This window comes from Curtobacterium luteum, assembly GCF_001475545.1.
GTDB lineage: Bacteria > Actinomycetota > Actinomycetes > Actinomycetales > Microbacteriaceae > Curtobacterium > Curtobacterium luteum_A.
The window spans coordinates 1-57671 of the sequence record NZ_LDQC01000039.1 but is presented as its reverse complement, the minus strand read 5'-3'; the positions used below and the strand labels follow the sequence as shown (position 1 = coordinate 57671).

Sequence of the window (57671 nt, the reverse complement as noted above, 5' to 3'; positions counted from 1 at the left end):
GCCGCGTAGCCCGGTCGAGGACGCGGCGAGCGGGTCCTCCGCCAGCAGCACGAGATCGGCGACGTCCCCGACGCCGAGGCCCACGCGACCGCCCTCGGTCGACCCGCGCCACGCGGTCACCGCCGCGAGTCGTTCGGCCGGATGCCAGGGCTCGCGGCCGTCGCGGTCCCGGCCCACCGCGGCGGCCATCGACACCCACGGATCGAGCGGCGCCACGGGTGCGTCGGACCCGAGCAGGAGGGTGGCACCGGAGCGGTCGAGCGACGCGAACGCGAACGCCCGGTCGGTGACGCCCGCCCAGTACCGGTCCGCGATGTCCCGGTCGTCCATGGCGTGCTCGGGCTGCACGGACGCCGCCACCCCGAGCCGAGCGAACCGCTCGACATCGTCCGGCCCGAGGAGCTGCGCGTGCTCGATCGTGCCGCGGGCACCCACGGCCTCGAACACGTCGAGCGCGAGGGTGTTCGCCCGGTCGCCGATCGCGTGCACCGCGGGCACCAGCCCGGCGTCGACAGCGCGGCGGACCATCGCGACGAGGTCCTCGAAGGCGTACGCGAGCACGCCCGACCCGTCCGCCATCGCCGCCGTCCGGGTCCCGAGCGACCCGTCGGTGATGACCTTGAACGGGCCCATCCGGACGAGTCCTCGGGTGCCCTCGACGACGTCGCCGGTCCGCAGCCCCCGCGCGATCGCTGCTTCGAGCTCGACCGGGTACACGCCCGAGTCGACGCGCAGGCCGTCGGTGCCGGCCCGCACGCGCCGCGTCCACCGGTCGATCCCGAACACCATCTCGAGGTCGCGCACGCGCGTCACGCCGCGGGCCGCGGCCGCCTCGACGGCGTCCGCGACGTAGCCGTCGAGCACGTCGTCCTGCACACGCGACAACGCGCCGGTCACGTCGAACGCGTCCTGCTCGCGCATGACGCCGTCCTCACCCGCTGCGAGCGGCCGGCCGACGAGCGCGGCGAAGTGCGTGAGGGCGAGGGCGTTGCACCAGACGGCGTGCAGGTCCGCGGCGATGACGACGACCGGGAGGCCCGGTGCTGCCTGGTCGAGCAGCGCACGTCGTGCGGGGCGTGGCCACATCCCGTCGCGGTACCCGTGCCCGACGAGCACACTGTCGGCCACGCCGGTCCGGGCCGCGTCCGCCAGGAGGGCCGCGGTCGCCTCGGCGGAGTCGCAGCCCGAGACGTCGATCCGTCGACGGACGAGCGCCCACTGGTCGAAGTGCACGTGGTGGTCGACGAGGCCGGGGCCGAGCCACGCTCCGGCGGCCTCGACCAGCTGGGTGTCGGGGCGGGACGCGTCGAGCGTGCCGGCCGGCGCGATCGCGGCGATCCGCCCGTCGACGAGCCGCACGTCGGCAGGGGCGCCGGACGTCCCCACGCGCCGGACGGTCCGGAGCAGGACCTCGCTCATCCCCACCGTCACGGCCGGTCCGCCGCTGGCGCGTCGGCCCGGGACCGGCGGCGTGGGCCCCGCGCCTCCCGGTCGTCCGCTCGGACAGCGTGCGCCCTGGCCATCTCGTCGGCGAGCGCCGGTGACGCGTAGGGGCCGTCGCCGCGGAGGCCCGCGACGATCCGCTCGACGACCTCGGGTGCCTTGTTCTGCGACAACTTCGCGCGGGCGTCGAACCGGGTGACCCGGATGCGGATGCCCACGGTGCCCTTCGCCATCCCGCGGGCGGTCTGCTCGTCGACCTCGAGGGACACCGGCTCCGGCATCACCCGCTCGAAGTGGTCGACGAGTTCGCCGAGGACGCGGAAGTTCTCCTCGTCGGACAGGATCTCCGGCGTGCCCCAGCAGTGTGCGGTGACGTGGTTCCACGTGGGGACGAACTGCTCGGGCGGGTACCAGGCGGGGGAGACGTAGCCGTGCGGCCCCTGGAACACGACGAGGACTTCGTGCTGCCCGAGCTCGTGCGCGACCTCGTCGGGGCGGCCGACATGGGAGACGAGGACGATCTCGTCGGTGTCGGTGTCGGTGTCGGTGTCGGTGTCGGTGTCGGTGTCGGCGCTCGCCGTCGTGTCGAGCAGTACCGGGTAGTGCGAGGCGACGAGCCCGGCGGCCGTGTGCGACACGATCGTCGCCCACGGGTTCGCGGCGATCAACCGTCGGACCTCGGCGACGTCCGTCATCAGGAAGTGGGGTGTGTGCCGCATGGGTCGAGCGTGGCACATGCCAGGGTGGAGCACATGACGAACCGCGCCGCGTACGAGACCGTCCTGCCGTACATCCGCGAGTGGGTGTCGTACAAGGTGTGGCAACTCCGGGTGCCCGGCGTGCAGGTCGCGATCGGGTTCCGCGGCGAGGAACTGTTCTCGGAGGCGTGGGGCTGGGCGGACGTCGAGGCCCGTCGACCGCTGACCACGACGAGCATCTTCCGGATCGCGTCGCACTCGAAGACGTTCACCGCCACCGCACTCCTGCAGCTCGCCGAGCGCGGGGGGATCCGGCTCGACGACCCGGTCGGGCAGTACGTCCCCGCGCTGGTGGAGGGCGGATCGCCGATCGCCGACGCGACGATCCGGGAGCTCATGGAGATGGGTGCCGGCGTCATCCGGGACGGGCACGACGGCGACCACTGGTCGCAGCTCCGCCCGTTCCCGGACGAGGACGAGCTGCTCGCCCTGGTGCTCGACCGCGGGCAGAAGTCGCCGGCTGGGTCGTCGTTCGGCTACTCGAACCTCGGCTACGCGCTGCTCGGGCTCGTCGTCCAGGCAGCGAGCGGGCAGTCGTACGGCGAGTTCGTCCGGAGCTCGATCATCGAGCCGCTCGGGTTGACCGGCACCGGACCGGACTGGGACCCGACCCGCGCCGACGAGTTCGTCGTCGGCTACTCGGGCCTGCACGACAGCCGCAGCCGACACCGCCTCGCGCACGTCGACACCCGGGCGATGGCAGCTGCGACGGGGTTCCACGGCACCGCGTCCGATCTCGTCCGGTACTTCTCCGCGCACGTCCTCGGCCAGGGGGACCTGCTCACGGACCACTCCAAGCGCCTCGCCCAGCGCGTGGCGTGGAGCCCGACCGACACCGAGGGCACCCGGGGGTACGGTGCCGGCTTCATCACCGACGTCCAGGGTGGTCGGGCCGTCCGCGGGCACTCGGGTGGGTTCCCCGGACACATCACGCAATCGTGGTTCGACCCGGAGTCCGGGCTCGTCGTCTCGGTCCTCACGAGCGCCGCGGCCGGCCCGGCGACCCTCATCGCGAACGCGGTGATCGCCCTGCTCGACGCGGCGGCGGACGCCTCGGCACCGGGGACGCCCATCCCGAGGGGCGTCGACCCGCAGCCGTACACCGGTCGGTTCGCGAACCCGTGGGGCATCACGGACATCGCCCGGGTCGGGGAGCGTCTGCTCGCGATCGACCCGACGGCGCCCGCACCGCTCGAGGGCGTCACCCGACTCGAAGTCGTCGATGCCGACACCCTGCGGATGACGGCCGGTCCGCGTTTCGGCTCGATCGACGAGGACGTGACCTACGACCGAGCGCCCGACGGCTCCGTCCGCTCGATCCGGGGCGGCGGCGGCATGACCGAGTCGGCGTGGTCGCTCCCCGAGGAGTCCCCGGAGACCGCCGCTGCCCTCGCCTAGGGGCGTGGCGCTCGGGCGAGCTCGCGCGAGCGACCGGCGGGGCAGCGGTCAGCGGACCTCGGCGGCCGACCAGAGTGCACGGGCGCCGTCCCGTACCGGACGCAGCAGTGGCGGCAGGAAGAGCACCGCCGCGGCCGCGTACGCGACGGCCTGCACGACACCGGGTGCCAGCACGATGAGGTTCAGCGCCGCCTGCGACACCGCTGCGAGCGGAGCGAACCAGCTCAGCGCGAAGTGCGACAGGACCAGGAGCCCCCCGCCGATCGCGACGACCCAACCGAGGACCCGTCGGAAGCCCGACGAACCGCGGACCACCTGGACGCCGAACGCCAGCAGCAGCACGATCGCGATGAGCGCCGCGAACGACCCGACGGTCCCGGGCACCGGCCACGACAGGGCGTACAGGAGCGTGGCGAGCGCGAAGGTCACCGTCGCCCGAGCACGGGTCCGCCAGGCCGCCACGAGGACCACCACGGCACCGAGGGCTCCGAGGACCGAGCCGGCGACGAGCCAGGTCTGCGGGACGAAGACGATCGTCGCCTCCAGCGCACCCCGGACCGCCGGAGCGAGGGCCGCGACCACGGCAGCGAGTGCGATCCAGCGTTCCCCCGTGCTCCTGTGCATGACCGCAGCGTACGCCCGGGCGGGGGATAACCCCACCCCGACTCCGGGAGACGGCAGGATGGGACGATGACGGCCTCGACGCGAGGCTTGGTGTCATGACCGACACCGCCCGCCTCGACCAGGCCGAGACCGTCCCGCTCGACGACTCGCTGCCGACAGGAGCCACACGACCCATGCCCGAGCAGCCGACCCCGCCACCCGGCTGGCAGGGCACTCCGCCGCCGTCCCAGCAGCCGCCCGTGACCGGTGGTCCGGGAGCGGGGAGCGCAGGCATCGGGGGCACCGGCTCCGGGATGACCGCCGGCGCCTTCTACCGCGAGGCCTGGCGTCGCCTACCGCGCGACTTCGGCTACATGGCCCTCACCGCGGTGCTGCTCTGCACGCTGTACGCGGCGTTCCCCGCGGCGGTGTTCGGCGGCGGCTTCCGAGACCTCTTCAACCCGTTCGTCCTGCTCATGTTCTTCGTCGCGCTGTTCATCGCGCGGTGGCTCGGGCAGTTCGAGAAGCTCCGGATCGGCTGGGCGGACCGGCGTCCCATCCGCCCGGTCGACTGGACGCCCCGCTGGCAGCAGAACTGGTGGACCCGCACCGGCTCCGCGGTCGCCAACCCGCACTACTGGCTGTACCTGCTGCACGCGGCCGTCGTGTACCCGATCGCCGCGCTCGTCACCGTTGGCGTCGGTGCTCTCCTCATCGCGGGCTTCACCTGGCCGATCGTCGTCGCCGGTGTGGCTGTCCTGGGCCGCGTCTCCAACGGGTACGACTTGGGCTTCGGCTTCGGTGGTGGTTCGGTCGTCACGCTCGGGTTCCTCGGCCTGCTCTCCATGGCTGCCTCGGTCGCGCTGTTCCCGCTGTGGTCGCGTGGCTCCGTGCTCGCGCACTGGTGGATCGACTCCGGTCTCCTCGGCGGATTCCGTGCCGAGGTCCTCGAGCGACGCGTCGCGGGGCTCCAGGCGTCGCGTGCCGGCGCCGTGACCGCCGAGGGGCAGGCACTCCGCCAGATCGAGCGCGACCTCCACGACGGCCCGCAGCAGCGCCTCGTCCGGCTCCGGATGGACCTCTCCGCCGCCGAGCGCGCGATCGACAAGGACCCCGCGAAGGCCCGACAGCTCATCGGCGAGGCCTCCACGCACGCGCAGGACGCCCTCGACGAGCTGCGTGCCCTGTCCCGAGGGTTCGCGCCACCGATCCTCCTCGACCGCGGGCTCGTCGCCGCCCTCGAGGCCCTCGTCGCCCGGACGCCGATCCCCGTCGCGCTCGAGGTCCGCCTGCCCGACGGGCTCGAGCTCGCGACCGAGATCCAGCGCAACGTGTACTTCACCGTGAGCGAGCTGCTCACGAACACGACGAAGCACGCCGGAGCCTCCACGGCCGCGGTGTACCTCGGTCTCGTGGTCGACGCGTCCGGGGTCTGGTACCTCACGGTCAGCGTCACCGACGACGGCCGCGGCGGTGCCCGTCCGGCGGAGGGCCACGGCATCGAGGGGCTGATGGGCCGGATGCGCGCCCTCGACGGCGAGCTCACCGTGTCCAGCCCGGAGGGCGGTCCGACCGAGGCGACCGCCCGCATCCCGCTCGGTGCGCTGAACGGGGTGCCGGTCCAGCACCGGTAGGTCGGTAGGATCGTCGGCATGAGCGACGGCCCGGGTGCAGCACGCATCCGGGCCGTCGTCGTCGACGACGCCGTGCTCCTCCGCGAGGGCCTGGCCCGCGTGCTCGACGAGGCCGGCATCGACGTCGTCGGACAGCACGCCGACGCGCAGTCCTTCCTCGCGACCCTGCCGCACGACGCCCCCGACGTGGTGGTGATGGACGTCCGGATGCCGCCGACGTACACGGACGAGGGGGTCCGGGCAGCGGTCGAGACCCGACGGGTGAGCCCGCGCACCGGTGTCCTCCTGCTGTCCCAGTACGTCGAAGCCACCTACGCCGAGGACGTCCTCGCCGCGGGTGCGACCGGGATCGGCTACCTCCTCAAGGACCGGGTGACCCGGCTCGAGGAGATCGACGACGCGGTCCGACGCATCGCGGCGGGCGGGACCGTCCTCGATCCAGAGGTCGTGACGCAGCTCATGGGTCGACGTCGTGACCCGCTCGCAGCGCTCACCCCGCGGGAACGGGACGTGCTCGGGCTCATGGCCGAGGGCCGAACGAACGCCGCCATCGCCCGCGCGCTCGTCATCGGCACCGGCGCCGTCGAGAAGCACGTGTCGAGCATCTTCGGCAAGCTCGCCCTCGAGGACACGGGGGAGGACCACCGCCGTGTCCTCGCCGTGCTCGCCTACCTCGGCTGAGCGCGACCTCCGTGACGCGCGTCCCCGCCCCGCTCCTCGCCCTCGCGGCGATCGTCTCGGTCCAGCTCGGGGCGGCGATCGCGAAGACCCGCTTCGACGAGGTCGGATCGGTCGGAGCCGCCACCCTCCGGCTGGTGATCGGTGCCGTCGTCCTCGCGCTCGTCGTGCGACCCCGGGTGCGCCACTGGACACGGGCGCAGTGGACCGGAGCAGTGGCGCTCGGCGTGGCGCTCGGCGGGATGAACGTGTTCATCTACATCGCCTTCGCGAGCATCCCGATCGGGGTCGCCGTCACGATCGAGTTCCTCGGGCCGCTCACCCTCTCGCTCGTGCACACCCGACGCTGGCGGGACGCACTCTGGGCGGCGCTGGCGCTCGTCGGGGTCGTGCTGCTCGGTGTCGGGCCGTCCGCCGTGACATCGGTGTCCGGCATCGTGTTCGCGGTCCTCGCGGCGGGCTGCTGGGCGGGCTACATCGTGATGAACCGGCACGTCGGACAGGCGATCCCGGGCGTCGACGGTCTCGCGGTGTCGATGCTCGTCGCGATGCTCGTCGCGCTGCCCTTCGGTGTGCGGGAGGCCGTGCGCGGAGTTTCGGCGGATCCGTCGCTGTTGCTCGTGTTCGGCGCCGTTGCGGTGCTGTCGAGCGTGCTGCCCTACGCCCTCGAGATGCTCGCGCTCCGGCGGATGCCGACGAGGGTGTTCGGGGTGTTGCAGAGCACCGGCCCGGCGATCGCGGCCCTGGCCGGTCTGGTCGTCCTCGCCGAGGGGCTGTCGGCACAGGAGGTCGCGGCGCTCGCGTGCGTGACCGCCGCGAGCGTGGGCGTCACGCTCTCCGCGCGCCGCAGGCGCGCGTGACGGTGCAGGACACAGCCGGACACCGTGACGGTGCAGGACACAGCCGGACACGGGGCCCGGACTCGGACCGGAGGCCCACACCACGTTCCGCACGGACGGAACGCGAGCGGGGCCTCCAGTTCGGACACGACCCGTCTACTCGTCGCGGAGGAAGTCCGCGTACGTGGGCTCGGACGACTCACCCGACAGCAGCGACGGGTCGTTGACCCGCCGTTCGACGTACGCCGAGATGACCTCGGGCGGGGTGAGCACGTGCGCGACCCAGGACGGCACCTCACTCTTCTTCATGGTGCCTCCTTCCAGTACGTTGTTCGCATGATCGAAAGTCTCGATCATCGAGTTACTTGCAGTACCGGTGTGGCGTAAACGATCCTCGGGATGTCCGCACATGTCAATGCAGTGCGTTGTGCGGACTCCGGTAGGCGTCATCGTGGGTCTCGGACGGTTCCCGTGGACTCGCGCACGCTGAGCGTCAGGGCCGGTCCCGGCAGGGACGGCAGGGGTTCCGGAGCGTCGATCTGGGCCCGGAGCAACGTGGCGGCTCGCTGCCCGAGCTCGACCGTGTCGCGGGTGAGCGAGGTGATCGCCGGGCGGACGAGCCGGACCATCGCGGAGTCGTCGAACGACACGATCGACACGTCGCCAGGGACTCGGACGCCCATCTCGCTCGCCACCCCGAGCCCGGCGACGGCGAGGACGTCGTTGTCGTAGACGATCGCGGTCGGGCGCTCCCGGCGGGACAGGAGCTCCCGGGTGGCCCGGGCGCCGGCCTCGGCGGAGTAGTCGGTCGGCACGGACACCGCGTCGTCGAGGTCTCCCGCCGCCGCGAAGGACCGGACCCGTTCGATGCGCATCGCTGTGTGCTCGTACTCCGGACGTCCGGCGACGTGGGCGATCCGTCGGTGACCGAGCGCGAGCAGGTACCGCAGGACGGTGTCGGTCGCGTCCGAGTCGTCGATCCAGACGGTGGGTGCGGTCCCGGCCGGCGAGGGATGCGAACCGACGACCACGGTGGGCATGCCGAGCTCGGTCAGGAGCGCCAGACGGGGGTCGTCGCGGCGCGGGTCGATGAGGATCACCCCGTCCACCCGGTGTCCGCGCCACCAGTCCCGGTAGGTCGCGAGTTCCTCGTCCGCGTCACGGGCGACGAGGAGGTTCATGCCGACGTGGCTGCCCGCGAGTCCGAGCTGGATGCCGGAGATGAGGTCGCCGAAGAACGACTCGGTGCCGAGGGTGCGAGCGGGACGGTTCAGCACGAAGCCGATCGACCCCGCCCTCGCGCCCCCGAGCGCCCGCGCCGCCGTGTGCGGCTGCCAGTCGAGTTCGCGGGCGATCTCCTGCACCCGGAGCCGGGTCTCGGGGGAGACGCCCGGCCGGTCGTTGAGCGCGAAGGAGACCGCGCTGATGGAGACGCCGGCGCGCGCTGCGATGTCGGCGATCGTCGTCCGGCGTTTCGAGGCCACGGCTTGACTATAGCGTTTTAGTCGTGCATCGTCGCTGCCACGCGCTGGTTCAGCGACAGGAACTGAACCGTTTGAGCAGCACGACGCCAGCACGATGACGAAGGAGTCACATCCCATGAGGACCACGACACGGAAGCGGGGCGGCGCCGTCGCCCTGCTCGCCACGGCTGCAGCGGCAGCACTCGCCCTGACCGGCTGCTCGAGCGGCGGCGGCGCGGCCACCGGCAGCAGCGGGAAGATCGACGGCACCATCACGCTCCAGACCTGGGCGCTGACGCCGACCTACACGGACTACCTGGACGGGGTCATCAAGGGGTTCGAGCAGGAGCACCCGGACGCGAAGGTCAAGCTGCAGGACCAGCCCGGCGACGGCTACGCGGACAAGGTGCTCAGCCAGGCGTCCTCGAACACGCTGCCGGACGTCATCAACCTGCCGCCGGACATCGCCCTGCCCCTCGCCAAGCGCGGGTTCCTGCAGGACGTGTCGAAGGACGACAGCAAGCTCGCGAGCACCTACGTCGCCGGCGCGCTCGATTCGTACAAGTACAAGGGGATGGACGGCACGTACGGATACCCCTGGTACCTCAACACCGACGTCGACTACTGGAACACGTCGATGTTCGACAAGTGCGGACTCGACGCGGACAACCCGCCGAAGACCACCGACGACCTCTTCACGCAGGCGAAGACGATGCACGAGAAGTGCCCCGACGACTACCTGATGAGCCGCAAGCCCGGCCTCGGCGACTTCACGCTCGCCGGCGTCAAGGTCCTCAACAGCGACGGCACGAAGTTCACCTTCGCCGACTCGTCGAAGGCCGCCGACCTCATCGACCGCTACAAGACGGCGTACCAGGACGGCTACATGCCCTCGAACGTGCTGAACAGCGACTACCTCGGCAACTCGACGCTGTTCACGCAGCAGAAGGTCGCCTGGACCACCGGCGGCGCCACGGCCCTGTCCGACATGATCAAGAACAACCCGTCGCTCAAGGGCAACGTCACGGTCAGCCCGGCGCTCGACACCCCGCCGCTGTACGTGCAGGGCCTGTCGGTGTCGAGCAAGTCGAAGCACCTCGCCACCGCCGAGGCGTTCGCGCAGTACATGACGAACGCGAAGAACCAGGAGGCCTTCGCCCACCTGGTGAACATCTTCCCGTCGACCACGTCGTCGCAGTCCGACCCGTACTTCTCGAAGGACGACGGGACCGTGAACGGCAAGGCCCGCGTGCTCGCGAACGAAGCCCTCAAGGAGGCCAAGGTGCTCAACCCGGTCCAGGCGAACTCCGCGATGACCGACTTCCTCGACCAGCAGATCGCCCTCGCCATGAAGGGCCAGGTCTCGCCGGAGAAGGCACTCCAGACGGCGCAGACCAAGATGAACACCCTGCTGGCGAACAGCTGATGCGCGCCAACCGCTGGTTCACGCCCTGGCTGCTCGTCCTGCCGGCACTCGTCTGGCTGCTCGCCTTCAGCCTCTGGCCGTCGATCAACACCGTCCGGCTGTCGTTCACGAACGCCAGTCCGCTCGGGGGCGTGAGCCAGTGGGTCGGTCTCGCGAACTTCAGGACCCTGCTCGCCGATCCGCAGGTGTGGGAGGCGCTCCTCAACAGCGTCATCTACATGGCGGTCTGCCTGCCGCTGCTCACCGTGCTGCCGCTCCTCATCGCGGTGCTCGTGCAACAGAAGCTCCCCGGCATCGCGTTCTTCCGCACGGCGTACTACACGCCCGTGATCGCCTCCGCGGTCGTCGTCGGCCTCATCTGGACGTGGATCCTCGACGACCGCGGGGTCATCAACGAGATCGTCAAGGCGCTCGGGGGCGCGGGCATCCCGTTCCTCACTGACCGGTGGCTGCTGCTGATCAGCGCGATCAGCCTGACGGTCTGGAAGGGCCTCGGCTACTACATGATCATCTTCCTCGCGGCCCTCGGGAACGTCGGCAAGGACCTCCACGAGGCAGCGGCGCTCGACGGCGCCGGTGCCGTGCGGCGGTTCTGGTCGGTCACGATGCCCGGCGTCCGCGGGACGATGACCCTCGTCGGCATCCTCGTGTGCGTCTCGGCGCTCCGGGTGTTCAGCGAGCTGTACATCCTCACCAACGGCACGGGTGGCCCCGGCGGGCAGGACAACTCGCTCGTCATGCTCATCCAGCAGTACGCCCGCGGCTTCACCGGCAACCTCGGCTACGCGTCCGCCCTGAGCCTCCTGCTCTTCGTCGTGACGCTCATCCCGATGCTCGCCCTCGCCCGCATGAACAGCAAGGCCGACAAGTGACGAACACGACGAACACGACCGAGCCGGTCATCGGGGGCGCCGCCGGCGCGGCGGCCCCCGCACCGGACGTGACCGGCGCGACGGACGCGCACCGCGCCTCCAGGCCGAACGGACGAGACGGACGAAGCGGGCGCGACGGGCGCGACGGTGACGGACGCAAGCGGCGTCGCGTCGTCTGGGGCGTCATGTCCACCCGCGAGAAGGTCGTCCGCTACGTCCTGCTGGTCGTGGTGCTCTTCATCACGATCGGCCCGTTCCTCTGGCAGCTCTCGACCTCGCTCAAGGGCGCCGGCGAGGACATCTACACGGCGAACCCGTCGTTCATCCCGACCGAGCCGACGATCGAGAACTACCTCAAGGTGGCGGCCGCGATCCCGGTCTGGAAGTACATCGGCAACTCGCTGCTCGTCGCCGCGATCGACGTGTTCGGCAACATCGTCTTCGCGACGCTCGCCGGGTTCGCCCTCGCCCGCCTGCAGTGGCGCTTCCGGAAGGCCGTGCTCGGGCTCTTCCTCGCCACCCTCGTGCTGCCCGGCGAGGCGACGATCATCAGCCAGTTCGTCACCGTGAAGGACCTCGGCCTCGCCGACAACCTCGTCGGTGTCGCCCTGCCCGGCATGATCGCCGCACTCAACGTCCTGCTCATGTTCAACGCGTTCCGGCAGATCCCCGAGGAGATCGACCAGGCCGCGGTGATGGACGGCGCGAACGCGATGCAGCGCCTCCGGTACATCTCGTTGCCGGCCGTGCAGGGCACCATCGCCGTGATCGCGATCTTCTCGTTCATCGGCGCGTGGGACGACTTCCTCTGGCCGCTCATCGTGCTCCAGTCGCCGCAGAACCTCACGCTCACGGTCGGTCTGCAGTACCTCCAGGGCACGTTCGCCACCGACCAGCGCATGATCGCCGCCGGCACGATGATCGCGTTCATCCCGATCGCGGTGATCTTCGCGGTGCTCCAGCGCTTCTTCTTCAAGGGCGTCGAAGAGGGCGGGGTGAAGGGCTGATGCGCTTCGGCGTCAACTACACCCCGGCCGTGGGGTGGTTCCACTCCTGGCTCGACTTCTCGGCGTCGGACACGGCGCGCGACCTCGAGGCGATCGCATCCCTCGGCGCGGACCACGTGCGGATCTTCCCGATCTGGCCCGTCGTGCAGCCGAACCGCACGCTCATCCGGGCGTCGGCGCTGCGCGACGTGGCGACCGTCGTGGACATCGCGGGGTCGTTCGGCCTCGACGTCAACGTCGACGCGTTGCAGGGGCACCTGTCGAGCTTCGACTTCGTGCCGTCCTGGCTCGACAGCTGGCACCGCCGGAACATGTTCACCGACCCGGACGTCGTCGCGTCGACCGCCGCCTACGTCGAGGCGCTCGCCGGTGCCGTCGCGGACAAGCCGAACCTGCTCGGCATCTCGATCGGCAACGAGGTCAACCAGTTCGCACACGCGCCGCACCCGGCCCCCCACGACACCACGGCGGAGCAGGGGCACGCGTGGGCGGGGGCGATGGTCGCGGCCGCCAGGCGGGGACTGGGATCCCGCGCCGTCGGCCTGGAGGCGCGGCACGGGTCCGCCGACTCGGTCCCGTCCGCCGCCGGGTCGCGCCGTCCCGCCGCCGGGTCGCGCTCGGGGCCGCTGGTCACCGTCGCCCAGTACGACGCGGCCTGGTACGACGACGCGCAGCCCTTCGGGCCGGAGCACGCCGCGGACCACGGTGACGCCACCGTCACGCACTCGTGGGTGTTCAACGGCACGGCGGCGCTGCACGGGCCGCTCGGCGCCGGCTCGGTCCGGCACGGGGAGTACCTGCTCCAGCTCGCGGCGGCCTGGAACCGGGAACCCGGACGCCCGAACTGGCTCCAGGAGGTCGGGGCCCCGACGAACGTCGTCCCGCCGTCGGACGCGGCGGCGTTCACCGAACAGACCGTGCGGCACGTCGCGGGCGCGCAGGACGTCCTCGGCGTCACGTGGTGGTGCTCGCACGACGTCTCCCGGTCCCTCGCCGACTTCCCCGAGCTCGAGTACGACCTCGGCCTGTTCACCAACGACGGCGCGCTGAAGCCGGCGGGGGAGGCGTTCGCCGCCCTCGCCCGCAGCGGGATCACCTCGGCGGTGGAGCCACCGTCGACCGCGCTCGTCCTCGACGACGTGCTGGGCGACGGGTCGCCCCGGTACGGCACCAGGGCCGACTGCGCGCCCGGTGGCCGGTTCGCCGCCGCGTGGCTCGCGCTCGCCGAGTCGTCGCACGACGGCCGCGGGCCGCAGGTGGTCCTGCGTTCCCGACTCGCCGACGAGGCGCTCCGCACCGCACGGGGGATCACGAGCATCGTGGAGGTACCGACGGACCTCGACGGCACCGCACTCTCGGTCGCGCACCCCGCGACCATGCCCTGAGCCGAGGGCCCCGGGCACTGACCACCAGCCGCTCTGCCCACCACCAGCTCCACACATCCGCCCTGCTGCCGGCAGCGACGCCGGCCCTCCCTCCCGGAAGGACCCCATGCACGACGACATCCCCCTCACCACCGGACGCGCCCGACGGGTCCTCGACGAGCGGATCCTGCCCGCGGTGCACGCCACGGCGACGCCGCTCGACACCGCCTGGCACGAACTCCCCGGTGAGCCGATCCCGCCGGCATCCGGGCTCACGCTCGACTTCGAGCCCTACGAAGTCGGCACGACGTGGGGCGCCGCGTGGGGCACGACGTGGTTCCGGCTGACCGGAACGGTGCCGGCGGACTGGGCGGGACGCCGCGTCGAGGCCGTGATCGACCTCGGGTTCGACAAGAACATGCCGGGCTTCCAGTGCGAAGGGCTCGTGTACCTCGCCGACGGCACGCCGGTGAAGTCGATCAACCCGCGGAACCAGTGGGTGCTCATCGCCGAGCGGGCCACGGGCGGCGAGAGCGTCGAGCTCTTCGTCGAGGCCGCGTCGAACCCCGTCCTGCTCGACTACCACCCCTTCCTCGTCACGCACGAGGGCGACATCGAGACCTCGTCCCCGAAGCGCCTCTACACCTCGCGCCGGATGGACCTCGCCGTGTTCGAGTCCGACGTGCACGAGCTCGCGCTCGACCTCGAGGTGCTCCTCGAACTCCAGGCGCAGCTGCCCGAGGGGCCCCGGCGGATGCGGATCCTGCAGGCCCTCGACGACGCGCTCGACCGGCTCGACCTGCAGCGCATCGCGGCGACCGCCGGGGATGCCCGGGCGGCGCTCGCCGACGTCCTCGCCGCTCCGGCCGACGCCTCGGCGCACACCATCTCGGCGATCGGGCACGCGCACATCGACTCCGCCTGGCTCTGGCCGGTCCGCGAGACGATCCGCAAGGTCGCCCGCACCACCTCCACGATGACCGAGCTCATCGACCAGACCGACGACTTCCTCTACGGCATGTCGAGCGCGCAGCAGTACGCCTGGATCAAGGAGCACCGACCCGAGGTCTACGCGCGCGTGCAGGCCGCGGTCGAGGCCGGGCGCTTCCTGCCCCTCGGCGGCATGTGGGTGGAGTCCGACACGGTGATGCCCACGGGTGAGAGCATCGTGCGGCAGTTCTCGCAGGGGCAGCGGTTCTTCGAGCGGGAGTTCGGCATCCGACCGAAGGGCGTCTGGCTGCCGGACAGCTTCGGGTACTCGCCGGCGCTGCCGCAGCTCATGCGTCGCGCGGGCTTCGAGTGGTTCTTCACGCAGAAGATCTCGTGGAACCAGGTCAACAAGTTCCCGCACCACACCTTCCTCTGGGAGGGCATCGACGGCTCGCGGGTGTTCTCGCACTTCCCGTCGATGGACACCTACAACTCCCGGCTCTCGGGCGAAGAGGTGGCGAAGGCCTCCCGGCAGTTCCGTGAGAACCGGCTGGCGACGGGATCGATCGCACCCGTCGGGTGGGGCGACGGCGGCGGTGGCACGACCCGTGAGATGACCGGCACGGCCGCCCGGCTCGCCGACCTCGAGGGCAGCGCGAAGGTCCGCTGGGAGCATCCCGACGCGTTCTTCGACCGGGCGAAGTCCGAGCTGCCGAACCCGCCGGTGTGGGTGGGGGAGCTCTACCTCGAGCTGCACCGGGCGACGCTCACGAGCCAGCACCAGACGAAGCAGGGCAACCGCCGGAGCGAGCAACTGCTGATCGAGGCGGAGCTGTGGGCGGCGACCGCGGCTGCCCGCACCGACTTCGCGTACCCGTACGACGAGCTCGACGCCCTCTGGCAGCAGGTCCTCCTGCAGCAGTTCCACGACATCCTGCCCGGCACCTCCATCGCGTGGGTGCACCGCGAAGCGGTGGCGAAGTACGCCGAGACGGCGGCACGCCTCGAAGCGGTCATCACCGCCGCTCTGTCGGCACTGACGGGCGTCGGCGACGAGACGATCGTCGTCAACCCGGCCCCGTTCCTCCAGGCCGGCGCACCCGCACAGGGCGCGCTCCCGGCGACCGGCGTGCCGGCGCCGACCCCGGTGTCGTTGACCGAGCAGGACGGCGGGTACGTGCTGACGAACGACCTCGTCCGCGTGGTCGTCGACGGCCGCGGGCTCGTGACGAGTGCCGTCGACCTGACGACCGGACGCGAGGCGATCGCACCGGGGCAGGCCGCGAACCTGCTGCAGCTGCACCAGGACTTCCCGAACATGTGGGATGCGTGGGACGTCGACCGGTACTACCGGAACCGGGTCGAGGACCTCGTAGCGGTCGACTCGATCGATGCTTCGACCGACGCCGACGGCACAGCGCGGGTCGTCGTGTCGCGGTCGTTCGGGGACTCCACCGTGACGCAGGAGATCACGCTCGCGCCCGGGTCCCGCACGCTCGAGTTCGCGCAGGTGACGGACTGGCACGAGACCGAGAAGTTCCTCAAGGTCGCGTTCCCGCTCGACGTCCGCGCCGAGCACACCGTCGCCGAGACGCAGTTCGGCGCGCAGAAGCGGGTGACGCACACGAACACCTCGTGGGAGGCCGCGAAGTTCGAGACCTCGATGCACCGCTACGTCCTCGTCGAGGAGCCGGGCTTCGGGGTGGCGCTCGTGAACGACTCGATCCACGGGTTCGACACCACGCGCGACGCGGTCGACGGGCACGTCACCACCACCGTGCGGCTCTCGCTGCTCCGGGCACCGCGGTTCCCCGACCCCGAGACCGACCAGGGCGAGCAGACGCACCGCTACGGCATCGTCATCGGCACCGACCAGCTCGGGGCGACGGAGGCCGGCGTCGTGATGAACGCCTCTGCGAGGGTGATCACGGGGGCACACGGGTTCGAGCCGCTCGTGCAGGTCTCCGGTGACGTCGTCCTGTCGAGCGTGAAGCTCGCCGACGACCGCTCGGGCGACCTGGTCGTGCGCGTGTACGAGCCGTCCGGGCGACGGGGGACCGGGGGCATCGCGGTCGGCGGCGCTGCCGGCGGGGTCGTCGGTGGGCCTTTCGACGGGGTCGTCTTCGGCGATCCGGTCGAGGTCACCCTGCTCGAGGAAGCCGACCCTGCTCTGCCGGGCGTGGCCGCCGTCACCGACGGCGTCGCGGCGTTCCCGGTCGACGCCTACGAGGTCCGGACGTTCCGCTTCGCACGCACGACCGCCTGAGACCCCGCCGCCGGGGCTTCGGGTGCCCCGGCGGCGGTCTCCGGTCGGCACCCGCCGACCGGTTCATCACTCGAAGAGGAGTGTCATGAAGAAGTCCACGAAGTTCGGGATCATCGCGGCGATCGCCGCGATGGTGGCGGCACCGCTCGTGCCGTCCGCGGCCTCGGCAGCGCCCTCACCCACCGGTCTGTCGCACGGCGTCGGCGCCCACCACGGCGTCGGGCACGGGGCACAGCCGCACGCCGCGCCCACGAAGAGCGGGCCGACGAGCATCGCCTACGTCGAGGTGAACAACGACCAGCTGGCGAACGTCGGCCGGTACACCCTGGCGAACGGCGCGAACGCGTTCGACGTGGCGATCATCTTCGCCGCGAACATCAACTGGGACGGGACGAAGGCCGTCCTGTACAACAACGAGAACGTCCAGCGCACGCTCGACGACGCCGCGACCCAGATCCGGCCGCTGCAGGCCAAGGGCATCAAGGTCTCGCTGTCGATCCTCGGCAACCACCAGGGCGCCGGCATCGCCAACTTCCCGACGCAGGCCGCTGCCTCGGACTTCGCCGCCCAGGTCTCGGCGACCGTGGCGAAGTACGGGCTCGACGGGGTGGACCTCGACGACGAGTACTCGGACTACGGGGCGAACGGCACCCCGCAGCCGAACCAGCAGTCGATCGGGTGGCTCATCAGTGCCCTCCGCGCCGACATGCCGGGCAAGCTCATCTCGTTCTACGACATCGGCCCGGCGTCCTCCGCGCTGGCGTCGTCGAGCTCGACGATCGGCTCCCAGCTCGACTACGCCTGGAACCCGTACTACGGCAGCTACTCGGCGCCGTCGATCCCGGGCCTCGGCAAGGACCGCCTGTCCGCGGCCGCGGTCGACATCCAGAACACGTCGCAGTCGACGGCCGTCTCGCTCGCGACGCGCACCAAGGCCGACGGGTACGGCGTCTTCATGACGTACAACCTGCCGGACGGTGACGTCTCGCCGTACGTGTCGTCGTTGACGCAGGTGCTCTACGGGCAGGCCGCGTCGTACCACTGACGCGCGCGTCGCTCCGGCGGCTCGCCTCGTGCGCCCCGCGGCTCCGGCACCGGCCTGGAGGCGCGGGGCGCGTCCGTCCCGTCCCTCGCGTCGGACGATGACTCCTGTTCCCGTCCGTGGACGATCGGGTCCACGATCCCCGGGATCCGCGCAGCGGAACGGCCGTCTCCGGATCCGGCGATCGGCTCGCCCGGCGTCGTACGATCGCCGCGTGGAGATCGAGTTCGACGGCGAGGTCATCGAGTGGCGCGGTCCTGCGCCGTTCTTCTACGCCGTCGTGCCGCCCGACGCCGCCGAGACGATCCACGAGCTCGCACCGATGCTGACCTACGGCTGGGGCGTCATCCCCGCCCAGGTGACGATCGGCAGGGTGTCCTGGACGACCTCCCTGTTCCCGAAGGACGGCGGCTACCTCGTGCCGCTCCGGGCCGTCGAACGACGTCGTGCGGGCGTCGAGCTCGGGGATGTCCCGCACGTCACGCTCACGCTCGGCGGAGGCTCCGCGTCCTGACCTCGGGCCGAACGGACGCCTCGGGCCTCGGCGGTCGCGCCTCTGCCTCGGAGGCGGGTCAGAACGGGACGCCGCAGGCGAGCACCACGTTGGCGTACGGTGTCGCCTCACCGGTGCGGACGAAGAGCCGCGCCCGGGCCGTCATGGCCTTGAGCTCGTCGTGCGGCACGGTGCGCACGTCCGGGAACCGCCCGTCGATCCAGTCACCGGCGCTCGACCCGTCACGCTCGGCAGCGGCGAACGCGTCCTGGAACACGACCTCGGCGAGCAGGGCGTCCACCACGTCCCGGAAGCTCGGCACCCCGTGGACGAGCGCGAGGTCGACGACCGGCACGCCACTCGGTGCGGGCAACCCGCAGTCGGCGACGACCACGAGGTCACCGTGTCCGAGACGGGAGATCGCTGCGTTGAGGTCCGCGTTGAGGATGCCCGACTTCTTCATGTGCGCTCCGTCGTTGGATCGTCCGTGTCGGCGCAGTCCGGGAAACGGCGCAGTGCCGGGAGAGAGGGGATGACGGGAATCGAACCCGCGTAGCCAGTTTGGAAGACTGGGGCTCTACCATTGAGCTACATCCCCGCGGCCGCGCACGAGTCGCAGCCCCATCATCGTAGCGGACGAACGGCGACCGACATGCCACCCCTCGTGACGCTCCCGCCGAGCGACCGTGACGCCCGTCGGATCCGGTGGTCACGGATCGTCTCCTACGTGCTCGTGGTGCTCGCCGCGGTCGTGTTCTCGCTCCGGCCGGCCCTGTTCGGCGATCCTCAGGAGCAGCCCGCGCACGCGCTCCTGCACGTCTGGCGCATCGTCCTCGGTGTCGCGCTGGTGCTCGCCGCGGCGGCGGTCCAGGTCGTCGTCGGACTCCGATGGCGGCGCGCGCTCCGGCGCCGTGCCGAGGACGGCTGATCCCTGCACAGGGACGCGCCGGGCACCACGGATCCACGACGCTCCACACCTCCCGGGAACCGCGCGCCCGCAGACCGCTACACTCATCGGGGTCGCATGCGCCCTTCCGGCGTGCGTGGCCACCCCTGGCCCAGTCAAACGGGGCGTAGCTCAGCTTGGTAGAGCGCCCGCTTTGGGAGCGGGAGGTCGCAGGTTCAAATCCTGTCGCCCCGACCAGGTCCACAAGAACGTCAACCAACAGGAGTACATCCCTTGGCCACCAGCACCGTCGACAAGCTGAGCGACACCCGCGTCAAGCTCACCGTGAACGTGACGCCGGAAGACCTCAAGCCGAGCATCGACCACGCGTACAAGCACATCGCCGAGCAGATCAACATCCCGGGCTTCCGCAAGGGCAAGGTCCCGCCGGCGATCGTCGACCAGCGTGTCGGCCGTGGCGAGGTCCTGAACCACGCCGTCGGCGACGCGATCGACAACTTCTACCGCCAGGCGGTGGAGGAGCAGGAGCTGCGCATCCTCGGCCGCGCCGAGGCCGACGTCGCCGAGCTCCCGAACGTGAAGGACTTCACGGGCGACCTCGTCCTCACGTTCGAGGTCGACGTCCGTCCGGAGTTCGACCTCCCGGACTACGCGAACTACGAGCTCACGGTCGACGCCGTGGACGTCACCGACGAGGAGATCGAGGAGGAGCTGCAGAACCTGCGCACCCGCTTCGGCACGCTCGTCACGGTCGACCGTCCGGCGACGAAGGGCGACTTCGCGCAGATCGACCTCACCGCCACGATCGGCGACGACGAGGTCGACTCGGCCACCGGCGTCTCCTACGAGCTCGGCTCGGGCGACCTGCTCGAGGGCATCGACGAGGCGCTCGAGTCCCTCACCGCCGGTGAGTCGACCACCTTCGAGTCGACGCTCGTCGGCGGCGACCGCGAGGGCGAGACCGCCCAGATCGCCGTGACCGTCACCGCGGTCAAGGAGCGCGAGCTCCCCGAGGCCGACGACGAGTTCGCCCAGATCGCGAGCCAGTTCGACACGATCGACGAGCTCAAGGCGGACCTCAAGGAGCAGATCGCGAAGTCGAAGACCTTCGGCCAGGGCGCCGCTGCCCGCGACAAGCTCGTCGAGAAGCTCATCGAGGACGTCAACATCCCGATCTCGGAGAAGCTCATCGAGGACGAGGTGCACCGTCACCTCGAGCAGGAGAACCGCCTCGAGGACGACGAGCACCGCAAGGAGGTCGCCGAGTCCAGCGAGAAGGCGTTCCGGTCGCAGATCCTCCTCGACGCGATCGCCGAGAAGGAAGAGATCCAGGTCTCGCAGGAGGAGCTCACGCAGTACCTCATCCAGGCCGCCGCACAGTACGGCATGGAGCCGGCCGAGTTCATCCGCGTCATCGACCAGAACGGGCAGATCCCGGGCATGGTCGGCGAGGTGGCCCGCTCGAAGGCCGTCGCGACCGTCCTCTCGAAGGTGACCGTCAAGGACTCCAACGGCGACGACGTCGACCTCTCCGCCTTCACCGCGGGTGTCGCGCAGACCCCGGCGGAGGACGCTGAGTAAGCGTCCCCACCCCATGGACGGGAGGCGCGGTGCCGGCTGGCACCGCGCCTCCCGTCCGTTTCCGGTGCGGTGGAACCGCCCAGAGCGAACAGACGCGAAGTGGTGCGTTGCACCCGATAAGTTCGACATCAAGCGACAACTGAACGGGAGCTTTTCCATGGCCGAAGCGACACTGAACCCCAGTGTTTTTGACCGCCTTCTGAGAGACCGGATCGTGTGGCTCGGCTCCGAGGTCCGCGACGACAACTCGAACGAGATCGCAGCGAAGCTGCTGATGCTCGCGGCCGAGGACCCTGAGAAGGACATCTACCTCTACATCAACTCGCCCGGTGGCTCGATCACCGCCGGCATGGCGATCTACGACACGATGCAGTTCGTGCCGAACGACATCGTCACGGTGGGCATCGGCCTCGCGGCCTCGATGGGGCAGTTCCTGCTCTCGTCGGGCACCCCGGGCAAGCGCTACATCACCCCGAACGCGCGCGTGCTGCTGCACCAGCCGTCGGGTGGCTTCGGCGGCACCGCTGCCGACATCCAGACGCAGGCGAAGGTCATCCTCGACATGAAGCAGCGGATGGCCGAGCTCACGGCGGAGCAGACCGGCAAGTCGATCGAGCAGATCCTCAAGGACAACGACCGCGACAACTGGTTCACGGCGCAGGAGGCCCTCGAGTACGGCTTCGTCGACCACCTCCGTGGTTCGGCGGCCGAGGTCGTCGGCGGCGGCGGCACGGTCGGCGACGGCGAGACCCCCACCGACGCGGCCGAGCCCGGCGCCCAGTCCTGACCCGACCCACCGAAGAAAAGGAAACGAGAATGCATCTCCCCATGCTCGGTGGCGCGCAGAACGTCCCGGCTCCGTCGAACCGTTACATCCTCCCGAGCTTCGAGGAGCGCACGGCCTACGGCTACAAGCGGCAGGACCCGTACGCGAAGCTCTTCGAGGACCGCATCGTGTTCCTCGGCGTCCAGGTCGACGACGCGTCGGCCGACGACATCATGGCGCAGCTGCTCGTGCTCGAGTCGATGGACCCGGACCGCGACATCGTCATGTACATCAACTCGCCCGGTGGCTCGTTCACCGCGATGACGGCGATCTACGACACGATGCAGTACATCCGTCCGCAGATCCAGACGGTCTGCCTCGGCCAGGCTGCCTCGGCCGCGTCGGTGCTCCTCGCTGCCGGCACCCCGGGCAAGCGTCTGGCGCTCCCGAACGCCCGCGTGCTCATCCACCAGCCGGCGACCCAGCAGGGTGGCGGGCAGGCGTCGGACATCGAGATCCAGGCGGCGGAGATCCTCCGCATGCGGACCTGGCTCGAGGAGACGCTGTCGAAGCACTCGAACCGCACGCCGGAGCAGGTCAACAACGACATCGAACGCGACAAGATCATGTCCGCGGAAGAGGCGCTGGAGTACGGCCTGATCGACCAGGTCCTCACCAGCCGCAAGAACGTGCCGGCGCTCGTCAAGTAGCGCTCACGACGAAGGGCGGCCGAAGTTCCAGAATTCTGGAACCTCGGCCGCCCTTCTCGTTGTTCGGTGGAACCTCGGCGGGATCAGGCGGCGTGTCGCCGTCTTCGGCGTGCGGCAACCGACCGGGAGGCACGGTGCGGGTCCGACAGGTCGGCGTCAGTCCTCGTCGGGCGACGGCGCTGCCGGGCGTCGACGGAGGAGCAGCAGCACCGCGACGACGGCGCCGACGAGGACGAGCCCGCCCGCGCCGATGAACAGCGCGTCGGTGGTCGCCGAGTCGCCTGAACGCGAGGCCGTGCCGTTCGTCGGGGCCTCGGTGGACCCGCTGGACGCCGTCGCACACGTGGGCGGCTCGGACGCGCCCGACGCGGGGGAGAACCCGGACGGTGCCTTCCACGTGAAGGTGTACTCGTCCGAGACCGTGTGCCCGTCGGCGGAGACGATCTGCCACTCGACGGTGTACTTCCCCGAGGCTCCGAGCGCGGCCTTCGTGGTCATCGAGGGGCCGTCGACCTTGAGGCAGCCGTCCTCGTAGTACTTCCCGTCCGGACCGACGATCCGGTACGCGAACCCCGCGTTCGACCCGCCGATGTCGAGGAGCTTGTCGTTCGTCGTGATCTCGAACGCCTCCGGCAGGGTCGTGAGCGTCCCGTCGACCTTCGGCGTCGAGGCGATCATGTAGTTGTGCGCACTGGCAGGCGCGGCGAGACCGAGGACGGCGCCGCCCGCGATCGTGAGGGCCGTGGCGGACGCGGCCACGAGCCTCCCGGCCGCACGGAACCGATCGCGCGGTGCACGCGCAGCCGGTCGCTGGAGGCGAGTCGTCACTTGCCGGTCCGTCGACGCGTCGAGGCGACGGCGACGACCAGGGCGGCCGCGCCGAGCACGAGCCCGCCGAGTCCGAGGAAGCGCCCGACGAGGTCCGGCCCGTTGCTCGTGGCCGAGCTCGACGCGTCGGAGGAGTCGCTCGTCTCGACCGGGTCGCCGTCGGCCTCGGTCGCGACGGCCTTCGTCAGCACGATCGAGGGGGCGGGGTGCTCCGGCTCGGCCTTGCCGTCCTGCTGGTGCTCGTCCCACGCGGTGGAGCCCTTCTCGCAGGTCTGCGTGACGGGGAGCTCGACGCGGTCCCCGGGCTTGCCGTCCGGCAGGGAGAACGACAGGGAGAACGTGTCGCGCTCGTCGGCGGGCAGCGGGGTCTTCGCGGTGTACGTGACGGCGGTCACGCGCTGCCCGGCGTCCTCGCTGGACTCGTCGTCCGCGGACGCCGAGGGGCTCGTGTACGGCTCGGTGGTCTTCGTGATGGTCCAGTTCGGGTTGACGGTCGGGGTCACCTCGATGATGCTCTCCGGCACGTGGAAGGTCAGCTTCGTGGTGGGGGAGCCGTCGCAGCCGTGCGGCACCGAGAACGTCGCGGTCGTGTACGAGTCCGCCGCGGTGGAGGTGGCGGTGGCCTCGACGTGGGCGCTGGCGGCCGCGGCGGTGCCGAGGACGATCGCGGCGGTGACGCCGAGGGTTGCTGCGCCGAGGACGGCGACGCGCTTGGGCATGGAGTGTGTTCCTTCCGCGACTTCTACAACTTGTAGAGAGGACTCGGACACGGTAGCAGGATCGAACGCCCTGGGCGAACGCGGAACGCGAAACCGGCCGGGCGTCGCCGTGGCTGTCGTCGGTTGCGGTTAGGCTCGGACGCAGCCGGTGGATCAGCACCGGGAGGATCGTCAGGCGTCGGTTCCGACGGAGTCGTCGCACGGCCGAGGGAGGGCACGCACATGGCACGCATCGGAGAGAGCGCTGACCTGCTCAAGTGCTCCTTCTGCGGCAAGAGCCAGAAGCAGGTCCAACAGCTCATCGCCGGCCCGGGCGTCTACATCTGCGACGAGTGCGTCGAGCTCTGCAACGAGATCATCGAGGAACGTCTGGCCGAGGCGGGCGAGGACACCGCGAGCGGCGACTTCGAGCTCCCGAAGCCCCGCGAGATCTTCGACTTCCTGCAGGAGTACGTCATCGGGCAGGACCCGGCGAAGCGTGCGCTGGCCGTCGCCGTCTACAACCACTACAAGCGCATCCGGGCGCAGGGGCAGATCACCGCCGCCGAGGACCGCGACGACATCGAGATCGCGAAGTCGAACATCCTGCTCATCGGTCCCACCGGCTGCGGCAAGACGTACCTCGCGCAGACCCTCGCGAAGCGCCTCAACGTGCCGTTCGCCGTCGCCGACGCCACGGCCCTGACCGAGGCCGGCTACGTCGGTGAGGACGTCGAGAACATCCTCCTCAAGCTCATCCAGGCCGCCGACTACGACGTCAAGCGCGCCGAGACCGGCATCATCTACATCGACGAGGTCGACAAGATCGCCCGCAAGGCCGAGAACCCGTCGATCACGCGCGACGTCTCGGGTGAGGGTGTGCAGCAGGCGCTGCTCAAGATCCTCGAGGGCACGACGGCCTCCGTCCCGCCGCAGGGCGGTCGGAAGCACCCGCACCAGGAGTTCATCCAGATCGACACGACGAACGTGCTGTTCATCGTGGCCGGGGCGTTCGCCGGGCTCGAGGACATCGTGTCCTCGCGCGTCGGCAAGCGCGGCATCGGGTTCGGAGCTCCGCTGCACAGCCCGCTCGACCAGCAGGACCTCTACGCGGACGTCCTGCCGGAGGACCTCCACAAGTTCGGCCTCATCCCGGAGTTCATCGGGCGTCTGCCCGTCGTGACCACCGTGTCGCAGCTCGACCAGGCCGCGCTCATGCAGATCCTCACCGAGCCGAAGAACGCGCTCGTGAAGCAGTACCAGCGGATGTTCGAGATCGACGGCGTCGAGCTGGAGTTCGAGCGGGGCGCACTCGAGGCCATCGCCGACCTCGCGGTGCTGCGGCAGACCGGTGCCCGTGGGCTCCGCGCGATCCTCGAAGAGGTCCTCGGCCCGGTCATGTTCGACGTCCCCTCGGACGACGACGTGGCACGCGTGGTGATCACCCGCGAGTCCGTGCTCGAGAACGCGGCGCCGACGATCGTGCCGCGGCCGCGCGCGAAGCGCATCGAGAAGTCCGCGTAGGGCGTTCGCGCGTGCGCGCGTGCGCGCGTGCGCGCGTGCGTTCGTGCGTTCGCGCGTTCGCGCGTTCGCTCGTTCGTGCAACCACAGTCAGCCCGAACCACGGGGATCCGCGGTTCGGGCTGACTTTGGTTGTGCGCTGGGGTCTCGCGCCGTGCGCGCCGCCCGTGCGTCGCCGGCGCGCGCCGCCCTACTCGAGCCCGCGGCGCCGGAGCAGCGGCCCCACCTCGGCGTCACGGCCGCGGAAGTCGCGGTACGCCTCGAGCGGGTCCTTCGACCCACCGACGCCGAGCAGCCGCGACGCGAACCGCGAACCGGCCGAGCGCGAGAGGCCGCCGTTGTCCCGGAACCACTCCACGGTGTCGGCGTCGAGCACCTCGGACCAGATGTACCCGTAGTAGCCCGCGTCGTACCCGCCCGAGAACGTGTGCGCGAAGTACGTCGACGAGTAGCGCGGCGGGACAGCCTCGACCGCGATGCCCGCGGACTCCAGCGCCGCCCGCTCGAACGCCTCGACGTCGGTGACCGCAGCGGCATCGGCAGCTGAGAGCCGGTGCCAGGCCTGGTCGAGGAGCGCGGCGGCGAGGTACTCCGTCGTGGAGAACCCCTCGTTGAACCCCTCGGACTCGCTGAGCCCCAGGACGAGCTCGGGCGGCAGCGGCTCCCCGGTCTCGTGGTGCTTCGCGTAGTTCGCGAGGACGGACGGCCACGACACCCACATCTCGTTCACCTGGGACGGGAACTCGACGAAGTCGCGCTCGACGTTCGTGCCGGAGAACCGCGGGTACGTCGTGCGCGCGATGAGGCCGTGCAGGGCGTGCCCGAACTCGTGGAAGAGCGTCTCGACCTCGTCCTGGATCAGGAGCGTGGGGGAGCCGGCTGCGGGCTTCGCGACGTTGAGGTTGTTCACCACGACGGGCAGCGTCCCGAGCAGGTGCGACTGCTCCACGACGGGGTTCATCCACGCGCCACCGCGCTTGCCGTCCCGGGTGTAGAGGTCGAGCAGGTAGAGCCCGACCTCGTCGCCGGCCTCGTCGCGGACCTCGAAGACACGGACCTCGTCGTTGTAGCCGTGCAGGTCCGGGCGCTCGGTGAACGTCAGGCCGTAGAGGGCGTTCGCGGCGTGGAAGACGCCGTCGTGCAGCACCCGGTCGGCCTCGAAGTACGGGCGGAGGGCCGAGCTGTCGGCGGCGAACTGTTGACCGCGGAGAAGCTCGGTCGCGTACGCCCAGTCCCACGACTCGACGTCGAACCCGACCACCTGCGACCGCACCGAACGCTCGTCGTCCGCGTTGGCGGCGGCGGCCCCCACGAGCGACGACAGCAGCCCGTCGACGGCCTCGGGCGTCCCGGCGGTCTCGTCGGCCGTGACGACCGCCGCGTGGTTCGGGAAGCCGAGCAGCTCGGCGCGCTCGGCACGGAGGCGCACGATGCGCAGCAGCACGTCGCGGTTGTCGTGCTCGTTGCCGCGGCGCCCTCGGGAGAGCGACGCTTCCATGATCCGCTGTCGCAGGCTCCGGTCCGTGAGCGAACCGAGCCACGGGTGCCCGGTGTAGAGCGGCAGCGTGATGAGCCAGCCGTCGAGGCCCCGGTCCGCTGCGGCTCCGGCGGCCGCGGACTTCGCGCCGTCGTCGAGCCCCGTCAGCTCCTCCTCGTCCGTGACGTGCACGGCGAGGTCGTTGGTGTCCTCGAGCAGGTTCCGCTCGAACGTGGTCGTGAGTGTCGAGAGCTCCTGGTTGATGGCGGTGAGGCGCTCCTTGCCGGCCTCGTCGAGCCCCGCGCCGGCGAGGGTCATCTCGGTGTGCGTCCGCTCCACGAGGCGACGGTCCTCGTCCGTGAGGTCGTCCCGCGTGTCGAGCCCGGCACGGACGGCATCGATGCGGGCGTACAGCCGGGCGTCGAGGGTGATCGCGTCGCGGTGGGCGGCGAGGAGCGGCGAGATCTCGGCTTCGAGGTCGTGCAGCTCGGGCGTCGAGTCCGCGGAGGACAGCGTGAAGAACACGTGGCTCACGCGGGCGAGTCGTTGTCCGGACCGTTCGAGGGCGACGAGGGTGTTCTCGAACGTCGGAGCGTCGGGGTTCGTGGCGATCGCCTCGACCTCGGCGCGCTGCTCTTCCGTGCCTGCGTCGAAGGCTGGACGGAAGTGCTCGAGCCGGACGTCGGTGAACGGCGGGAGGGAGTAGGGGAGGGTGCTCGGTTCGTCGAACGGGGTTGCCATGTCGCCACCCTACGGACTGGAGGCGCGGGACGGGCCCGACCCGCGCCTCCAGTCCGGTTCCGGGGCGCCGGTCACGCGCGCGTGGCGGCGCGCGCCTCCCGGCCGTCGACACGCGCGTTCTTTCCCATAGCGACTGCGATGGGTGGTGTGATCGGGCGTACCTGGTCGGAACGAACGACCCGGTACGCCCGGAAGCGCCTGGTACGCCCGGAAGCGCCTGGTACGCCCGGAAGCGCCTGGTACGCCCGGAAGGACCGGCAATGCGCGCCATGCCGGCTCCGCCTCCCGGCCGTCGACACGCGCGTTCTTTCCCATGACGACTGCGATGGGTGGTGTGATCGGGTGTACCTGGTCGGAACGAACGACCTGCCACGCCCGGAAGCGCCTGGTACGCCCGGAACGACCGGGTATGCGCGCCATGCCGGCTCCGCCGTTCGGTCGTCGACACGCGCGTTCTTTCGCATAGCGACTGCGATGGGTGGCGTGATCGGGCGTACCTGGTCGGAACGAACGACCTGGTACGCCCGGAAGCGCCGGGCACGCCCGGAACGACCTGGTGCGCCCGGAAGCGCCTGCCACGCCCGGAACGACCTGCCACGCCCCGAACGACCGGGTACGCGCGGCCCGGGCCAGGGCGCGCGTCCTACACCCGCGTGGCCGCGTCGACCAGGACGGCGGCGGCCCGGCGGGCGTGGCCTGCAGGCGACGCGTCGCCCGCGATCGCCGCGGTGGTCTGGGCGCCCTCGGCGAGCAGTGCGAGCTGCGCGGCGAGCTCCTCGGCCGCATGGGGGTCGGGCACGACGTCGGCTGCGAGTCGGGCGACGGAGCGTTGGAACGACTCCTTGTGCTCGCGGGCGATCCGCGCCACGGACGGTGACGTGGCACCGAGCTCACCGAAGGCGTTGATGAAGCCGCAGCCACGGAAGGTGTCGTCGCCGAACCACTCCTCGAGGAAGTCGTACATCGCGAGCAGCCGGTCGCGCGGGGTGTCCGCGGCTGCCACGGCCTGTGCGATGCCGCGCTCCCAGTACTCGTGGCGTCCGGCGAGCACCGCCGCGACGAGCTGGTCCTTGCCGGGGAAGGCGTTGTAGAGCTTCTTGAGCGAGACACCCGCTCCGGTACGGATCTCGTCCATGCCGACCGACTGGATGCCGCGCGCGTAGAAGAGCTCGTCGGCGACGTCGACGATGTGTGCCCTGGTGTCGGCCTCGACGGTGCTGATTGCCATGTCGTACCCCGTTCCCTGCGTGTTCACCGTTCCCGTGTTGCGCGGGGAACGATCGTTCTCTAGTGTAGACGACATCGCAGAGAACGACCGTTCTCCGCATCGTTCAGGGGAAAGGAACGACCATGGGCAGCATCACCGTCGGGACCGAGAACAGCGTCGACATCGCGCTCCACTACGAGGACAAGGGCACCGGGCAGCCGATCGTGCTGATCCACGGCTTCCCGCTCGACGGCAACTCGTGGGAAGGGCAGGTCCCGCCGCTCCTCGACGCCGGCTACCGTGTCGTGACCTACGACCGCCGCGGGTTCGGTCAGTCCTCGCAGCCGTCGACCGGGTACGACTACGACACCTTCGCCGACGACCTGCACGCGGTGCTCGAGACCCTCGACCTGCGCGACGTCATCCTCGTCGGCTTCTCGATGGGCACCGGTGAGATCGCCCGCTACATCGCCCGCCACGGTGAGGACCGGATCGCCAAGGTCGCCTTCCTCGCCTCGCTCGAGCCGTACCTCGCGGTCACCGATGACAACCCGGACGGCGCCGGCCCGATGTCGTTCTTCGAGGGCATCGCCGCGGACGTGAAGAAGGACCGCTACGCCTACTTCACGAACTTCTACCAGGACTTCTTCAACCTGTCGGAGAACCTCGGGTCGCGGATCTCGGAGGAGCAGGTGCGGAACGCCTGGAACGTCGCTGCCGGCTCTGGTTCGATCGCGTCGGCCGCCGCGCCGCTGACCTGGCCGACGGACTTCCGTGAGGACATCCCGAAGGTCACCGTCCCGGCGCTGATCGTGCACGGTACGTCGGACAACATCCTGCCGATCGACGCCACCGGCCGCCGCTTCACGAAGGCGCTGCCGCACGCCGAGTACGTCGAGATCGAGGGTGCCCCGCACGGCCTCCTCACGACGCACACCGCCGAGGTGAACGAGGTCCTGCTCGGCTGGCTCACGAAGTAGCCACCCGCGCCGATGGCCGGCGCACAGCCAAAGTCACCCCGAACCACGGTTTCCCGTGGTTCGGGGTGACTTTGGTTGTGCGGACGCGGATCACGCCACAAGCGCGGTGCTTGCAAGCGCGGTGCTCGACGCGCCGCTCAGTCCTCTTCCGGTGCGTCGTCCGGGTTCGTGACCTGCGCGTGCCCCGCGGGGTCGAGGTGGATCGAGGTGCCGTCGTCGAGCTCGACGATCGGCTTCCCCTCGAGGAACGTCAGGGTCCAGCCCCACGTCGCCGTGTCGACGGACTCGGCCGCGAGCTCGTCCTCGACACCGCGCACGGCGACGACCATCGTCTCGGGCAGTCGCGCAGGTGGCTGCCCACCCACGCTCCAGCGCGTGCCCAACTGCATCCGTGCCTCCCGTCCGGAGTGGAGCGGCCGGTTCGCGGACGCGACCCGGCCGACCCACACGACCCTACGCCGGCTGTTCCGCCAGCTCGATCTCGGTCACGGCCAGCTCGGACCCGTCCGTGAACGACAGGTCGGCGATGCGGCCGACGGCCGCGAGGTCGACCGCCGCGGACTCGAGGAGCGCCCGCGTCTCGGCCGGGGCCGCGACGACCGCGCGCGTCACCGGCGTCTTCTGGGACGCCTTCGCCGCCGTCTTCGCACCGCGGATGCCGATGAGCGCCTGCCCGACGGCCGCGAGCAAACCGGTCGGCTCGGCCTGCGTGGGCAGCTCGGCGTTGGTCGGCCAGGAGGAGCGGTGCACGCTCGTCTCGTGGGTCCAGGCCCACACTTCCTCGGTCGCGAACGGGAGGAACGGCGCCAGCAGACGGAGCAGCGCGTCGATCGCGGCGCGCAGCGCCAGGACCGCGCTCGCCTGGGTTTCGTGCGTCGCGTCCGCGGCGGTGCCGTAGGCGCGCTCCTTCACGAGCTCGAGGTAGTCGTCGCAGAACGTCCAGAAGAAGCGCTCCGTGACCTCGAGGGCGCGGGCGTGGTCGAAGGCGTCGAACGCGGTCGTCGCCTGTTCGATCACGGTGCCGAGTTCGGCCAGCACGTCGACGTCGAGCGGCTCGGTCACGGCGTGGGCGCCCTCGGGGAGTGGGAAGCCGTAGACGAACTTGGCCGCGTTGAGGACCTTGATCGCCAGACGACGACCGACCTTGATCTGCTTCGGGTTCTGCGGGTCGAACGCCGCATCGGTGCCGAGCTTCGACGAGGCCGCCCAGTACCGGACCGCGTCCGCACCGTGCTGCTCGAGGATCGACAGCGGCGTGACGACGTTGCCCTTCGACTTCGACATCTTCTTGCGGTCGGGGTCGACGATGAAGCCGGAGATGCTCGCGTGCTTCCACGGTGCGGCGTCCGCTTCGAGCTGGCTGCGGAGCACGGTCGTGAAGAGCCAGGTGCGGATGATGTCCTGTGCCTGCGGTCGGACGTCGTACGGGAAGACGAGGTCGTAGAGCTCCGGGTCGGACTCCCACTTGCCCGCGAGCTGCGGGGTGAGGGACGAGGTGGCCCAGGTGTCCATGACGTCGAGCTCGCCCTGGAAGCCACCGGCGACGCCGCGCTGGGACTCCTCGTAGCCGGGGGCCGGCTCGGACGCCGGGTCGACCGGGAGCTGGTCCTCGGTCGGGACGATCGGCTGGTCGTACACCGGGTTGCCGTCGGCGTCGAGCGGGTACCAGACCGGCAGCGGCACGCCGAAGAAGCGCTGGCGGGAGATGAGCCAGTCGCCGGAGAGGCCGCCGACCCAGTTGTCGTACCGGACGCGCATGAAGTCCGGGTGGAACGCGATCTCCTCGCCGCGCTTCCGGAGGACGTCCTTCAGCTGCTCGTCACGGGCGCCGTTGACGATGTACCACTGGCGGGTCGAGACGATCTCGAGCGGCTTGTCGCCCTTCTCGAAGAACTTCACCGGGTGGTTGATGGTCTTGACGTCGCCGACGAGCTCGCCGGACTCGGTGAGGGCGTCCACGACGACCTTCTTCGCCGAGAACACGGTCTTGCCGGCCATCTCGGCGTAGAGCTCCCTGCCGCGGGCGCTCTCGATCCACGTCGGTTCGTCCGAGCGGACGCGGCCGTCGAAGCCGATGATCGCGCGGTTGGGCAGCTGCAGCTCGCGCCACCAGACGACGTCCGTGGTGTCACCGAAGGTGCAGACCATCGCGATGCCCGCGCCCTTGTCCTGCTGCGCGAGGTGGTGCGCCAGCACCGGCACCTCGACGTCGAACAGGGGCGAGCGGACGGTGGTGCCGAAGAGGTCCTGGAAGCGCTCGTCGTCCGGGTGCGCGACGAGGGCGACGCACGCCGCGAGCAGTTCCGGGCGGGTGGTCTGGATGACGACGTCCTCGCCGCCGTCCGTGCGGTGGAACGCGATGCCGTGGTAGGCGCCCGGCATCTCCTTGTCCTCGAGCTCGGCCTGGGCCACGGCCGTGCGGAACGTGACGTCCCAGAGCGTCGGGGCGTCGGCCTGGTAGGCCTCGCCGCGCTCGAGGTTGCGGAGGAAGGCACGCTGGGCGCTCGCGCGGGAGGTGTCGTCGATCGTGCGGTACGACTGGGTCCAGTCGACCGACAGGCCGAGCGTGCGGAAGAGGTGCTCGAACTGCTGCTCGTCCTGCACGGTCAGGCGCTCGCACAGCTCGATGAAGTTGCGGCGGGAGATCGGCAGCTGGTCGGCCGCCTTGCTCGACTTGTTGTCGCCACCCTCGAACGGCGGGACGAACGCGGGGTCGTAGGGGAGCTGCGGGTCGCAGCGCACGCCGTAGTAGTTCTGGACGCGGCGCTCGGTCGGCAATCCGTTGTCGTCCCAGCCCATCGGGTAGAAGACGTGCTTGCCGCGCATCCGCTCGTACCGGGCCTTGAGGTCGGTGTGCGTGTACGAGAACACGTGGCCGATGTGCAGTGAGCCGGAGGCAGTCGGCGGCGGGGTGTCGATCGAGTAGACGGCGTCGCGGCCGCCGGCGGCGGAACGGTCGAAGCGGTAGGTGCCGTCCTGCTCCCAGACCGGGCCCCAGACGTCTTCGAGTCCGTCGACCGTGGGCTTCTCGGGCATGGGCTTCAGCATGGCGGGCCTTCCGTTCCGTGCGGCGCTGCGACCGCTCTGTGCGGCACCGAGTCCGTGGTGAGGTGCCTGAGTGTCCGCGCACGTGCGGCGCGGTACCCCGATGGTAGCGGTTCGCACCGTCACCGCCGACGGTCGCTACCACACCGACCTGACGGACACGCCGAGCATTTGGTAGTCTGTCGGAGTTTGTCCGGCGGACGCGGGGTTCGCGAGGACTGCAGTGACGCCGTCCGCCGGGCGCCCGAAGGCAAGACACAGCACTACCGGAGGAACGATTTGTCACCGAACGAAGCACACGCGAACGGCGATCGGCCGCTGCGCACGAAGGGCGCCGTGAAGCGCGCCCGCCGCAAGCTGACGAAGGACGACGTCACCGTCGTCGAGGAGTCGCTGCTCAAGCGCGCCGTCGCCGCCGCTGCCCTGGGCAACGCCATGGAGTGGTTCGACTTCGGCATCTTCGCGTACCTCACCGTGACGATCTCGCAGGTCTTCCTGCCGAAGGGTGACCCGGCCGCGAACATCGTCGCGACGTTCGGCTTCTTCGCCGCCGCGTTCATCGTGCGCCCGATCGGCGGCGCCGTGTTCGGCCCGATCGGCGACAAGATCGGCCGCCAGAAGGTCCTCGCGCTGACGATGATCCTCATGGCCGCCGGCACGCTCATGATCGGCCTGATCCCCTCGTACCAGACGATCGGCTTCTGGGCCCCGGTCCTGCTGCTCGTCGCCCGCTTCGTGCAGGGCTTCTCGACCGGTGGTGAGTACGGCGGCGCCGCGACGTTCATCGCCGAGTACTCCCCGGACAAGCGTCGCGGGTTCATGGGCTCGTGGCTCGAGTTCGGCACGCTCGCGGGCTACGTGCTCGGTGCGTCCATCGTCACCGCGCTGCAGTTCGGGCTCTCCGAGGACGCGCTGCTCAGCTGGGGCTGGCGCATCCCGTTCATCGTCGCCGGACCGCTCGGTCTCATCGGTCTCTACCTGCGGCTCAAGCTCGAGGAGACCCCGGCCTTCCAGAAGCAGCAGGAGCAGGCCGCCGAGCGCGAGTCCCAGAAGACGCCGTTCCTCAAGCTCTTCGCGGAGAACTGGCGCGGACTCATCATCTGCATCGGTCTGGTCCTCGTCTTCAACGTGACCGACTACATGCTGCTGTCCTACATGCCGACCTACCTCGAGCAGAACCTCGGGCAGAACGCGACGTTCGGTCTCATCCTGATCCTGATCGTGATGATCCTCATGATGGTCGTCATCACGTTCGGCGGACGCTTGTCCGACAAGTTCGGGCGTCGTCCGGTGCTCGCGACCGGCTGCATCGGCTTCATCCTGCTGTCGTGGCCGTCGCTCAAGCTCGTCCAGAGCGGCACCGGCATCGGCGTCTTCTTCGGCCTGCTCATCCTCGGCCTCGTGCTCGTGACCTTCACCTCCACGATGCCGTCGACCCTGCCCGCGCTGTTCCCGACGATCATCCGCTACGGCGCGCTGGCGATCGCGTTCAACGTGTCCGTCTCGCTGTTCGGTGGCACGACGCCGCTCGCGACGGCCGCGCTCATCAACGCCGCGAAGGACGCCGGGTTCGGTTGGGCCGAGGACATCCCTGCCTTCTACCTCATGCTCGCCGCCGTGATCGGCCTCGTGGCGGTGTACTTCACGAAGGAGACCGCGGCCACCCCGCTCATGGGGTCCGGACCGACGGTCGCGCACGAGGACGAGATCGCCGCGGTCATCGAGGACTACAACGACCCGGAGTCCGACCTCGCGCAGTCCGACTGGGCGAAGGACTTCTCGACGAGCGAGATCCCGATCATCAGCGGCGACGCGCCCTCGTCGGGCGACGCGCACAAGGAGCCCACCGGCTCCTGACGACCGTTGGTCGTCGACCGGCCTGGAGGCGCGGTGCGGGTCCGTCCCGCACCGCGCCTCCATCGTCCGGTCGCGCTGCCGCGCTGGCCGCGCGCTGCCGCGCTGGCCGCGCGCTGCCGCGCTGGCCCCGCGCTGACCCGAGTCTCGGCTGGGCGGACAGTTTCGCGGCCCACCTGCCGCGAAACAGTCCGCGGGGCCGAGTCTCGGCTGCGACTGCGACTGCGACTGCGGGGCTGCGGCTGCGACGGCCCGGGGTGCGGGTCGCGTCAGGCGGCGGGGCCGGTCGCGAGGACCTCGGCTGCGTGCAGCAGCCGCGCGGTGACGGGGTGCGCCGGCCGGCCGAACACCGTGGCCGCCGGGCCGTGCTCGACGACGGCGCCCTCGTGGACGACCAGCACGTCGTCCGCCATCCGCCGGACCGCCCGGAGGTCGTGCGACACGAACACCATCGCCACGCCGGTCTCGTCGCGGAGCTGTTCGAGCAGTCCGAGCACCGCGTCCTGCACGGTCGCGTCGAGCGCCGTGACGGGTTCGTCGAGCACGAGGACCTCGGGTTCGGTGGCGAGCGACCGGGCGATGGCGAGCCGCTGCCGCTGCCCGCCGGACAGTGTCAGGGGCGACCGGGACCGCAGCTCCGGGTCGAGCCCGACCTGCCGGAGCGCCGCGTCGACCCGTGCCCCGAGTCCCGCGCGGGCTCGTCGCTCCGCCCCGCGCGAGAAGGCGTCCGCGAGCACCCGCTCGACGTCCCACCGTTCGTCGAACGTCGCGCCGGGGTCCTGCACCACCGCCGCGACCCGGTCACGGCGCGCTCGGCGGTCGCGCTCGGGGAGCGGTGCCCACGGCTCGCCGTCGAGCGAGACCGAGCCCGCGTCCGGGGTCTCGAGGCCGAGCAGGATGCGCGCGAGCGTCGTCTTGCCCGACCCCGACGCGCCGATGACACCGAGCACCCGGCCGCGGTCGAGGGCGAACGAGACGTCCCGCACGGCCGCGGTGTCGTCGAAGCGGCGGTCGAGGCGGTCAGCCACGACGATGGCGTCGGGGGTGTCGGCGACCGCCCGGGGCGCAGGACCACGCACCCCGGCCCGGGCGGCGTGCACGAGCGCCGCGGTGGCCGGGTGCTCGGGCGCGGTGAACACCCGGTCGACCGGGCCCTGCTCGACGATCCGGCCGTCCGACACCACGGCGACGCGGTCGGCCCACCCGGCGACGAGCCCGAGGTCGTGGGTGATGACGAGCAGGCCGGCGCCGGCCTGCTGGGCCCGGCGCAGCTGCTCCATCACGGTGACGGCGACGCCGGCGTCCAGGGCCGTCGTCGGTTCGTCGGCGACGACGAGCGCGGGGGAGCCGATGGTCGCGGCGGCGATGAGCGCCCGCTGTCGCATCCCGCCCGAGAGCGTCCCGGCCAGCCGACCGTCCGTCGCGATCGCCGGATCGAGCCCGACACCGGCGAGCGCGTCCCGCACGGCCTCCACGCGTTCGGCGGCGGTCGTCGCGGTGTGGAGCCGGAGTGCGTCCGCGACCTCGCGTCCGACCGGGCGGAGCGGGTCGAGGGCGCCGAGGGCCTCCTGTCCCACGTAGCCGACCGAGGCACCGCGGAGTCGCCGCCACCCGCGCTCACGGAGTCCGCGGGCGTCCGTCCCCGCGACGTCGAGGCGACCGGCCGACACCACGGCCCGGTCGGCGGACAGGCCGAGCAGTGCCCGGGCGGTCACGGTCTTGCCGGAGCCGGAGGCGCCGACGAGCGCGACGCACTCGCCCGGCGCGATCCGGAGCGAGACGTCGGACACGACGCGGACGCCGTCGATCGAGACCGAGAGCCCCTCGACCGCGAGGACCGCGGCGGTCACCGGGCGTCGCCCCGTCGTCGGACCGCACGGCCGAGCACGGTGACGGCGGTGGCGAGCACGACGATCGCGAGTCCGGGGAAGGTGCTCATCCACGGCGCGGTCTGCAGGTACGTCCGGCCGTCGGCGAGCATCGCGCCCCACTCCGGTGCCGGCGGCGGGGTCCCGACGCCCAGGTAGCTCAGCGCGGACGCCCACACGACTGCCTGACCGATGCCGAGCGTCCCGACCGCGACGACCGGCCACAGCGCAGCGGGCAGGACGTGCCGGACGACGATCATCGCGGGGGACCGGCCGAGGAGGACCGCGGTCTCGACGACCTGCGACTCGCGGGCCGTCCGCACGAGGCCCCGGACGATCCGCGCGTAGCCCGGCGCGGTCGCGAACCCGACGGCGAGCACCGCCGGGACCGGCCCTGGCCCGGTCACGGCGATCACGACGAGGGCGACGAGCAGCAGCGGGAGGGCGAACGCGACCTCGGTGACCCGTCCGACGACCGCGTCGAGCACCCGGCCGCCGAGCCCGGCGACGAGCCCGAGCAGCACTCCGGTGACCGCGCCGACCAAGGTGGCCGCGACCCCGACGACGAGCGACGCACGGGTGCCGGCGACGACCCGAGCGAGGACGTCCCGCCCGGACTCGTCGGTCCCGAACCAGTGTGCGGCGGACGGGGGGAGCAGTGCCTCGTCGGGGTGCACGGCAAGTGGGTGCGCACCGCCGAGCAGCGCGGGGACGACGGCCGCCACGACCGCGATCGCGACGACCGCGGCCGCGATCCACCCGGCGGTGCCGAGCGTCCCCCCACGGTGTCGCTCGGCACCCCCGGACGGAGCGCGGCTCGTGGTCGGGTCGTCGGTCGGGGCCGCGGGGTCGAGGATGCCGCTCACCGTGCGACCGCCGTCCGGCCGTGGCGACGCCGTCCCGGAGTGGTGCCGGAGCGCCGGGGCCGGCGGTCGACCGCGCGTTCGGCGAGGTCAGCGACTGCGAGCACGACGACGTAGGCGGCCGCCGACACGAGGGCGATCCCGGCGACGAGCGGCATGTCCCGCTGCGTCACCGCGGTGACGAGGGAACGGCCGATGCCGGGGAGTGCGAAGACGGACTCGACGACGACAGCACCGGACACCAACGACCCGAACGCCCACGCCGACAGCGCGAGCCCGGGCAGCGCTGCGTGGCGGAGCGAGTGGCGGAGGAACACCCCGAGCCGGTGCTCCCCGCGGCCCCGGGCGGCCAGGGCGAACGCGGAGCGCTGCGCGTCGACGATGCCGTCGCGGACCGTCTCGGCGAGGTACCCGGCGACCGGGACCGCCACCGTGACCACGGGCAGGACCCAACCGCGGAGCGTGCCGTCGCTCACCGCCGGCGCCCACCCGAGGGCGGTCGCGAACACGACGATGAGGACGCTCCCGAGCCAGAAGTGCGGGACGACGCTCGCGGTGACGGTGATCGCCCCGGCGATGCCGGCGGCGACCCGACCGCGCTGCGTCGACCACCACGCGGCGACGAGCGCGAGCGCCCAGGCGACGACGAGCCCGGCGACCGCGAGCGTCAGCGTGACGGGGAGCTCCTGGGCGAGCAGCGTCGCGACCGGGGTCCGGAACGCGTAGGAGTCGCCGAGCTGTCCGGTGGCGAGCCGGCCGAGGAACACCGCGTACTGCACCAGCAGCGGACGGTCGAGGCCGTACTCGTGCCGGACCTGGTCGACCGCGGCGGCCGAGGCCTGCGACCCCGGCCCGCCGAGGATCGCGAGGGCAGGGTCACCGGGGATGAGCCGGACCGCGACGAACACGATCGTGGCGACGGCCCACAGCACGCCGATGCCGCCCGCGAGGCGACCGAGGCCCCACACCGCCCACCGCGACCACGCGACGGAGCCGCGGGGGCGCGTCGGGGTCATGCCGAGCCTCCAGTCCGGTCCTGCCGCGCGCGAGCGCGCGTCAGCGGTCGATCCAGGCCGAGCCGAACCACGGCGTCGAGACGGCCGTGGTGTGCACGTCGTGCACCTTCGTCGAGACGAGGAAGTGGTTCTGCTGGTCGTAGAGCGGGAGGACGGTCGCGCTGGCGAGGATGTCCTTCTGGGCCTGCTCGTACAGCTCGCCGCGGTCGTGCGTGTCGGCGGTCCGTGCGGCGCGCTGCAGGAGCGAGTCGACCGTCGGGTCGTCGAGCTGCGCGAGGTTCGCGAAGTAGCCCGACGGGGCCGGCGTGATGCTCGCGCTGTCGTAGAGGATGCGGAGGACGTCGGCGCCGACCTTCGTGTATGGCGCGCTGACGACGTCGTACTGGTTCGCCGCGAGGGCCGCGTACCAGCTGGAGAGGTCGAGCTCCTTGATCTGCACGTCGAAGCCGACCTCCTTCTCGGAGGCCTGGATCTGCTGGAAGAGGCTGCGCTCGGCGGGGATCGACTGGTTCGTCGACACCGGGAACGTCACTGTCAGACGCTTCCCGTCCTTCGTCCGGATGCCGTCGGAGCCCTGCTTCCACCCGGCGTCGTCGAGGAGCTTGCCCGCCTGGGAGGCGTCGTGGTCGAAGAGCTCGTCACCGTCGGCGGAGTACGCGAACGGCTCGACGCTCGACAGCAGCGAGTACGAGCGCTTCGCGGTGCCGAGGAACAACGACTTGATGCCCGGGTCGACGTCGGCGCCGTGGATGAAGGCCTTCCGGACGGCCTCGTCCCGGAACACACCGTGGCCGGAGTTGAGCTCGAGACGGTTCGACGCTCCGGGCCGTGGGGCGTCGAGGTCGCGGATGGAGCCGCCGGCCCCCGCCGCGCGGATCTGGTCGGGCTGCGCGTTGTCGATGACGTCGACCTGTCCGGACTGCAGTGCGGCGTACCGCGAGGTCGAGTCGGGGAGGAAGCGCCAGGTGATGCCGTTCAACCGGGGCTTCGTGGTGCTGCCGGCCGGCTTGCCGAGCGGCGTGTAGTCGGCGTTCTTCGTGAGCGTGACCCGGTCGCCGTGCTTCCAGTCCGTGATCCTGAACGGCCCGGTGCCGACGGGCGACTCGCAGTTCTGCGCCTGCGAGCGCTCGAGCGCCTTCGGGGACTCCATGCCGACCCACGGCTGCGAGAACGACTCGAGCAGGGCGCTGTCCGGACGGTTCAGCGTGAGCGTGACCGTGTGGTCGTCGGTCGCCGTGGCCTTCGTGATCGACTGCAGCGCGAGGTAGCCGGTGCTCGACGCCGTCGCCGGGTCCTGCACGTGCTCGATGTTCGCCACGACCGCGGCCGCGTCGAACGGGGTGCCGTCGGTGAACGTCACGTCGTCGCGGAGCCGGAAGGTGAGCGTCCTGCCGTCGTCGGAGGTCTTCCACGACGTCGCCAACGCGGGGACCGGTCGGCCGTCCTCGAGCGCGGTGAGCTCCTCGATGTACTGGCTGGACAACAGCGCCTGCGGGTAGTTGCCGCCGACGTGCGGGTCGAGGCAGGTCGGCTCGGCGTCGCCGGACGCGTAGACGAGGGTCCCGCCCGCCACGGGCGTGCTGCTCGTCGACCCGCCACCGCCACCGGTGCAGGCGGCGACGGCCAGGAGGATCGTGGCTGCGCCCGCCACGGAGGCCGCGACGCGCGCACGGCTTTTCTGTACTGAGTCCAACTTCATGACTGGTCGAGTCTAGCGGTTTACTGGGCGCATGGACCTCGAGCACGGCGACGACGCGCGCGCTCGCCGCGGAGGCCGGCCACGCCGCTCCAGCGCCGAGGTCCTCGCCGACGCGGCGGCCGAACTCTTCCTCGAGCAGGGGTACGGCCGGACCACCGTCGACCAGATCGCCGCACGTGCCGGGGTGAGCCGCGCGACGTTCTTCAACTACTTCGCCGCGAAGTCCGACGTCATGTGGCTCGAACTCGATGCCGCGGTCGCGGCGATCCCGGCGCTCCTCGACGCCTCCGCCGAGCCGAGTCCGGTGCGCGCCGTCGAGGACGCGCTCCTGGCCGCGGCACGACAGCACGACCCGGACCGGGTGCCGTGGGCGGTCGCGCAGGCCGAGGTGATGGGGATCGGGCCCGAGCTCGTGGCGAGCGTCGCGGCGCGGGTGATGCAGCAGCACGGGGCGGTCGCGGCGTTCGTCGCCGGGCGGACGGGCGACCGTCCGGGCGCCCTGTGGCCGCAGACCGTCTCCGGGGCCCTGCTCGGTGCCGCCGCCGCGGCGTTCGGTGTCTGGGTCGGTGACGGGGTCGGCCGGGGTCCGCTCGTCGAGTACGTCGCCGCGGCGCTCACGCCCGTCGCGGACGGCCTCGACGCCGCCTGACCGGTACTGTCGCGGGATGCCCCGATCCGTGCCCCCGGCCGAACCCGGCGACCAGCGTCGCACCGGCGGGCTCGCGGCGACGCTCGTCGGACTCGTGGCCGCGCTCGTTTCCGTGACCGGGTCGTGGGTGCCGTCCGCGTGGGTCGACGAGGCCGCGACCATGAGCGCGGCGAACCGGACGTTGCCGCAGCTCTGGCACATGGTGCAGAACGTCGACGCCGTGCACGGCCTGTACTACGCCGCCGTGCACCTCTGGTTCCAGGTGGTGCCGTACAGCCCCTTCACGCTCCGGCTGCCGAGCGCCGTCGGGGTCGGGCTTGCCGCTGCGCTCACGGTGTTCCTCACGCGTCGGTTCGCGGGGACGTGGGCCGGCATCGTCGCCGGGCTGGTCTTCGCCGTCCTGCCGCGCGTGACCTTCGTCGGCGCGGACGGCCGGTCGTACGCCTGGACCACCGCGACGGCGGTCGCCGCGATGCTCGTGCTCTGCGTCGCCGTCGAGCGCACGGACCGACGGGCACCGCGGGCCTGGCTGTGGTGGGTCGGCTACGTCGCGGTGACCCTGTTCGGGGCGTTCCTGTTCCTGTACACGGCGCTGTCCCTCGCCGCACACGGGATCACCGTCCTCGTCTGGGCGGTGCGCCGGTGGCGTCGGCAGGGGTGGGCCGCGGCGCTCCGGCCCGCGGTGTCCTGGCTCGCCGCCGCGGTCCTGTCCGCGCTCGTCCTGCTGCCCTTCGTCCGCCTGACCTCGGGGGAGGCGGCGAAGCAGCTCTACTTCCTCGGCCCGCTCGTGCTGGACCGCACGACACTCGAGGCCGTCGCGACCAAGCAGTGGTTCGGCGGGACGGTACCGCTCGCGGTCCTGTTCGCGGTGACCGCGGTCGTGGCGGTCGTCAGCGCCGTCGCGGTCCCGCGCCTCCGGACCCGACTGCCGCTCGTCGAACTGCTGCTGCCGATCGTCGTCGTCCCGACCGTCGTCGTCGTCGTCGTCTCGCTCCTCGTCCGGCCCCTGTACATCGGGCGCTACTTCACGTTCTGCGCTCCGGCCGTCGCGATCCTCATCGCGCTCGGCCTCGTCTGCGTCCGGTGGAAGGTCGTCGGCGTGCTCGGGGTCGCGCTCGCCGTGGTGCTCGCGTTCCCCCGGTGGCAGCACCAGCGGGACCCGGGCGCGAAGCAGGGTGCGCGCTGGGACGAGGTCGCCGCGTTGGTCGCCCGTGAGCGTGCCGCGGAGCCGGCGGGCACCCGGGACGGCGTCTTCCACGGGCCCCTGCCCGGGCACGCGAACCGCACGACGGAGTTCATCGCGACGACCTACCCCGATGCCTTCCGCGGCATGCGCGACCTCACGGTGACCCGTCCGGCCGTCGCGATCGGCGAGCTCTGGGCCGAGCGGCTCCCGGTGGACGACCCCGCGGTGCCGACCGACGGAGTCGACCGGGTCTGGTGGGTCGGGGTCGAGAGCCGCGACCAGCCGCGGATCCCACTCGCCGGGCTCGAGCACCGCGGCTGGCACGTCGTCGAGCGCCACCGTGCCGGTGGGGTGCTCGTGGTGGTGATGGCTCGGTCCTGAACGAACCCGCGGGCTGTGGGCACCGCGTCACCAGGGCAGTCCCACCCGGTCCCGTACGCTCGGGGACCGTGACCAGCAGTGTGCTCGATCCCGACGTCCGCCAGGGGCCGGGCCGTGGCCGCCGCGGTGGTGCACCGGTGCGCCGCGGTCTCCTGGCCACGGCGTTCGTCCTCGTCGCCCTGCTCGGTGCCTTCGTGGCCTTCTGGCACCTCGGACGGCAGACGCCGCACACGGACGAGTTCACGTACACCGGCGCCGGCTGGCAGTACGTGCACGGACTCTTCACGGCCAACCTCGAGCACCCGCCCACGGCGAAGTACCTGTTCGGCGCCGCCGAGCTCGTGCTCGGCGTCGGTGTCCCGGCGGCACGACTGGTGGCCGCGCTCGCGTCGTTCGCCACCGGACTCGTCCTCTTCGTCTGGCTGCGCCGCCCGATCGGCCCCTGGGGTGCGCTGCTCGCCGCCGGCTGGTGGTGGCTGACCCCGCGGTCCGACTCGCCGACCTGGGCGGACGTGGCCTCCGGAGCAGCCGCGCGGATCGACCGACTGGCGCTCCTCGAGCCGGTGATGACGTGCTTCGCGGTCGCCGCCGTCGCCGTGGCCTGGCACGCCGCCACCCGCGGCGGCCCGGGGGAACGACGATGGTGGACCGGCACCGGGTGGTGGGCGCTGTCCGGCGTGCTCCTCGCCCTGTCCGTCACGTCGAAGGTCTCGACCGCCGTCGTCGTCCTCGCGATCGTGACGCTGCCGGCGCTGTTCCGGCGGTGGCGGGCCTACGCGACCGGGGGAGCGGCCGCGGTACTCGGGTTCGCCGTCGTCTTCGTCGCCGTGTACCTCCCCGTCGGTGGCCTGCGTGCGATCGACTACATGCTCGCGTTCCAGAGCGCACACGACACGGACGGCCACGAGATCACGCTGCTCGGGCAGCGGTACGAGCTGGCGCCGTGGTGGGCGAACTTCGTCCGGGTCGTCGACGGTGTCGGCTGGCCCACGGTCGCGGTGCTCGTGGTCGGGATCGTCGCCGCGCTGGTGGTCCGACCCGACCGGCTCGTGGCGGTCCTCGCCATCGCGCTCGGGTCGCTCGTGGTGTTCTACTGCACGTCGAACGTCTCGCTCCCGCACTACTACCAGGCGTGGATGCCGTGGGCGATCGCCCTCGCCGCGACCGGGGTCGTGCGCACAGCGCGGCTGCGCCCACCCGGGACCACCGTGGTCGCGGTCGTCCTGGTCGCGGTCACGCTCCTGCCTGCGGCCGTCCTCGTCCGGACCGTCGCCGAGAGCCGTGTCACCGGCTTCCCCCGGCTCGCCCCGGCGCTCGCCGCCGAGGGGGTGCCGGCGGGTGACCGCATCCTCGTCGCCGGAGCGGCCCAGGCATCGTTCCTGACATTCACCGGGAACCGCGCGGCCCCGGCGGAGCTGCCCCACGGCGACTTCGGGGTCGTGGTCGAGGCCACGGACTCGCGCTTCCCGATGAACCCCGCGGTGCAGCGCCTGCTCGTCGACGAGCCGCAGCGGTTCCGGACGTTCCGGGTCGACTTCCTGCGGGTGTGGGTCGTCCGTGGCGACGCCCTCCTCCACGCGGAGGGTGACACCGCGACGCTCGTCACCCCGTCCGGTCCCTGACGCGTTCCGCTCGGTGCGCGACGGCCGCCACGTGCTCGCTCGGTCGCGCCTACCGCTCGGTCCGCAGCGTCCCGGCGCCGCCCGCCGCGACGTCCTCGACCGTGCCGTCCCGTACGGTCGCCGGCACCTTGCCGTTCCCACGGGCGGCGAGCGAGTCGTCCCCGGGGATGCTCAGCGTCAGCACGGCCTCCTCGATGTACCGGCTCTCCTCCAACGACGCCTCGACCCGGCGCAGCCGCACGGCCACGTGGTCCTCGTCCTCGTTCCCGGTCAGGTCGACCGCGGCCACCAGGAACACCCGCGACGGCCCGACGAACTCGAGGTGCAGGTACGTGACCCGCTCGACCTCGTCACGGCGCAGCAGCTCGGTGAGCACCGCGTCCTCGAGCTCCGGGGAGGTGGCCTCGCCGACCAGGAATCGTCGGTTGCGCTCGATGAGCACGATGGCCACGACACCGAGCAGCAGCCCGACCGCGATGGAGCCGATCGCGTCGAACACGGCGAGTCCGGTGACCTGGTGCAGGAAGACGCCGAGGAACGCGATCACGAGGCCGATGAGCGCGGCGGCGTCCTCCGCGAACACTGCCCGGAGCGTCGGGTTCGACGACTGCAGCACGTGGCGGAGCACCGGGACGCGGCGCTTCGTGGCGGCACCGTGTGCCTGCCGGTACGCCTGCACGAAGCTCGTTCCCTCGAGCAGGAACGCGACGCCGAGCACGAGGTAGTTCAGCAGCAGGTCCTCGGCCGGCCCGGTCTCACCGAGTTCGGTGATGCCGTGCCAGATCGACACGACGGCGCCCGCGGTGAACAGGCCGAACGCGGCGAACATCGACCAGATGTAGGTCTCGCGACCGTAGCCGAGCGGGTGCTTCGTGTCCCGCGGCTTGGCGCCGCGTCGTTCCGCCACCAGCAGGAAGACCTCGTTGCCGGTGTCCGCCCAGGAGTGCGCGGCCTCGGCGGTCATGGACGCCGACCCGGAGAGCAGCGAGGCGACCGTCTTGGCGATCGCGACGAGCAGGTTCGCGGCGAACGCGATGATGACGGTGAGGAGCGATTCGGGGCGCTCGGGCTCATCGGAGGAGGGCATCGCTCCAGCATGCTCCGCTCGGGTAGACTCGTCCCAGCAGGCGTCGAACCGGCCATCACCGGGGAGCCTCCGGAAGAACCCGGCAGTCGGCACGACCGACGGCCGGCAGTAGACCCGGGCGGACCGGACCGCACCCCTCTCCGGCGAACGAGCGGTCGGGCGCAGCGCGAGCAGTGTCCGGCAAGCGAGGTGGTACCGCGGAGCACGCTCCGTCCTCGTGGAGACGAACCGACCCACAGGAGCCCACGGTGCGCTACCCTCTCAACCGTCCTGCAGACGACACAGCAGCCGGCGTCACGCCCTCGCCGTCCTTCCCCGCCGTCGAGCAGGGGATCCTCGCCTTCTGGAAGGGCGACGGCACGTTCCAGGCGTCCGTCGACCAGCGCGAGGGCTGCCCGGAGTGGACGTTCTACGACGGCCCGCCGTTCGCGAACGGCCTGCCGCACTACGGGCACCTCCTCACCGGTTACGCGAAGGACGTCTTCCCGCGCTACCAGACCATGCGCGGCAAGCAGGTCCACCGCCGCTTCGGCTGGGACACCCACGGGTTGCCCGCCGAGCTCGAGGCGATGCGGCAGCTCGGCATCACCGAGAAGCACGAGATCGACGAGATGGGCGTCGACGTGTTCAACGCCGCCGCCAGGAAGAGCGTCCTGCAGTACACCGACGAGTGGCAGCGGTACGTCACGCGGCAGGCCCGCTGGGTCGACTTCGAGAACGACTACAAGACCCTCGACGTCACGTTCATGGAGAGCGTGCTCTGGGCGTGGAAGCAGCTCTGGGACAAGGGCCTCGCATACGAGGGCTTCCGCGTCCTGCCCTACTGCTGGAACGACCAGACGCCGCTGTCGAACCACGAGCTCCGCATGGACGACGACGTCTACCAGTCCCGGCAGGACCAGTCGGTCACGGTCGCGTTCCCGCTGCGCGGGACCCGCGCTTCCGAGCTGGGGCTCGACGGCGTCCGGGCGCTCGCGTGGACGACCACCCCGTGGACGCTCCCGACGAACGCCGCCCTCGCGGTCGGTCCGGCGATCGCGTACGCGGTCGTCCCGGCAGGGCCTGGAGGCGCGGCTGACGGTGGCGACGCCGGTTCCGCCACCTACCTGCTCGCGTCCGACACCGTGGCAGCCCACGCGAAGGACCTCGGCTACGAGTCGGCCGATGACGCCGCCGCCGCCGTGGTCCGCACGGTCGTCGGCGCCGAGCTCGACGGCGTCGAGTACGAGCGGCTGTTCGACTTCCTCGAGGGGACCGAGGGCTACGAGCACGCGTGGAGGATCCTGGTCGCCGAGTACGTCGAGACGGGCGAGGGCACGGGCGTCGTGCACCAGGCCCCCGCCTACGGCGCCGACGACCAGGAGGTCTGCGCCGCCGCGGGCATCCCCGTGGTGCTCTCCCTCGACGAGGGCGGTGTGTTCACGTCGCAGTTCGGTGAGGTGGCGGGCATGCTCTGGTCGGACGCGAACAAGCCGCTGACCAGGGCCGTGCGCGAGGCGGGCCGGCTGCTCCGCCAGGCCTCCTACGAGCACAGCTACCCGCACTGCTGGCGCTGCCGCAAGCCCCTCATCTACAAGGCCGTCTCGTCGTGGTTCGTCCGCGTCACCGAGTTCCGCGACCGCATGGGCGAGCTCAACCAGGAGATCAACTGGGTGCCGGACAACGTCAAGGACGGCCAGTTCGGCAAGTGGGTCGGCAACGCGATCGACTGGTCGGTCTCCCGCAACCGCTACTTCGGCACGCCGATCCCGGTGTGGCAGTCGGACGACCCGGCGTACCCGCGCACGGACGTCTACGGCTCGCTCGAGGACATCGAGCGCGACTTCGGCCGCCTGCCGCTGAACGCCGACGGCGAGGTCGACCTGCACCGCCCCTTCATCGACGAGCTGACCCGGCCGAACCCCGACGACCCGACCGGGAAGTCGACCATGCGGCGCATCTCGGACGTGTTCGACGTCTGGTTCGACTCCGGGTCGATGCCGTACGCGCAGGTGCACTACCCGTTCGAGAACCGCGAGTGGTTCGAGGCGCACAACCCGGCCGACTTCATCGTCGAGTACATCGGGCAGACCCGCGGTTGGTTCTACGTCATGCACGTGCTCTCGACCGCGCTGTTCGACCGCCCGGCGTTCCGCAACGTCATCAGCCACGGCATCGTGCTCGGCTCGGACGGCCAGAAGATGTCGAAGTCGCTCCGCAACTACCCGGACGTCTCCGAGGTCTTCGACCGCGACGGCGCCGACGCGATGCGCTGGTTCCTCATGTCGTCGTCGGTGATCCGCGGCGGCAACCTCGTCGTCACGGAAGAGGGGATCCGCCAGGGCGTCCGGGAGTTCCTGCTCCCGCTCTGGTCGACGTACTACTTCTTCACCCTCTACGCGAACGCGTCGGGGGAGTCGGGGTACCAGGCGCAGCGTCGCACGGACAGCACCGACGTGCTCGACCGGTACCTCCTCGCGAAGACCCGCGTGCTCGTCGCGGACGTCACGGCACACCTCGACGCCCTCGACACCCCGCTCGCCGCGCAGGCCGTCCGCGACTTCGCCGACGTGCTCACGAACTGGTACGTGCGACGCTCGCGCGACAAGTTCTGGGCTGGGGCGTCGACGAGCCCCGAGGCCCGGGCGGCATTCGACACGCTCTTCACCGTGCTCGAGACGCTCACCCGCGTCGCCGCACCGCTTGCGCCGCTCGTCAGCGAGGAGGTCTGGAAGGGCCTCACCGGCGGCCGGTCGGTACACCTCGAGGACTTCCCGTCGGCCGACGAGTTCCCCGCGGACGACGCCCTCGTCGCCGCGATGGACCGCGTGCGCGACGTCGCCTCGAAGGGCCTCGCGCTCCGCAAGGCCACCGGCAAGCGCGTCCGGCTGCCGCTCGCGACGCTGACGCTCGTGGTGCCGGACCCCGTGGCGGTCGAGCCGTTCGCGGACATCCTCCGCGACGAGCTGAACGTCAAGCGGGTGGTGCTCGAACAGCAGGCCGAGGAGTCCCTGGCGCAGTACGGCATCGAGCGGAAGCTCACCGTCAACGCCCGTGCCGCCGGGCCGCGGATCGGCAAGCAGGTCCAGCAGGTGATCCCGGCGGCGAAGCGCGGCGACTGGGTCGCGACGGAGTCCGGCGTCACGGTCGGTGGCGTCGACCTCGTCGAGGGCGAGTACACGCTCGACCTCACCGTGGCCGACGACTCGGTGGCGGTGGCGTTCCTCGACGGTGGCGGCTTCGTCGTCCTCGACACGGTGACGACCCCCGAGCTCGAGGCCGAGGGGCTGGCGCGCGACGTCGTCCGTGCCGTCCAGCAGGCCCGCCGCGACGCCGACCTCGACGTCAGCGACCGCATCGCCCTGACGCTGGGGGTGTCCGACGACGCCGCCGACGCGGTCCGGACCCACCGCGAGCTCATCGCGGGGGAGACCCTCGCCACGGGCGTCGAGATCGTCGCGCTCGCCGCGGACGCGACGACCACCGACGTGGGCGAGACAGCGAAGGTGTCCGTGGAGGTGGCACGCGCATGAGTGACCAGAACGAGCACGAGCACGAGGACGGGTACGACGCCGAGGGCATCGCGATCCCCGCGGGCCCGGCGAGCCCGGCGCCGGTCGACCCGTCCCCGGCCGACGGGGACGACGACGAGGTCCGCCGCGTCCAGGCGGCCCTGTACGCCCGGATCGGCGAGCAGGCGCCCGAGCACCGACTCAGTGCGACCCGTCGCGCGGTCGAGCTCCTCGGCGACCCGCACCTGTCCTACCCCGTGATCCACGTCACCGGGACGAACGGCAAGACGTCGACCGCCCGGATGACGGAGAGCATCGTGCGCGCCCACGGCCTCCGCACCGGGCTCATGACGAGCCCGCACCTGGTGTCGATCCGGGAACGCATCGTCATCGACGGCGAGCCGATCGCCGCGGACCGCTTCGTCGAGAACTGGGACGACATCGCGCCGATCCTCGAGATGACCGACCAGGAGCTGACCGCCAAGGGCGAGCTGCCGCTGACGTTCTTCGAGGCGCTGACCGTCCTCGCGCTCGCCTGCTTCGCCGAGGCGCCCGTCGACGTCGCGGTGATCGAGGTCGGCATGGGCGGCGAGTGGGACTCCACGAACGTCGTGCAGAGCCAGGTCGCGGTGTTCACCCCGATCGCGATGGACCACGCGAAACAGCTCGGCAACACCGTCGCCGAGATCGCCCGCACGAAGTCCGGCATCATCAAGCCGTCCTCCGCCGTCGTGTCGAGCGCGCAGACCCCGGACGCGCTCGCCGAGCTCGAACGGGCCGCGGAGCTCACCGAGTCGACGCTGTCGGTCGAGGGCACCGGGTTCCGGGTCACGAGCGACACGCCCGCGGTCGGTGGGCAGCTCGTCAGCGTGCAGGGACTCGCCGGCACCTACGACGACCTCTTCGTGCCGCTGTTCGGCGCGCACCAGGCCCACAACGCCGCGGTCGCGATCGCCGCCGTCGAGTCGTTCCTCGGGCGTGGGTCGCAGGCGCTCGACGAGGACGTGCTCTCCGAGGGGCTCGCCGCCGCGACGAGTCCCGGTCGCCTCCAGCCCATCGCGCAGGACCCCGTGGTCGTCGTCGACGCCGCGCACAACCCGCACGGTGCCAGGGCGCTCGCCGACGCGCTGCCGGTGGCCTTCCCCTCCGAGCACGTCGTCGGCGTGGTCGGGATCCTCGGGGACAAGGACGCCCGCGGGTTCGTCCGGGCGCTCAAGGACACCGTGCAGACCTTCGTCGTCACCCAGCCGCCGGGGGAGCGGGCACTCGATGCCGACGCCTTCGCCCGCATCGTGGTCGACGAGGTCGGCGCGGACCGTGTCGTGGTCGAGCCCGCACTCGACCAGGCGCTCCGGGAGGCGCGGGACCTCGCGGACGAGGCGGACGCCGAGGACGCGATGGTCCTCGTGGCCGGCTCCATCGTGATGGTGGGTGCGGTCATGGACCTGGTGCACGCGGAAGGCGGGACGAGGTGACGGAGCCGAACCGTGCCTCCAGGCCGGCCCGTCAGCGGAAGCCGCGGCGCGACCGCGGCGCCCGCGAGAGCCTGCTCGCGATCACCCTCGGACTCGAGGCCGTGATGTTCTTCTTCCCGATGCTCGTGACGTTCGGGAAGCAGACGCTGCCGCCGGCCGTGGCGTTCGGCGGCGGCATCGGCGCGATCGTCGTGCTGGCGCTGGCCTCGCGGCTGACCGGCAACCGAGCCGGTGTATGGTTCGGGTGGCTGCTGCAGGCGGCCATCCTCGCCACCGGCTTCATCGAACCGTTCATGTTCGCGGTCGGCGCGGTGTTCCTGGCGCTGTGGGTGTACTGCTTCGTCAAGGGCGGTCAGCTCGACCGGCAGAACGCCGCACGACGGGCCGCTGCCGGCGAGGACTGACCACCACCCCACGACCCCGTCAAGGAGTTCTGCATGTCCGACTTCGAAGAGACCCTGGTCCTCGTCAAGCCCGACGGCGTCGCCCGCCAGCTCACCGGCGAGATCCTCCGTCGGATCGAGGCCAAGGGCTACGAGATCGTCGACCTGAAGATGCTGACCGCACCGCGCGACCTGCTCGACGCCCACTACGAGGAGCACCAGGGCAAGCCGTTCTTCGAGCCGCTCGTGGAGTTCATGCAGTCCGGCCCGGTCGTCGCGGTCCGCGTCGCGGGCAACGGCGTCATCGCGGGCTTCCGCTCGCTCGCCGGCACCACCGACCCGACCTCGGCGGCGCCCGGCACCATCCGCGGTGACCTCGGTCGCGACTGGGGTCTGAAGGTCCAGCAGAACCTCGTGCACGGCTCGGACTCCTCCGAGTCCGCTGCCCGCGAGCTCGGTCTCTGGTTCGCGTGAGCGCCGACCGACACGCGAGACCGCAGGAGCGAACGGCATGACGAACAACGACCGACCGTCGAAGAACGAGCGGCGCGCGCACGCGCGTGACATCGCACGGCAGCGCGCCGAGGCGGAGCGCCGTCGCAAGCGCCGCAACAAGTGGTTCCTGCAGGGCGGCATCGGCCTGGGCATCATCGCGGTCGCGGCCATCGTGACGCTCGTCATCGTGAACGTGAACAGCGCGAACACCGTCTCCGCGACGGGCCCGAAGAACATGATCACGGGCGCGATCCAGTTCACGGGCAAGGACGGCAAGGTCACCCCCGTGGAGACCGGAGCCGTGGCGGCGAACGCCACCGCTTCACCCGCACCGACGGCGAACGCCGACGGCGCGGCCTCCGTCGTGGAGTACGTCGACTGGGCATGCCCGGTGTGCAAGCAGTTCGAGGCCGCCTACGCCGATCAGATCCTCGACAAGGTGAAGTCCGGCGATGCCACGCTCGCGATCCACCCGGTGTCGATCCTCGACCGCAACTACCAGAACTCGCGGTACGCCAGCCGAGCCGCCAACGCTGCGATGTGCGTCGCGAACTACGACCCGGACAAGTTCCTCGACGTGCAGACGCAGTTCTTCGACAACCAGCCGGAGGAGGGCACGAAGGGCCTCACGAACGCCGAGATCGCCGACCTGGTGAAGCAGGGCGGCGCGACCGGATCGAAGGTCTCGGAGTGCCTGTCGACTGAGCAGTTCAAGGGCTGGGTGACGAAGACCACCGACGCGGTGCTCGCGGACCCTGCGCTGCAGGGCACCCAGGGCTTCGGGACGCCGACCGTCGTGGTGAACGGCGAGAGGCTCGCGAACCTGACGGACGTGATCTCGAAGATCGACGCCGCCGCGAAGTAGCACGGCACCGCACGCAGGACGCCCCCGCTCCGGATCGGAGCGGGGGCGTCGTGCACGTGCCAGCGGCCCTGGACCGAGGTGGTGGCCGCGGTGGACGGCCGTCGGACGGTCACGTTCGGGCGCGAATCGTCGCCTCGCCGCAGCGAGCCGCAGGCCAGCCACAGCCAGCCGCCGCCGGCCGCTGCCAGCCGCCGCCGGCCGCAGCCAGCCTGCGCCGGCCGCAGCCGGCCGCAGCCGGTCGCCGCCAGCTGTCAGCAGCACGGAGCGAGGCAGCCCCTGCGCCGTCCACTCGTGGGGACGGTGCAGGGGCTGCCGCTCTCGGCGCCGGGGGCAGGCGCTACGCCTTGCCGCCGTTCTGCAGCACGAAGGCCGAGAACGCGTCGGTGTCGGTGAGCGAGCCGGTGTACTGCTTGCCGTTCACGATGATCGTCGGGGTGCCGGTCACCTTGTCGAGGGACGAGTTCGGGATCTTCTCGTTGAGTGCCCGGTTCGTGGCGTCGGTGACCCATCCGGCGAACTCCTGGTCGGTGATGCACGAAGCGACGTCCTTGCTCGTCGCGCCGGCCTTGGCCGCGAGTGACGCGAGCTCGTCGTTCGTCAGGCCGCGGGTGTTCTCCGACGGTTGGTTCGCGTACAGCGCGGTGTTGTACGCGAGGAAGTCCTGCGGGTCGTCGTTCGCGACACAAGCGGCAGCGGCAGCGGAGCGCGTGGAGTACTTCGACCCGAGCGAGACCCGGTCGAGCAGGTTGAACGGGTGCAGCTCGAGCGTCGCCGAACCGTCCTTGACCCACTGCTCGATCTGGGACATCTGGGCGGTCTCGAACTGGTTGCAGTACGGGCACATGTAGTCCGAGTACACGGTGATGTTCGCCACCGAGTCGTCCTGTTTCGTCGGCGTGGGCTTGCCGCCCTCGGGGATCGCCTTCGTCGTGACCGGTTCGATCTTCCCGTCGACACCGTGCAGCACGATGCCGTCGCTCGCCATGTTCGCCGGCCCCGGACCCGCCGGCTGCACCGAGTTCGCGATGACCAGCACGACCGCGCTGACGACCGCGAGGCCGCCCACGATGATGCCGCTGATCGTCAGCGTGCGGTTGCGGCGACGGCGCGCCTGCTGCTTCTCGCGGGCGACCCGAGCACGCTCCCGCGCCTCGTCCCGCCGTGCCTTCTTGCCCTGGTTCTCGCTCATCGGTTCGAGCGTAGGTCGCCGACGGGCGCGGCCCGGCCGCCCTGGCTGGGAAGGCACCAAGAATCCGGTGACACGTCACCGAGCTGGGTGGTCCAGCGGGTTCAGAAGCTCTGGAAGATGCGCGGGAAGACGATGATGATCGAGACCGCGATGACGAGGTAGTTCGCGAGCGGGAACGCCCAGCAGAACGGCAGCAGGGTCTTGCCGACGCGCTGGACCCCGGCGCCGAAACGTCCCTGTGCGGCGTTCCAGATCGTGAACACCCAGAACATCGGGATCGTCATCGACCAGACGAGCATGCACCACGGGCAGAGGGCCCCGATGAACCACACGGTCTGCGTGAACAGCCACGTCACGAAGACCCAGGCGAGGAACACCCCGGCGTTGAACACGATCCAGAACCACCGCGAACCGTTCCGGAAGCCGGCGAGCAGCATGACGGCCACGGCGATCGGGGCGACGAAGCCCATGATGCCGAGGAGCGGGTTCGGGAAGCCGAGCAGGTGCCCCTGTGCGCTCGTCATCACGTCGGAGCAGTTCACGAACACGTTGACGTCGCACGACAGCGCGGTCTTCGGGTTCTCGTACTTGGCGAACTCGTCCAACACGAGCCGGAAGGAGGCGTACAGCCCGACGACGCCGGTCACGAGCAGGAACACCCCCATCGCGATCGGACGGCGGTGGAGGGGACGCGGCGTGCTCACGCGGTCATCATCGCACGCGCGATCCGGTCGTTTCCGTGAGCGGCATGCGATGATGGTGGGGTCGCACGACCGGACACGGTCACGCGGCGTGAGCTTTCCGGGCTGGTCCCGGACCGAACAGGCACGGTGAGAGCGTGCCGCGACCGGAACACGCGTCACTCCGACGCTCCGCGAAGCCCGGGCCGGGTGCCCGGGGACGAACGGGCGCGGACGCACCACAAGTTGCCGCGGACCGGTCGCGAACGACAACGAGCACGGGGGCGTGGACGCCACCCGCCACACGAGAATTCCCGCCGCCCGACAGGGCGCGAGCGGGGCCGAGGAGTGCACCAGTTCCATGGTGGAGCAGAACAACAACGACAACACGAAGAACGACGAAGCGCCGAAGCGCCGGAGCCGCCTGTTCGGCGGGCGCCGAGCACGGTCGGCCGACCTGGAGGCACGGGCGGACGTCGAGCAGGCATCTCCCGTCGAGCAGACGGCCGGCCCGCGGGCCTCGGCTGCGTCCGCTGCGGAGGCTCCCGTCGCCGACGCCCCGGTCGAGGTCGGCACCGAGACCGTCGCGCTGACCGACGACGCGGCTCCCGCGGTGACGGTCGCTGTCGAGGCGACGGCGGGCGCGGACGAGCCGCACGACGTCAGCACCCTCACCGGGGACCTGCCGGTGGTCGCCGCGGACGACGCGGCCACGGAGACCGCAGCCGCACCGGAGGCGGACGTGACCGCAGCGGCGGACGCGAGCAGTGCCTCCAGTCCGGCGGAGCCCGCGGACGAGCCGTACGTCCCCCGTGCGACCAGCACGACCAGTCTGATCTTCCACGCACCGGTCCTCCCGGACCTGCCGCCGCGTGCGCCCCGCTCGGCTCCCGAGGACGACGACGACGAGCAGGGCGGTGGCCGTCGTCGGTCCCGCCGGCGCGGTGGCAGCTCCTTCGGGGGAGCCGCCGAGCAGCCCGAGCCGCGCCGTCGTGAGCGTGAGCGGGAGCGTGACCGCGAGCCGGAGCTCATCACCGAGCCGCAGCGCATCAAGGGCTCGACCCGGCTCGAGGCCAAGAAGCAGCGCCGCCGCGACGGCCGGGACGCCGGGCGTCGCCGTCAGGTGATCACCGAGGACGAGTTCCTCGCCCGCCGCGAGAGCGTCGACCGCCAGATGATCGTGCGCTCCAGCTCGCAGAAGATCGAGATCGGCGTCCTCGAGGACGGCGTGCTCGCCGAGCACTACGTGACGAAGTCGCACAACGTGTCGCTGATCGGGAACGTCTACCTCGGCAAGGTGCAGAACGTGCTGCCCTCGATGGAAGCGGCGTTCGTCGACATCGGCCGCGGTCGCAACGCCGTGCTCTACGCGGGCGAGGTCGACTGGAACTCGGTCGACACGAGCCACGGACGTCGCATCGAGTCGGCCCTCAAGCCCGGCGACAAGGTGCTCGTGCAGGTCACGAAGGACCCGGTCGGCCACAAGGGCGCCCGCCTCACCTCGCAGGTCTCGCTGCCCGGTCGCTACCTCGTCTACGTGCCGAACGGCTCGATGAACGGGATCTCCCGCAAGCTGCCCGACACCGAGCGCGCTCGACTGAAGAAGATCCTCAAGGAGGTCCTCCCCGAGCACGCCGGCGTCATCGTGCGCACGGCCGCCGAGGGCGCGACGGAGGAGCAGCTCACCCGCGACGTGCAGCGCCTCACGAACCAGTGGGAGGCGATCCAGAAGAAGGTCGCGAACGGGCACGCCCCGGTCATGCTGCACTCCGAGCCCGACCTGCTCGTCAAGATCGTGCGGGACGTCTTCAACGAGGACTTCACCAAGCTCATCATCGACGGCGACGCCGCCCGCGGGACCATCGAGGACTACCTCGACGCCGTGGCGCCGGACCTCAAGGACCGCGTCGAGATCTACGACGGCCCGGACTCCTTCGAGGAGTACCGCCTCAACGAGCAGATCGAGAAGGCCCTCGACCGCAAGGTCTGGCTGCCCTCCGGCGGCTCGCTCGTCATCGACCGCACCGAGGCCATGACGGTCGTCGACGTCAACACGGGGAAGTTCGTCGGGTCCGGCGGCAACCTCGAGGAGACCGTCACGAAGAACAACCTCGAGGCCGCCGAGGAGATCGTCCGCCAGCTCCGTCTGCGCGACATCGGCGGCATCATCGTCGTCGACTTCATCGACATGGTGCTCGAGTCCAACCGCGACCTCGTGCTGCGTCGACTCGTCGAGTGCCTCAGCCGCGACCGCACGAAGCACCAGGTCGCCGAGGTCACCTCGCTCGGCCTCGTGCAGATGACCCGCAAGAAGATCGGCGTCGGGCTCCGTGAGTCGCTCGAGGAGGTCAACGCGAAGGTCAACGACAACAACGCTGACCCGGGCCCCTCGAAGGGCCGTCGGAAGAGCCGCGGCGGCAACGGCGGCGGGTCGAACGGGAACGGCGGCAACGGCGGATCGAACGGGAACGGTGGTTCCTCGTCGAACGGCCACGGCTCGCAGACCCACCAGATCACCGACGACGTCAAGAACGCGCTGTCCCGCATCGCGGCGTCGACCCTGCCGCACGAGGAACGCGCCGCCGCCGAGGCCGCGGTGACCGGCGTCGCGGTCACCGGTGTCGCGAGCGCCACCGCGCCGGAGTCCGCGCCCGAGGCCTCGACCACGTCGACGTCCTCGACCGCGTCGGCGTCCGAGACGATCGCGTCGTCGTCCGAGGCGCCCGCCGAGTCGTCGGGCGGCTCGAAGCGTCGTCGTCGTCGCGGTAGCCGCAGTGGCGGCGAGCCGCTGGCCACCGGTCAGGCGTCGGCCGACGAGCAGTCCTCGTCGGCCGACGAGTCCGCTGCAGCCGAGGCTGCGCCGGCCGAGGCCGCGCCCGCTGGTGCCGCCCCGGCGAGCGCTGCGCCCGTGACGACGGCATCCGCGGCTCCGGCCACCGCCGAGACCGCCGGCGCTTCGACCGCCCCGGTCCGCCGTCGGGTCAGCTCGAGCGCCCCGGTGACCCCGACCGAGAACACGGTCGCGATCCTCGACATCCCCGTCGCCGTCACGAAGCGCGAGCCCCGTGCCGTGCCCGCTGCGGACGCGGAGTCGCTGCTCGACTCGGTCCTCAACGCGCTCCCGGAGCCGAAGCAGCCCGGGCAGGGCCGCTCGCGCTCCCGGCGTGTGTCGTCGCCGAGCATCAGCGCGCCGGCCTCGACCGAGGGCGACGCGCCCGAGGACGGCACCGTGATCGTGGGGAACTGAGCGTGACGAACGCGGGCGACCCGGGGCAGCAGCACCGCGGGTACTACGGTGCGGGCTGGCAGCAGCCCGCACCGGGGCCCGCGTCCGGTGCGCCGTACGCGCCGCCGGCACCCCCGCAGCGCCGTCGTCCGGCCGGCGACCCGCGTCGGGCGTTCGCCCCGGGCGCGTCCCTCACGAACACGACGGGTGCTCTCATCGCGGTCGTCTCGGTGGTCGTGGTCGAGTTCCTCTCCGGACTCGTCGGGCTCCTCGGCACCTCCCTGGTGGTGAGCCCCTTCGCGCGCTACGGCGCGGGGGACAGCATCATCGCCGGGTTCGTGCACGGGGTGTTCCTCGCGCCGCTGCCGTTCCACGTCGGGGCCTTCCTCGCGCTCGCGTTCCTGGTGCCGGTCGCACGGCGGAGTCCGCTGCCGGTGATCCTCCTCCGTGCCGTGCTCGCCGGCGCCGCTGGGACGATCGCGCTCGCCCTCGTCGGGGTGTTCACCGGTGCGTTCGGGGCGGTCCGCGGGTACGGGGCCGCGCGCCTCGTGACGAGCATCGTGACGGTGCCGCTGCAGAGCGGACTCCCGCTGACGCTCATGCTCGTGGCCACGACGACGGCCGCGTGGCTGTGGCTCGGCCGCCCTCGGGCTGGTGCGCGCAGGGCGCTGGGGGAGCCCGGGACGCTGCGGCGGCCCGATGCCGTCCCCGCCGCCACCGTGCAGGGCGCCGGTGGTCCGCAGCGGCAGGCGGACCCGTACGCTCCTGCCGGGCAGCAGCCGCCGTACGCGCCTGCCGGGCAGCAGCCGCCGTACGCGCCTGCCGGGCAGCAGCCGCCGTACGCGCCTGCCGGGCAGCAGCGCCCGCCGTACGCCCCGCCCACCGGGCAGCAGCAGCCGCCGTACGCGCCTGCCGGGCAGCAGCGCCCGCTGTACGCCCCGTCCACCGGGCAGCAGCAGCCGCCG

46 protein-coding genes, 2 tRNA genes and 1 pseudogene (1 of these 49 running past the window's edge) are annotated in these 57671 nt (G+C 71.3%); 29 read left to right on the top strand and 20 right to left on the bottom strand.

Annotated elements, in window-relative coordinates:
- Both NS184_RS07590 and NS184_RS07585 read right to left on the bottom strand, forming a co-directional pair.
- Window positions 1-1419 carry the 5' portion of an amidohydrolase gene (locus NS184_RS07590; protein ID WP_058725521.1) on the bottom strand. Its footprint begins 54 nt before the window's first position, so 1419 of the gene's 1473 nt are visible here — the first part of the coding sequence; its start codon is at window positions 1417-1419; its stop codon lies beyond the left edge, outside the window.
- A gap of 8 nt (window positions 1420-1427) precedes the next feature.
- Window positions 1428-2162 (bottom strand): FMN-binding negative transcriptional regulator, encoded by a 735-nt coding sequence (locus tag NS184_RS07585; RefSeq protein WP_058725510.1) that lies wholly within the window; start codon window positions 2160-2162, stop codon window positions 1428-1430.
- A gap of 33 nt (window positions 2163-2195) precedes the next feature.
- On the opposite strand from NS184_RS07585, the gene NS184_RS07580 reads away from it, so the two are divergent.
- Window positions 2196-3599, top strand: coding sequence for a serine hydrolase domain-containing protein (locus tag NS184_RS07580; RefSeq protein WP_058725520.1), 1404 nt, complete (start codon window positions 2196-2198; stop codon window positions 3597-3599).
- A 48-nt stretch (window positions 3600-3647) separates the two neighbouring features.
- On the opposite strand, the gene NS184_RS07575 is transcribed toward NS184_RS07580, so the two are convergent.
- Complete coding sequence (locus tag NS184_RS07575; protein ID WP_152998110.1) at window positions 3648-4223, bottom strand: hypothetical protein; 576 nt, start codon at window positions 4221-4223, stop codon at window positions 3648-3650.
- Window positions 4224-4318: 95 nt separating this feature from the next.
- Between NS184_RS07575 and NS184_RS07570 the strand changes: the two genes are divergently transcribed.
- The 3 genes from NS184_RS07570 to NS184_RS07560 are packed head-to-tail and all read left to right on the top strand — an operon-like array spanning window position 4319 to window position 7374.
- Window positions 4319-5836, top strand: a complete 1518-nt coding sequence (locus NS184_RS07570) for a sensor histidine kinase (protein ID WP_058725508.1) — start codon at window positions 4319-4321, stop codon at window positions 5834-5836.
- An 18-nt stretch (window positions 5837-5854) separates the two neighbouring features.
- Window positions 5855-6517 (top strand): response regulator transcription factor, encoded by a 663-nt coding sequence (locus NS184_RS07565; protein WP_058725507.1) that lies wholly within the window; start codon window positions 5855-5857, stop codon window positions 6515-6517.
- A gap of 11 nt (window positions 6518-6528) precedes the next feature.
- Window positions 6529-7374 carry an EamA family transporter gene (locus tag NS184_RS07560; protein WP_058725506.1) on the top strand — a complete coding sequence of 282 codons (846 nt, stop codon included), beginning with the start codon at window positions 6529-6531 and terminating at the stop codon, window positions 7372-7374.
- Between the two features lie 135 nt (window positions 7375-7509).
- Here the strand turns inward: NS184_RS07560 and NS184_RS18280 are convergent, their stop codons facing one another.
- Both NS184_RS18280 and NS184_RS07555 read right to left on the bottom strand, forming a co-directional pair.
- Window positions 7510-7662: a hypothetical protein gene (locus NS184_RS18280; RefSeq protein WP_193750422.1), complete on the bottom strand. Its 153-nt coding sequence runs from the start codon at window positions 7660-7662 to the stop codon at window positions 7510-7512.
- A 137-nt stretch (window positions 7663-7799) separates the two neighbouring features.
- Entirely contained in the window at window positions 7800-8837 is a 1038-nt protein-coding gene (locus NS184_RS07555; RefSeq protein WP_058725505.1) for a LacI family DNA-binding transcriptional regulator, read from the bottom strand.
- Window positions 8838-8952: 115 nt separating this feature from the next.
- On the opposite strand from NS184_RS07555, the gene NS184_RS07550 reads away from it, so the two are divergent.
- The 7 genes from NS184_RS07550 (at window position 8953) to NS184_RS07520 (ending at window position 18237) form a co-directional block, all read left to right on the top strand.
- On the top strand, window positions 8953-10242 hold the full coding sequence (locus NS184_RS07550) for an ABC transporter substrate-binding protein (RefSeq protein ID WP_058725504.1): 1290 nt from the start codon (window positions 8953-8955) through the stop codon (window positions 10240-10242).
- Window positions 10242-11114 carry a carbohydrate ABC transporter permease gene (locus NS184_RS07545; RefSeq protein ID WP_058725503.1) on the top strand — a complete coding sequence of 291 codons (873 nt, stop codon included), beginning with the start codon at window positions 10242-10244 and terminating at the stop codon, window positions 11112-11114. Before NS184_RS07550 ends, NS184_RS07545 begins: the two co-directional genes overlap by 1 nt.
- The gene (locus NS184_RS07540; protein WP_206556266.1) at window positions 11111-12121 is read left to right on the top strand and encodes a carbohydrate ABC transporter permease; all 1011 of its coding nucleotides are present in this window, start codon (window positions 11111-11113) and stop codon (window positions 12119-12121) included. The genes NS184_RS07545 and NS184_RS07540 overlap by 4 nt, the downstream gene beginning before the upstream one ends.
- Window positions 12121-13506, top strand: a complete 1386-nt coding sequence (locus NS184_RS07535; protein WP_058725502.1) for a glycoside hydrolase 5 family protein — start codon at window positions 12121-12123, stop codon at window positions 13504-13506. Before NS184_RS07540 ends, NS184_RS07535 begins: the two co-directional genes overlap by 1 nt.
- Window positions 13507-13612: 106 nt before the next feature.
- Window positions 13613-16681 carry an alpha-mannosidase gene (locus NS184_RS07530; RefSeq protein WP_058725501.1) on the top strand — a complete coding sequence of 1023 codons (3069 nt, stop codon included), beginning with the start codon at window positions 13613-13615 and terminating at the stop codon, window positions 16679-16681.
- A gap of 85 nt (window positions 16682-16766) precedes the next feature.
- Window positions 16767-17726 carry an endo-beta-N-acetylglucosaminidase H gene (locus tag NS184_RS07525; RefSeq protein WP_058725500.1) on the top strand — a complete coding sequence of 320 codons (960 nt, stop codon included), beginning with the start codon at window positions 16767-16769 and terminating at the stop codon, window positions 17724-17726.
- 211 nt (window positions 17727-17937) lie between these two features.
- Window positions 17938-18237, top strand: a complete 300-nt coding sequence (locus tag NS184_RS07520) for a DUF1905 domain-containing protein (RefSeq protein WP_058725499.1) — start codon at window positions 17938-17940, stop codon at window positions 18235-18237.
- Between the two features lie 58 nt (window positions 18238-18295).
- Here the strand turns inward: NS184_RS07520 and rbsD are convergent, their stop codons facing one another.
- Window positions 18296-18679: a D-ribose pyranase gene (gene rbsD, locus NS184_RS07515; RefSeq protein WP_058725498.1), complete on the bottom strand. Its 384-nt coding sequence runs from the start codon at window positions 18677-18679 to the stop codon at window positions 18296-18298.
- Between the two features lie 64 nt (window positions 18680-18743).
- Window positions 18744-18814: transfer RNA gene (locus NS184_RS07510), tRNA-Gly, on the bottom strand.
- A 54-nt stretch (window positions 18815-18868) separates the two neighbouring features.
- On the opposite strand from NS184_RS07510, the gene NS184_RS07505 reads away from it, so the two are divergent.
- From NS184_RS07505 to NS184_RS07485, 5 genes are all read left to right on the top strand, one after another.
- Window positions 18869-19144: a hypothetical protein gene (locus NS184_RS07505; RefSeq protein WP_152998109.1), complete on the top strand. Its 276-nt coding sequence runs from the start codon at window positions 18869-18871 to the stop codon at window positions 19142-19144.
- A 139-nt stretch (window positions 19145-19283) separates the two neighbouring features.
- Window positions 19284-19360: transfer RNA gene (locus NS184_RS07500), tRNA-Pro, on the top strand.
- Between the two features lie 36 nt (window positions 19361-19396).
- The gene (gene tig / locus NS184_RS07495; RefSeq protein WP_058725496.1) at window positions 19397-20704 is read left to right on the top strand and encodes a trigger factor; all 1308 of its coding nucleotides are present in this window, start codon (window positions 19397-19399) and stop codon (window positions 20702-20704) included.
- 157 nt (window positions 20705-20861) lie between these two features.
- Window positions 20862-21491 (top strand): ATP-dependent Clp protease proteolytic subunit, encoded by a 630-nt coding sequence (locus NS184_RS07490; protein WP_058725495.1) that lies wholly within the window; start codon window positions 20862-20864, stop codon window positions 21489-21491.
- 29 nt (window positions 21492-21520) lie between these two features.
- Window positions 21521-22180, top strand: coding sequence for an ATP-dependent Clp protease proteolytic subunit (locus NS184_RS07485; RefSeq protein ID WP_058725494.1), 660 nt, complete (start codon window positions 21521-21523; stop codon window positions 22178-22180).
- A 156-nt stretch (window positions 22181-22336) separates the two neighbouring features.
- Here NS184_RS07485 and NS184_RS07480 read toward each other — a convergent pair whose 3' ends face one another.
- Together NS184_RS07480 and NS184_RS07475 are read right to left on the bottom strand one after the other, a co-directional pair.
- Window positions 22337-23008: a copper resistance CopC family protein gene (locus NS184_RS07480; protein ID WP_058725493.1), complete on the bottom strand. Its 672-nt coding sequence runs from the start codon at window positions 23006-23008 to the stop codon at window positions 22337-22339.
- Complete coding sequence (locus NS184_RS07475) at window positions 23005-23727, bottom strand: YcnI family copper-binding membrane protein (RefSeq protein WP_058725492.1); 723 nt, start codon at window positions 23725-23727, stop codon at window positions 23005-23007. The genes NS184_RS07480 and NS184_RS07475 overlap by 4 nt, the downstream gene beginning before the upstream one ends.
- A gap of 222 nt (window positions 23728-23949) precedes the next feature.
- Between NS184_RS07475 and clpX the strand changes: the two genes are divergently transcribed.
- Entirely contained in the window at window positions 23950-25230 is a 1281-nt protein-coding gene (gene clpX / locus NS184_RS07470; protein ID WP_058725491.1) for an ATP-dependent Clp protease ATP-binding subunit ClpX, read from the top strand.
- 187 nt (window positions 25231-25417) lie between these two features.
- Here the strand turns inward: clpX and NS184_RS07465 are convergent, their stop codons facing one another.
- Window positions 25418-27445 carry a M3 family metallopeptidase gene (locus NS184_RS07465; RefSeq protein ID WP_058725490.1) on the bottom strand — a complete coding sequence of 676 codons (2028 nt, stop codon included), beginning with the start codon at window positions 27443-27445 and terminating at the stop codon, window positions 25418-25420.
- Window positions 27446-28088: 643 nt separating this feature from the next.
- Complete coding sequence (locus NS184_RS07460; protein WP_058725518.1) at window positions 28089-28673, bottom strand: TetR/AcrR family transcriptional regulator; 585 nt, start codon at window positions 28671-28673, stop codon at window positions 28089-28091.
- Window positions 28674-28795: 122 nt separating this feature from the next.
- Here NS184_RS07460 and NS184_RS07455 point away from each other — a divergent pair, with 122 nt between their 5' ends.
- Complete coding sequence (locus NS184_RS07455; RefSeq protein ID WP_058725489.1) at window positions 28796-29632, top strand: alpha/beta fold hydrolase; 837 nt, start codon at window positions 28796-28798, stop codon at window positions 29630-29632.
- Between the two features lie 137 nt (window positions 29633-29769).
- Here NS184_RS07455 and NS184_RS07450 read toward each other — a convergent pair whose 3' ends face one another.
- Both NS184_RS07450 and valS read right to left on the bottom strand, forming a co-directional pair.
- Window positions 29770-30021, bottom strand: a complete 252-nt coding sequence (locus NS184_RS07450) for a hypothetical protein (protein ID WP_058725517.1) — start codon at window positions 30019-30021, stop codon at window positions 29770-29772.
- Between the two features lie 64 nt (window positions 30022-30085).
- Window positions 30086-32668, bottom strand: a complete 2583-nt coding sequence (gene valS, locus NS184_RS07445) for a valine--tRNA ligase (RefSeq protein WP_083513535.1) — start codon at window positions 32666-32668, stop codon at window positions 30086-30088.
- 288 nt (window positions 32669-32956) lie between these two features.
- Between valS and proP the strand changes: the two genes are divergently transcribed.
- Window positions 32957-34534: a glycine betaine/L-proline transporter ProP gene (gene proP / locus NS184_RS07440; RefSeq protein WP_242862991.1), complete on the top strand. Its 1578-nt coding sequence runs from the start codon at window positions 32957-32959 to the stop codon at window positions 34532-34534.
- 266 nt (window positions 34535-34800) lie between these two features.
- Here proP and NS184_RS07435 read toward each other — a convergent pair whose 3' ends face one another.
- From NS184_RS07435 to NS184_RS07420, 4 genes are read right to left on the bottom strand one after another with little or no spacing between them, the layout of a single operon-like run.
- Window positions 34801-36381 carry an ATP-binding cassette domain-containing protein gene (locus tag NS184_RS07435; RefSeq protein WP_058725487.1) on the bottom strand — a complete coding sequence of 527 codons (1581 nt, stop codon included), beginning with the start codon at window positions 36379-36381 and terminating at the stop codon, window positions 34801-34803.
- Window positions 36378-37265 (bottom strand): ABC transporter permease, encoded by an 888-nt coding sequence (locus NS184_RS07430; protein WP_058725486.1) that lies wholly within the window; start codon window positions 37263-37265, stop codon window positions 36378-36380. The genes NS184_RS07435 and NS184_RS07430 overlap by 4 nt, the downstream gene beginning before the upstream one ends.
- Window positions 37262-38278, bottom strand: a complete 1017-nt coding sequence (locus NS184_RS07425; RefSeq protein ID WP_058725485.1) for an ABC transporter permease — start codon at window positions 38276-38278, stop codon at window positions 37262-37264. Before NS184_RS07425 ends, NS184_RS07430 begins: the two co-directional genes overlap by 4 nt.
- Before the next feature lie 40 nt (window positions 38279-38318).
- Window positions 38319-39977: an ABC transporter substrate-binding protein gene (locus NS184_RS07420; RefSeq protein WP_058725484.1), complete on the bottom strand. Its 1659-nt coding sequence runs from the start codon at window positions 39975-39977 to the stop codon at window positions 38319-38321.
- A 31-nt stretch (window positions 39978-40008) separates the two neighbouring features.
- On the opposite strand from NS184_RS07420, the gene NS184_RS07415 reads away from it, so the two are divergent.
- From NS184_RS07415 to NS184_RS07405, 3 genes are all read left to right on the top strand, one after another.
- On the top strand, window positions 40009-40626 hold the full coding sequence (locus NS184_RS07415; RefSeq protein ID WP_058725483.1) for a TetR/AcrR family transcriptional regulator: 618 nt from the start codon (window positions 40009-40011) through the stop codon (window positions 40624-40626).
- 16 nt (window positions 40627-40642) lie between these two features.
- Window positions 40643-42193: a glycosyltransferase family 39 protein gene (locus tag NS184_RS07410; protein WP_058725482.1), complete on the top strand. Its 1551-nt coding sequence runs from the start codon at window positions 40643-40645 to the stop codon at window positions 42191-42193.
- A gap of 68 nt (window positions 42194-42261) precedes the next feature.
- Entirely contained in the window at window positions 42262-43815 is a 1554-nt protein-coding gene (locus NS184_RS07405) for an ArnT family glycosyltransferase (protein ID WP_152998108.1), read from the top strand.
- Between the two features lie 49 nt (window positions 43816-43864).
- Here the strand turns inward: NS184_RS07405 and NS184_RS07400 are convergent, their stop codons facing one another.
- On the bottom strand, window positions 43865-44902 hold the full coding sequence (locus NS184_RS07400; protein WP_058725480.1) for a cation diffusion facilitator family transporter: 1038 nt from the start codon (window positions 44900-44902) through the stop codon (window positions 43865-43867).
- A 248-nt stretch (window positions 44903-45150) separates the two neighbouring features.
- Between NS184_RS07400 and ileS the strand changes: the two genes are divergently transcribed.
- The 5 genes from ileS to NS184_RS07375 are packed head-to-tail and all read left to right on the top strand — an operon-like array spanning window position 45151 to window position 51611.
- Window positions 45151-48414, top strand: a complete 3264-nt coding sequence (gene ileS / locus NS184_RS07395; protein ID WP_058725479.1) for an isoleucine--tRNA ligase — start codon at window positions 45151-45153, stop codon at window positions 48412-48414.
- Window positions 48411-49868 carry a bifunctional folylpolyglutamate synthase/dihydrofolate synthase gene (locus NS184_RS07390; RefSeq protein ID WP_083513533.1) on the top strand — a complete coding sequence of 486 codons (1458 nt, stop codon included), beginning with the start codon at window positions 48411-48413 and terminating at the stop codon, window positions 49866-49868. The genes ileS and NS184_RS07390 overlap by 4 nt, the downstream gene beginning before the upstream one ends.
- The gene (locus NS184_RS07385) at window positions 49865-50272 is read left to right on the top strand and encodes a DUF4233 domain-containing protein (RefSeq protein WP_058725478.1); all 408 of its coding nucleotides are present in this window, start codon (window positions 49865-49867) and stop codon (window positions 50270-50272) included. Before NS184_RS07390 ends, NS184_RS07385 begins: the two co-directional genes overlap by 4 nt.
- 33 nt (window positions 50273-50305) lie before the next feature.
- A complete protein-coding gene (gene ndk / locus NS184_RS07380) occupies window positions 50306-50725 on the top strand; it encodes a nucleoside-diphosphate kinase (RefSeq protein ID WP_058725477.1) in 420 nt (139 codons plus the stop codon).
- Window positions 50726-50762: 37 nt separating this feature from the next.
- Complete coding sequence (locus NS184_RS07375) at window positions 50763-51611, top strand: DsbA family protein (RefSeq protein WP_058725476.1); 849 nt, start codon at window positions 50763-50765, stop codon at window positions 51609-51611.
- 337 nt (window positions 51612-51948) lie between these two features.
- On the opposite strand, the gene NS184_RS07370 is transcribed toward NS184_RS07375, so the two are convergent.
- Both NS184_RS07370 and NS184_RS07365 read right to left on the bottom strand, forming a co-directional pair.
- Window positions 51949-52800: a DsbA family protein gene (locus NS184_RS07370; RefSeq protein WP_058725475.1), complete on the bottom strand. Its 852-nt coding sequence runs from the start codon at window positions 52798-52800 to the stop codon at window positions 51949-51951.
- Between the two features lie 101 nt (window positions 52801-52901).
- Entirely contained in the window at window positions 52902-53504 is a 603-nt protein-coding gene (locus NS184_RS07365; RefSeq protein ID WP_242862990.1) for a vitamin K epoxide reductase family protein, read from the bottom strand.
- A gap of 337 nt (window positions 53505-53841) precedes the next feature.
- Here NS184_RS07365 and NS184_RS07360 point away from each other — a divergent pair, with 337 nt between their 5' ends.
- Together NS184_RS07360 and NS184_RS07355 are read left to right on the top strand one after the other, a co-directional pair.
- Window positions 53842-56727, top strand: a complete 2886-nt coding sequence (locus NS184_RS07360; RefSeq protein ID WP_058725474.1) for an Rne/Rng family ribonuclease — start codon at window positions 53842-53844, stop codon at window positions 56725-56727.
- A gap of 2 nt (window positions 56728-56729) precedes the next feature.
- A pseudogene (locus NS184_RS07355) lies at window positions 56730-57671 on the top strand (hypothetical protein); the annotation flags it as partial.

Excerpts from the sequence above, each read along its gene's own strand:
- NS184_RS07570 (WP_058725508.1), top strand. The coding sequence starts at position 4,319 with ATGACCGACACCGCCCGCCTCGACCAGGCCGAGACCGTCCCGCTCGAC.
- clpX (WP_058725491.1), top strand. The coding sequence starts at position 23,950 with ATGGCACGCATCGGAGAGAGCGCTGACCTGCTCAAGTGCTCCTTCTGC.
- NS184_RS07410 (WP_058725482.1), top strand. The coding sequence starts at position 40,643 with ATGCCCCGATCCGTGCCCCCGGCCGAACCCGGCGACCAGCGTCGCACC.
- NS184_RS07585 (WP_058725510.1), bottom strand. The coding sequence starts at position 2,162 with ATGCGGCACACACCCCACTTCCTGATGACGGACGTCGCCGAGGTCCGA.
- NS184_RS07455 (WP_058725489.1), top strand. The coding sequence starts at position 28,796 with ATGGGCAGCATCACCGTCGGGACCGAGAACAGCGTCGACATCGCGCTC.
- NS184_RS07390 (WP_083513533.1), top strand. The coding sequence starts at position 48,411 with ATGAGTGACCAGAACGAGCACGAGCACGAGGACGGGTACGACGCCGAG.
- NS184_RS07550 (WP_058725504.1), top strand. The coding sequence starts at position 8,953 with ATGAGGACCACGACACGGAAGCGGGGCGGCGCCGTCGCCCTGCTCGCC.
- NS184_RS07490 (WP_058725495.1), top strand. The coding sequence starts at position 20,862 with ATGGCCGAAGCGACACTGAACCCCAGTGTTTTTGACCGCCTTCTGAGA.
- NS184_RS07420 (WP_058725484.1), bottom strand. The coding sequence starts at position 39,977 with ATGAAGTTGGACTCAGTACAGAAAAGCCGTGCGCGCGTCGCGGCCTCC.
- NS184_RS07465 (WP_058725490.1), bottom strand. The coding sequence starts at position 27,445 with ATGGCAACCCCGTTCGACGAACCGAGCACCCTCCCCTACTCCCTCCCG.
- rbsD (WP_058725498.1), bottom strand. The coding sequence starts at position 18,679 with ATGAAGAAGTCGGGCATCCTCAACGCGGACCTCAACGCAGCGATCTCC.
- NS184_RS07485 (WP_058725494.1), top strand. The coding sequence starts at position 21,521 with ATGCATCTCCCCATGCTCGGTGGCGCGCAGAACGTCCCGGCTCCGTCG.
- NS184_RS07575 (WP_152998110.1), bottom strand. The coding sequence starts at position 4,223 with ATGCACAGGAGCACGGGGGAACGCTGGATCGCACTCGCTGCCGTGGTC.
- NS184_RS07530 (WP_058725501.1), top strand. The coding sequence starts at position 13,613 with ATGCACGACGACATCCCCCTCACCACCGGACGCGCCCGACGGGTCCTC.
- valS (WP_083513535.1), bottom strand. The coding sequence starts at position 32,668 with ATGCCCGAGAAGCCCACGGTCGACGGACTCGAAGACGTCTGGGGCCCG.
- NS184_RS07565 (WP_058725507.1), top strand. The coding sequence starts at position 5,855 with ATGAGCGACGGCCCGGGTGCAGCACGCATCCGGGCCGTCGTCGTCGAC.
- NS184_RS07545 (WP_058725503.1), top strand. The coding sequence starts at position 10,242 with ATGCGCGCCAACCGCTGGTTCACGCCCTGGCTGCTCGTCCTGCCGGCA.
- NS184_RS07415 (WP_058725483.1), top strand. The coding sequence starts at position 40,009 with ATGGACCTCGAGCACGGCGACGACGCGCGCGCTCGCCGCGGAGGCCGG.
- NS184_RS18280 (WP_193750422.1), bottom strand. The coding sequence starts at position 7,662 with ATGAAGAAGAGTGAGGTGCCGTCCTGGGTCGCGCACGTGCTCACCCCG.
- NS184_RS07525 (WP_058725500.1), top strand. The coding sequence starts at position 16,767 with ATGAAGAAGTCCACGAAGTTCGGGATCATCGCGGCGATCGCCGCGATG.
- NS184_RS07370 (WP_058725475.1), bottom strand. The coding sequence starts at position 52,800 with ATGAGCGAGAACCAGGGCAAGAAGGCACGGCGGGACGAGGCGCGGGAG.
- NS184_RS07400 (WP_058725480.1), bottom strand. The coding sequence starts at position 44,902 with ATGCCCTCCTCCGATGAGCCCGAGCGCCCCGAATCGCTCCTCACCGTC.
- NS184_RS07425 (WP_058725485.1), bottom strand. The coding sequence starts at position 38,278 with ATGACCCCGACGCGCCCCCGCGGCTCCGTCGCGTGGTCGCGGTGGGCG.
- NS184_RS07375 (WP_058725476.1), top strand. The coding sequence starts at position 50,763 with ATGACGAACAACGACCGACCGTCGAAGAACGAGCGGCGCGCGCACGCG.
- NS184_RS07450 (WP_058725517.1), bottom strand. The coding sequence starts at position 30,021 with ATGCAGTTGGGCACGCGCTGGAGCGTGGGTGGGCAGCCACCTGCGCGA.
- NS184_RS07475 (WP_058725492.1), bottom strand. The coding sequence starts at position 23,727 with ATGCCCAAGCGCGTCGCCGTCCTCGGCGCAGCAACCCTCGGCGTCACC.
- NS184_RS07580 (WP_058725520.1), top strand. The coding sequence starts at position 2,196 with ATGACGAACCGCGCCGCGTACGAGACCGTCCTGCCGTACATCCGCGAG.
- NS184_RS07535 (WP_058725502.1), top strand. The coding sequence starts at position 12,121 with ATGCGCTTCGGCGTCAACTACACCCCGGCCGTGGGGTGGTTCCACTCC.
- NS184_RS07460 (WP_058725518.1), bottom strand. The coding sequence starts at position 28,673 with ATGGCAATCAGCACCGTCGAGGCCGACACCAGGGCACACATCGTCGAC.
- NS184_RS07360 (WP_058725474.1), top strand. The coding sequence starts at position 53,842 with ATGGTGGAGCAGAACAACAACGACAACACGAAGAACGACGAAGCGCCG.
- NS184_RS07505 (WP_152998109.1), top strand. The coding sequence starts at position 18,869 with ATGCCACCCCTCGTGACGCTCCCGCCGAGCGACCGTGACGCCCGTCGG.
- ndk (WP_058725477.1), top strand. The coding sequence starts at position 50,306 with ATGTCCGACTTCGAAGAGACCCTGGTCCTCGTCAAGCCCGACGGCGTC.